The following is a 57,671-nucleotide window of genomic DNA, read 5'->3' as shown; positions in this document are numbered from 1 at the left end:
AGGTAACCACTTTGAGACAGAGAATGTGTATGAGATTATTGTGTATAACCGTCCTCCGGGAGCGAGAGCAGACATGATTATTGGCTATATAATGGTTGACCACAATAAGCGGTAATTTCCATCAGGTAAGCAAGGTAATTAGTAAAAACACCTTGCTTACTAACAGATAGACAATTAGTTTCTTTTATCAAACGAATTAACCGACATCGGGTGTCTTTCAAAATGGTATGGTTCTGTGCGGCGTACCAGATCTGCATTGATAATATCAATCATACCGAAACCTTTGTTTGAAAAATAACCCATTCCGCATTCAAATATAAATTGCTGAACTTCCGGTGCCGAATACAGAACAAAAGGAAAAGTATATCCCCTAATCTCATGTCTCACCCCATTTTCTTCAATAGGATAGATACGGGCAAATTTCTTGTCACCTTCTTTTATCTTCTGAAGATAGGTTTTATCCGGAATAATCTGAAACCGATAAAATGACGCAATCTGATCCGCTGTAAACCTTCCGGATCTCTCCATACGCATCATTGTTGATTCGTACAGGAAATCTGAGAATGTATCTGTATCTGGAGAGATAAATTTTTTGGCGTAAAAATCATTTGCAATCGGATCTACAGCTACAATCGGTGATATACATACACACTTCAGTTCTTCCTGAAAAACAGGCGGTTGCTCTTTTTCAACACTTTCCGGAACTAATTGCAGGTTACCTACTTCTATTTCTCCTCTTTCAAATAAATGTTGTAAAAAAGTATCTATCACTTCAACACTTTGACTTGAGAAAACAAGTGTAGCCCGACTTGAATAAAAATGCAGGCCATTTTTACTTACTTTTGTCTGCCCCTTCAGTCCGGAAAAGTTATATTCTGCATTTTGCTCTACTTCCTTGCTACCAGCCAACAGAGAGTCCGTTAGCTGCGTCAGCAAAGACTGGTGGTAAAAAGGTACATATCCACCCTTATTTTTTACCATGAAAATGATTCTGACCCTCACAATATTGGCGTTATATTATATGAATATGTGTCACCTTCCACAATTGGTAACTATATATTAAATTAAATTGTTTATTCCTTAAATTAATTTAATATATTTTTCCTAACTGGTGAAAGGGCTGAAAAATTATTTTATAAAAAATCGCCGTAAAAATAGTATACCTTATTCTTAGAAAGATAAATCCTTTAGATCATTCCTTGAGGAAAGACAGCGATTCTGTGTATAAAACCTGTCAAAACAGATTACTAATACACTAGCTGGTTGTCGGGTTTGTCAATACAACAATTAAAGGCAAATTTATTTTTTCTTGTTATTATTTTTATTCTTTTTCAACGATTTGATAAACTGTGCCCACCGGAATGGGTCCAGGAATGTCCATGTTGGACTAAAATAGCGGTTGGTTGTGTAGTTAAGTTGTTGCTGAGTTATATAACGATAATTCATTTCAGAACTAGCACCCAGAGTTTGAGTCATCTTTGCCAGTGCAACCGGATCAAAGTTCTTTGCCAGTTGCTTCTGCTGATCTTCATCTGGTAAATCCAGTGCTAAAATTGCTTTCTTAAATAACTCTTCTGTTGGATAAGGATATACTTCAACGATTGGAAGTGTGGTGGTATCTGTTTTTAATTCAATTACAACGGAATGTCCTTCATCTGTTGTATTCGGTATCTTATAGAATCTCTTTTTAAATCCAATAGCTGTAATAACAATGCTGTCTCCAACCAAGGTTGGCATTGAAAAGGCTCCATATTCATTTGTAACACCACCTCTTCCAGCCTTTGGAATATATAAGGTTGCCCCTACAACAGGTTGTCCATCATCTCCACTCAATACAAGACCTGAAAATTGTACAATATGTACTTTCCCTTGTCCCTGTACATTTACCTTACCGATTAAAAAGCTGGCCAATACTATAATACTCCATGTAAATAATTTAAAAAATGGCTTCATTGTCTACTTTTTTCAGGAAAGATACATATTTTAATTCAAAAAAGCAGGCTAAGGTGACTTTGTTTTCGTTGCAGCCCCTATTATTCTCGACGAACGCCCGCCAGCCATTGACCTGTCTATCATTTTGTTCCATAAAAATTCACAGACAAGTCATTCTTTCAATTGATGTTCTGTTTTACTAAAACGTAAAAATAGTATACCTATTTTACGTTACAAACAAGTTGTTCTTTTGCTGGATATTTTTCAGGCAAAAATGCGTAAAAAAGTCACAATAAATGGAGCTGAAAGCAATAATCCATCAAATCTATCTAAAAACCCTCCATGCCCGGGAATACTTGCTCCGGAATCCTTAATATCCATACTCCGTTTAAATAATGACTCTACTAAATCTCCATAGGTTCCTGCTACTACTATAATAATAGCTATACAATACCAGTGCCAGTACTTAAGATCTGTAAAGAAATATGCCAACAGAGAGGCTACTATCAAAGCAGAGCAAAGCCCTCCTATACTTCCTTCCCATGACTTCTTAGGAGAAACCCGTTCAAAAAGCTTTGTACGGCCAAAATAGGTTCCCGCAAAATAAGCCCCCGTATCACTTGCCCATAACAAAAACAAACAACCCAGAATGACCTGATAACTATACACCGCATCTTCCAGAAACACACAAATATTTAACAAAGAAAACGGTATTGCCACATAGATAATACCCAAAAAGGTAAAGGCAATATTGGTAAAAGGCTTCTTTTCGTTCTTCTTGTATAGCTTAATGAAGAATATTACGGATGCAATAGGAGAGATCCAGAAATAATGTTCGATTCCTATCAGTTTTTTCTCAATCAGAAATGTAAGCAGAAAAATACAAAGGCCCGTAAAAGTACCATAATAGGTTAGGGGAGCATTACCATCTAATCCAACCAGTTGATAAAACTCCCGGAGAGTCAATCCACAGATCAGAAAAAATACGCCAAAATAGCCCCACTGATTCCAGTATATAGCACCAATTATGGCTATTCCGCCTATGAGTGCGGCGATAATACGTTGCTGAAGATTAGAAAGTTTAGTTAAATGTTGATTCACAGTATAAGAGGGTATCATTTGAGATCAGGTCTGCCTACTCTATATTAGATTGCTCCATCACAATGAGTGCCTGAATAACATGTTCATGATATACATACACTTCAAAATGGCCGAAAAGATAAGAACTATCCTTTTTGTTTAAAACAACTGTCGGAATATTATTACTTTCCAGTGCAATCCGAACCATTTCAGCCCGATACCCTATCGGTGATTCGTACAGTTTTTCCCATTGTGGCATGATCACATTCAGACACTTACTAAAATACAAAGACAGAGGGATATAAAATAATGGCTTCCAAACAAAAATAAGCCTATTATCCTGCAAATATACTATATTATGCTCCTAATGTAATTAAAAACAGATTAAACCCTGAGAACAGAATTTTCTGATTTTCAACAAGTAGTGGCTTTGTTGTGTAATGTAAGAGAGGAGAACATCTAAAAGAGACCACACATATACATATTTGAACATGGCATTCTTGATTTTAGAATCCAGTTTGCTATGATTATTTGTAACCTATTGCTTATTTTCACCAACATATTTGGTATAATAAATCACATAGTCTTCAATACATTGTTGAAGAAAACACTTCCAGCTGCCATTTGTGTATTTCTGTAGTTCGTCTTCCAACCCAGAGACCAAATCAGAATTTTTATTTATCCTTGCCAAGGCCAATAAAAAAGCTATACCCATAAAGTAAATTTCATCCTGGTTCCTTTCTTGTTTTTCTGCTACGGGAATTAACGAATGCAATTCACCTACAGATAAAAAAAGCTGCATCATTTGATTGGCTGCCACCATTTCTGGTAACTGATTGAGAACGACAGGATGCTGGGGGTCAATGATAAATGACACCCTACGTACTTGTAGTAAGTTTTCCCGTACTACAAATTGCCAAAGTGCCAATGCAGGATTCTCTTCTATTAAGGATTGTATATCCTTGTTAGCATTCATGCTGTGCCAAAATTATATAGTAACAGGTAGCATTGACTTTTCAACCTCTATATAGTTTATATAGACAAAATTCATAATCTAACTACTGCGGCGAAAGGTAATAAATACTAAAAGGCTGCAAAAGGGTGAAAACAACCTTTTTAAAAGGATAAAATAAAGACAAAAAAAGGTTTGCCTTTATGAGGTTTTTATGGATTTTTGTTTCAAACCAATTATCTAATTATGAAATCATCAGTACAAAACTCCTTTTTCTGTACCCTTCTTACTTTACTAATTACAGGATTGATTTCTTGTCAGGACAACACTGACACTACAACAGAAAAAGAAATCCTTAAAGAAGTTTTTATTAGTCGTGACACAGCGCAGAGATATGTCAACAACTTTGGGAGAAACCATGCCTTTGACAGTATACCCGCCACAAGTCTAACTCAGGAAAGTCCTAATACACGTGTTGTATGGTTTGAGTTAAAAAAACTTAAGGCATTTATCAATAAAATAGAAAAAGAGAATGGAGATGGTGTTCGCATCTATTTTGCAGCCTATGACAGTACCTATTCCCCTAAAAATCCGCATGCTCCAGATAAAATGTATTGGGGACATAACACCTTGATTCTGGTACCAACAAGAGATTCCAGTGGTATCCACATGGATTATTTTAAAGTAAAAAATATAGGAAAGGGTTTGGATAGTGATGCTCCAACCGCAATAAACAGAGCTGGCTTATGCCCTCCTCCTACACCATGTCAGGGAGCAGAACTACTGGAGTAATATCATAACCTATGGAAACCTATTTTACCATTAGTACTGTTGCAGAAATTATCTGTTTCCTGACAGGAGTTATATGTTTATATAAAGATAGTGAGACATCTTGGAAGCTGCTATGCGTTTATCTACTGTTGGTATGTTCCATTGAGATGACAGGCATGCATATGTGGAAAGTTCTGCATAAGCAAAACTCCCTTTTATATAACTTTCTGCTTGTCTTTGAGAATCTAATGGTAAGTTATTTTTTCTTTTACTTGTTTAAAGCTTATAAGAATAGGTTAAACTGGCTGATTATCTGGCTTTTTACCTTTTCTATAAGCTTTACTACTGAGATGATCTACAATCACATGAATAGTTTTGCATTCAAAACTGTAATTGCCATGTCTGTAGTGTTTGTCATAGCAAGTCTGTATTTCTACTATCTGATACTTAAGGATGAACAATTCAGACGCTTAAGCCACTATGCACCTTTCTGGTGGGTTAATGGTGTATTGTTTTTCTACTTTGGCAGTACTGCCTGTAATGTATTATTTGATTACGTTTTGACAGATACTACTAATATTACAGGTACTATCCGATACTACATCATCAATATTCTAAACATTATTTTATATTCCTGCTGGTCTTATGCTTTTCTATGCAGATATCGCCTCAGAATGTCGCTACACTCATCGTAATCATTTCTGTCATTTTCCTGATTGCGCCTATCTTTCTTGTTAGCTATGTAAATCTATACAATCAACGAAAGAAAAAACACCAGGAAGAAAAAGAACAGCTCAAACGTGATTTTGATCTGGAAATGTTGAGAGTGCAGATGGAAGTAAAAGAAGAAACACTGAAAACACTTGGAGCCGAACTACATGATAACATTGGCCAGATTCTGAGTCTAACAACCATTACACTTACGTCTATCAACTTAGAAGATGCAGTCAGCGCTACTCGAAAACTGACCTCAGCTACAGAACTTACCCGACGAGCCATTCGGGAGATCAGAGATCTGTCACAACTGCTCAATGGAGAGAATCTGCTAAAACGAGGACTGGTTGCAGCAATTGAACTGGAACTAGACTGGCTGTCCCGTCTGGAGCGATATACACTTACATTTAACAAAAAAGCGTTTAATCCAATCTCCACACAGAATGACAAGGATGTCATTGTATTTCGTCTATTTCAGGAATTGATCAGCAATATTATTCGCCATGCTCACGCTACGGAGATATCAATTTTACTTGAAAGTACCAATACTACATTACAATTGATTGTGAAAGATAATGGAGTAGGCTTTACCAAAGACAAACCTCACAAAACAGGGATGGGACTATATACTATTGAAAAGAGGGCAGGAATGATCCAGGGAACTGTACAGTTTGACTCAGCTCCCGGTCAAGGCACCTCTGTTAAGATACAAGTACCCTATCCATAAAAATTTGATTTACCATGACAAATGAAGTTATACATATTGCCATTATTGATGACCATACATTGTTTCGTCAAGGTCTTGTACACTTACTCTTAGAATCAGAAGAAATACAGGTAGTCTTTGACGCATCTGACGGAGCGGATATGATAAAGAAAATAGCCAATCACAATCCTCTGCCCCAGGTAATTCTAATGGACATTACCATGCCTGTAATGGATGGACATGCTTCTACATTATGGTTACGCAAACATCATCCTGATATTAAAATTTTAGCTCTAAGCATGTCTGACAAGGATACATCCATTATGGAAATGCTTAGAAGTGGAGCTATGGGATATTTATTAAAAGAGTCAAAAGTTTCGGAAGTCATTACGGCAATCAAAACAATCAACAATCAGGGATTTTATATCAATGAATATGTTTCGGGAAAGATATTAAACACCTTGCAAAAGAATGATATCATAGAAGAAAAAGGGAAAAAATTAAGTGCAAATGAACTTAGATTTCTGGAGCTATGCTCTTCTGAACTAACCTATAAGGAAATTGCGGACAGAATGAATGTGAGCCCTCATACAATTGATAATTACAGGGAATCCTTGTTTGAAAAATTTCAGGTGCGTTCCCGAACAGGTCTTGTTGTATATGCGATCAAAAATTCACTTATTAAAATCTGAGTTTCATTACATATAGTCTCTCACAATAGGCTAGGCATATTCGTTTATGAATAGCATCTTTTCAGCATTTTCCTTAAAATAAGGAATAATAACTCATAATTCTTCGAAAAAATACTACAAACTTCTGGTAGAGAAAGACAGATGATTTAATTTTGAACATCTATTCAAAATTAAACATTATGTATTGACAGGAAATATTTGAGTAGAGCAATCGTTTTACTAAACAAGCTTTATGTGCATAATAATAGTATGAAAACTGCACATTCGCCTTTTTAAAACCTATTGCCTGTCAAAGGATAAAAGAATTTCTTAACTAGTTATGAATAACAGAGACTCTCTCTCTGCCAGCCGGAAGATTAAAGTAGTACAAAAACTCTTTGGTGATTCTTTTAAGTTGGTAATTGCACTTATTGTAGGTATATATATATGCCTCACAACATTCTATATTCTTTGGATGCATCCTCCCTTTAAAGAGATGTATGACAAGAAAACGGTCTTTCCACCTACTCATAAACGTGTTGTTTCACTTCTACATCAAAAAAGTTAAATCCTGGTCTTTTCTTTGTCACACCTGAAATTACTTACAGCGGTATAGTCATTGGAGAATAAATGTCAATCACAAAATGCGATTGACATTTATATATTTTTGTTATAAATACCGGGCTTTTACTCCTGCTCAAACCAGAGTTTTAGTTTTTTGTCATTCTCTCCACCCTGACGGCTCAATGCACTGGCAAAGTTACTGCTATTTAATGCTTCCTCCGAACTTGGATAGGGTAAACGTGTTGGAACAATGTTGTCATTGAAATTAGATACAGGCGCAGTTAAAACTGGTATTCCAGAACGACGTTGTTCAGCCCATGCTTCCAATCCTTGCCCGAATAAGGCAATCCATTTCTGTTCCATAATCTGAGTATATCCTTCATTACCTCCTTTATAGGCTACACCACTCAGATAAGTATCAGAAGCTACCAGCGAAAACTGCTCATGAGAGGCTTTGATCGCATCAATGTAGTTTGTTTCAACATCACCAGCTGCGGTAATTCCATTATAGGCAGCTTCCGCTTTGATAAACAATAGTTCTGCATAACTCATTAGTACACCAGGAGCCGTAGCGGCAGTAAAATAAGAGCCAATTTTAGAAGTCTTAGCAAGCCCATAAGAGTTGGCATCGGCAGCGTTCAAACCATTAGGTAAGCCTACATAATCACCACCAGCTTCTGGTTTGTTTGCATATACAGCCAGGCGAGCATCATTGAATAACTTTAACTTATCCACCATAGTTTTGCTTATTCTATGGTCATCACGTGTCTTACGATTCTCGTTTATCGGGTTGTTACTGGGTGATTGCGCCAAATAAGCCAGTGAAGCCATATCTGATTTGGAAGTAAAGACAGGGTATGTTTCGGGATTACTCAGAATACGGGTGATTTCAGCATTGACATCAATCGATGCGTCTGCCTTTCCGATCATACGAATCAGAATGCGTAAACTCAATGAGTTGGCAAATTTCTTCCATTTACTCATATTACCCGCAAACAAGATATCTCCAGTAGATGAAACTGCCTTTGTATTAATCATATCACTAGCAGACTTCAAATCTGCTACCAAACCTGCATATACATCTTTCTGACTGTCATAGACAGGTGAATAAGCACCATCACTGCCTTTTAATGCTTCAGAATAAGGAATGTCGCCATAAATATCAGTCAGTAACTGAAATACCCATGAACGCATGATGATTGCAATCGCCTGATAGTTTTCATTGCCAGCAGCTTGTCCCAGGATGTTGATCTTATTAAAATCTGCCAGTGACTCTGTATAAAAATCCCGCCAACTCTGATCAATAACCTCTGATGGAATATTATACTGATCTGACTCTACATACTGGATACGAGCCCAATGCTGAGGCCACAGATTCCCTACATCCATTCCCAAGCTATAGGTTGCATTGCCCATATATAGGTCAACAGCACTTTCAATACCATGTGGTAACAAAGACTCTGCTGTTGCACTCGTAGGATCATTGGTATTCTTATTAAACTCATCAAAGTTCTTTTCACAGCTTACCAAGGTGAGAAGTATCAGAACGGTACTTATATATATCTTTTTCATAGAGAGTTAAAGTCAAAAAGGTTCAACTGAATACTAGACTATCATAACAAAGATTACAACCCAAAACTGAGGTTAAATCCTAAACTACGAGTGGTAGGTATCTGACCATTTTCCAGACCCTGCACATTACTATCACTGCTATACAAGCTGGTTTCCGGATCTATGTGTGGTACTTTAGAATACAACAAGGCCAGGTTACGACCTACAACTGCAAATTGCACATTACGCACAGGTATTTTGCCAAACCATTTTTGTGGCAGTGTATAACTTAGTTTTATCTCACGCAGTTTTATATAGCTGGCATCAAATACGAAAGGCTCATTGTTATTTCGGTTATAGTAGCCATGATGCCAGTCTTCAGAGGACACATTCTTAGTATTTACTGCATAAACAGGATTATCTGTAGTACCAGTATTGACGACACCATCTCCAACAATACCTGTCTCACGCCCAATATTGGTTTCTGCCAGTACTCCGGTATAGCGTCCAATAGCTACTGTCTGGCTATAGATATTTCCACCCATCTTCGCATCTATCAGAGTACTTATACTAATGCCTTTAAAGGAAAAAGTATTACTGATTCCTCCTGTCCAGTCAGGTGTAAAGTTTCCGAGTATTTTTCGTGTAGAAGAAACGACAGGCAATCCGTTTGTCCCATAGATAATACGCCCTTGTGGATCACGGGCATAGGCTGTTCCGAAGAATGTACCATAAGATTGTCCTACCCGTGCCTCTACGCTCATACCCCGAACCGTACCCAACTGGTAGTTTTGTAATCCCTCACCTAGTTCTACTACCTTGTTCCGGTTTCTGGAAAAGTTCAGACCCAGATCCCAGGTGAATCCAGCTTCTGTTTTGATGATAGCACCACTGGCTTCAATCTCGATTCCTTTGTTGGTTACCAGACCTGCATTTGTCACCCGCGACTGATAGCCGCTAGCCTGAGAAATATTAACATTCAGAATCTGGTTTTTGGTTTGTTTTTCATAGTAAGCAAACTCCAGTGAAATGCGGTGAAACAGATTTACTTCTGCACCAACTTCGTAGGCAGTGGTAAGTTCAGGCTTTAGCCGAGCATTGGCAATTACATTGTTTTCGGATACTGTAGGTGTAGATCCCCAGGCACTTTCATATTTGAATGTCTGCTGATCCTGATACAGGATTTCTGTATCATTACCTGTACGTGCCACACTAGCTCTCACTTTCGCAAAAGACAATACAGAAGACTGTATGTTCAACATATCTGTAAGTACTCCACTCACAGAAACAGAAGGATAGAAGTAAGACCGGTTCCCTTTTGGCAGCGCACTAGACCAGTCATTACGGGCGGATGCATCTATAAACAGGTAATCCTTGAATGAAAGTTGAGCGGAAGCATACAAACTATTCACCACCTTAGTCTGATGATTATTGGCTACATCTGGCCGGGAACGGGCATTGCCTACATTAAAGATATTAGGTAACGACAACTCAGCAATGTTAATGTAATTTCGCTGGTAATCCCGACGACGATGATTACCTCCTACACTGGCAGTTAGATGTAGGGCAGAGGATACATTTCTATTCATACTCAACAGGAAGTCAGAATTGCTTTCCTTTACAAAGAATACGTCTTCTGTATAACTGCCATAGGTGTTACCTACTGATTTAGGGGTTTGTACATATCTGCGATCTGTAAAAAAGTCTGTTCCGGAACGTGCTGTCAGATTAAGCCAGTCCGTGAATTTGTAATTAAGACTTACATTTCCGAACAAGCGATCTTTATTGTTAGGACGCAATACCCGATTCAATACAAAATAAGGATTGTTCCAATAGTTGGTATTCCAGTTACGCTGCACTGGCCAGTCACTGGGGTCTGTTCCATCTACGACATAATCTTTCAGATCATCTGTGTCAACCTGACGGCCAAACCAGATAAAGTATAAGCCCCAACTATTACGATTCTTACTTCCATCCTTTATAAAGTTGGCCGATACCTTTGCAGACAGTCGCGAAGTGATGTTCAGACCAGCATTAAGAGAGACCGTATTTCGTTTGTAATCCGTATTAGGTAAAATACCCTTCTGTGAAAGATTGGTATAAGATAAGCGAAAGTCACCTTTGTCATTGGAACCTGCCACAGCTACACTATTGGTATAGGTTGCTCCTGTTTCAAAGAAATTTTTGACATTATCTGGTTGAGGCAGAAAAGGAGTAGGAGTGCGCACCCCATTTGCATCTACAGACGAATTATATTGAGGTAACAACCTTCCATCCATTTGTGGCCCCCAGCTTTCGTCCACACCATCATTCACACCTCCACCTTTGCCATCTTTATATTCAAACAATCCTTTCGCACCTTGTCCGTATGCATTCTGAAATGAAGGAAGTCTGAAGGGTTTCTCGAACGTAGTATTGGTATTTACTGTGACACCTATGCCTTTGACACCTTTACCTGATTTGGTAGTAATCAGAATAACGCCATTAGTACCACGTGAGCCATACAAGGCAGCTGCATTAGGACCTTTTAAGACACTCACAGAAGCAATATCATCTGGGTTAATGGCCCCTGCCCCATTGCCATAATCGACACTTGTAGATGATGTGCCAAACTGGCTGTCGGAGCTTTTACTTCCATAACTATAGTTCCCATTGTCAATAGGTACACCATCTACCACAAACAAAGGCTGATTATTACCTCCGATAGACGAAGATCCTCTGATCACAATCCGAGATGAACCACCAGGTGTTCCATTGGTACCTGTTACCTGAATACCTGCAATCTTACCACTCAGTGCATTTACCAGGTTTGTTTCCCGCGCCTGATTCAACTGGTCACCTTTGATTTCCTGCACAGAGTAGCCCAATGCCTTCTTCTCCCGTTCTATCCCGAGAGCTGTTACCACTACTTCTCCAAGAGCAGCAACATCTGGTACTAATACTATATCTATTGTAGTCCGATTTCCAATGGGTATTTCCTGTACTACATATCCAATAAAAGAGATAATCAATGTTGCATTCTCTTGAGGTACTTTAAGCTGAAATTTTCCTTCCGAGTTAGTTGTCGTTCCTATAGTAGTACCTTTTACTATCACATTTACACCAGGCAAAGCAGATTTACTTTCCTGATCAGAGATTGATCCTGAAATGGTTCGATCCTGAGCAGTGGCATATGTATACGCCCATAGTAATCCCATTAAAAAAACGAGTAGTTTTCTTTTCATAATTTTGGCTAATAAGTTGGGGGTTGAATAAACACTATTCAGGTACTAACTACACCTGGAACAGGTCAATAAAAGAAATCGCTTACTGATCAATCAGAGTAAATAGTAGTAGAGAAACTCTAAAACCATTTTCCAGACCTGATACACAGCGGACAGCCATTAATGAAGACAAAGTACCTCACAGACATTTGCCTCACAAACGCCAAATACTCCTGCTATTCAGTAGTTATAACAATGCTGACTTTTACTTTCTCGGAATAGTATTGGGCATATACAATAAAATAACTTCTAATCAGAAGCTTTGTATTGAGTTACTATTCCTTCTGTTTCTTATTGCGGCTTTCGAAACAGACAGGGAACTTACATAAAGAAATTTTGCTTTTAGTAAGAGCAATATATTAATGCAAAACTAAAATACAAAATTTTATTCCAAAAAATACAATCATACAGGTAAAAAATTCCACACTTTACCACATTATCAAAATCTAATACTGAAAACAAATAAAAATAATATAATTCCAAACTCAGAAAATACAATTGCTCTATCTTTATGAGATAACAGAAACTATTTCAGTCAAATAAAAGATGGCAAATTTCTCACATATATAAAAGGAGAAGGATTGATGCAGAAATATGATGGAAGAAATCTATTTTTGTGTACTACTTTCTAATAATCCCGTGAAAACACCAGCAACCATTTCAGATACTCTTAACCTGTTATCAAAGCTTACCTTATCTCGCACATGGAATGGACTACAGGTATTGGGCAGTTATTATCTTTCCAGAATTACACGAAAAGCTATACATAAAGGCCTACCTGTAAGCATTGCTTTTGAACCTACTACTTCTTGCAATCTTCGTTGCCCAGAATGCCCCAGTGGTTTACGATCTTTTACCCGTCCTACAGGTATGCTGAGTGGAGATTTGTTCAAGAAAACTATAGATGAGCTTCATAAAAAGTTGCTGTATCTCACCTTTTATTTTCAGGGCGAGCCCTATCTACACCCTCAGTTTCTGGAACTGGTGCAATATGCAGCAAGCAAAAAGATTTATACGTCAACCTCTACCAACGCTCATTATCTGACAGATGCCAATGCCCGCAAGACAGTTGAGTCAGGTCTTGATAGACTGATTATCTCCATAGATGGCACAACACAGGAAACCTATCAGCAATACAGAGTAGGAGGGAAGCTGGATAAAGTGATTGAGGGTGCAAAAAACGTTATTCGCTGGAAGCAACAGCTAGGTTCTAAAACCCCCTTTATTGTCTTTCAGTTTTTGGTTGTAAAGCCTAATGAACACCAGATTGCAGATGTACAAAAACTTGCCAGTGAACTGGGAGTAGATGCAGTTGGCTTAAAAACGGCTCAGATTTATGATCATGAGCAAGGCTCTCCGCTGATCCCGTCTATTGACAAGTATAGTCGCTATCGTCAAACTACTTCAGGTACCTATCAGGTAAAAAATGGTCTTGGAAATCATTGCTGGAAAATGTGGCACTCGTGTGTCATTACCTGGGATGGCTTGGTAGTTCCTTGTTGTTTTGACAAGGATGCACACCACCGAATGGGAGATGTTAGTAAGCAGTCTTTCAGCAACCTATGGGCTGGAAAATCATATTCTCAATTCCGCCAATTATTACTTCAATCGCGCAGCAAGATAGAAATGTGCAAAAACTGCACAGAAGGAACCCAGGTATGGAGCTAGCTATCAACCAATTACCTTACTAAAAAAATTTATTAACCTTGGCAAAAGAATGTAAGTTGATCTTGGCCAAGATTATTTCCCGATAAAAAAACCGACTTTTTTTTACATCCCCGACATTTTCCTTACATAAGTCTTACATGTAAAAAAAGCCTCCTTGAATACCAATTTAGGGGAAAACGTATCCATCCATGAATTTCAGTCAATCATGACTATTTCTTCTAATACGCTTTCATCCGAATAATTTATGAACCAGCTAAAAAAATACGGTATTCTATCTTTATCACTTCTTGCTGCTACTATAGCAACAAATGCTCAGGAAATTACTCCGTTTTCAGAAGGTGGTATTTTTGGGTACAAAGACAGCAAAGCAAATGCAGTCAAAGTTGCCCCTAAATATGATATGGCCTACGATTTTCGGGAAGGATTTGCCAAAGTCACAAAAGACGGGAAAGCAGGCTTTATTGATAGCACCGGCACAGAAATCATCCCACTAACATTTCACTATGTTTCCTCTTTCTCTGATGGCTTAGCACGTTTTGAAAATGAGAATGGCAAATGGGGGTTTATTGACAAAAAGGGAAAGGTAGTTATCGCCGCATCCTATGATATGGCAACTCCATTTTCAGAAGGTATGGCATTGGTTGAAAAAGCAGGACGTAAAGGATTTATCGACAAAAAAGGTATTAATGTAATTCCTCTGATTAATGATGAAATAACTTTCTTCTCAGAAGGTATGGCAGCTGTACGCAGAGGTAACAAATGGGGTTATCTGAATAAAAACGGAACTGTGGCTATTCAGTTTAACTATGAAGAAGCAACACCTTTTACAGAAGGATCTGCTCTAGTAAAGAAGAGTGCACACTGGGAACGAATTGATAAGAAAGGAATGAAAATGTATGGATTGTATTATGATGAAGTACTTTCGTTCTCAGAAGGATTTGCACTAGCCTTACAGGATGGCATGTTTGGATATATTAACAAAGAAGGTGAACAGGTTATTCCTTTTCAATATGAATCAGCTAGCCCTTTTGCAGAAGGAATTGCTCAAGTAAAAAAGGATGGAAAATACCTGATGATTGATACACTCGGCAAAGTGGTTACTGAGCTACCATATGAAGAGGTTTCCGCATTTAGTGAGAACTTAGCCAAGGCTCGTCGTGGTACCAAGTGGGGCTTTATCAATAAAAGTGGCAAAACTATCATTCCGTTAGTTTATGATGAAGTATCTCACTTCTCAGATGGAATTGCTATTGTAACACAAAATGGCAAAAAAGGATGTATTAACAAACAAGGCCAGATGGTTATCTCAATGGTTTATGATCATATCTATCCATTCAACAATGGCTTAGCTATTGTAAGAAAGAATAATAAAGCAGGCTTTATAGATATTCAGAACCATGAAATCATCCCTATCAAATATGACGATGCTTACGATTTTGCAGAAGATGTAGCAACAATCAAAATTGGCAGTAAATATGGCTTCGTAGATATCAAAGGCAAACTGGTAGTACCTGTAGAGTTTGATTCTGTACAACCTTACCAGGATGGACTATCAAAAGTAGAACGCAATGGAAAAACTTTCTATATAAATAAATCAGGAAAATGTCTGGTATTCAAAGATTGCAAGTGTGATGGAGTAGAAGATATTTTGGTAAGCCAGAAATAAACTATTGAAAAAAATAAAAACAATACCTATAGCTGGATTTCAATTAAACCTAATGTTAAAAAAGCCTTCTTTTTGAGAAGGCTTTTTTTGTTATTTCCATTTTTTGAGTTTATCACTCAGGCTGTTTTATTAGCATATTTTGCTTCTGTTACAGGCTGCTCTGATAATGTATGGAGTGTACGTAATACATCCCGATTCGAAGGCAGATTATACATAGCAGCCGTCTGGTTGTGTCCAACCTTCAATGTATAGGCATTAGGATAGTTTGTCAAGGCTTTAAAGGTATCCTCATCCGTATGATCATCTCCTGCTGCTAAAGCAAAACAGCCGGGATATTTCTCCATCCAACGATGTACAGCATGTCCTTTGTTTATGCTGGCATTTTTAATCTCTATTACCTTATTTCCTTCCAGTATCTGTAAGCGACGAGGAGTGATGTATTGTGCCAGCTGCTCAATCAATTCATGCACACGCATCTCTGCCAATCCCTGATCTGATTTTCTGTAATGCCATACCAGAGAGAAATGTTTTTCTTCAATGAAAGATCCGGGTGTTCGATCTACAAAGTATTCAATAATCGGACGAATTTCTTCTTTCCAATCTGTTTCCAGGAAATCGGCATGTGTCCATTCGCCATCCATATCTTTGTTCCATACACCATGCTCTGCTACAATTCCTAACGGCAGGTGCCCCAGCCATCTTTCCAGTGTTTCTTTGTCACGACCACTTATAACAACCACACAATTATCCGGATTTTTGCTAAGCTTTTTCAGCAGGCTATACAAGTACTCATCCGGAGAAGCTTTTTGAGGATCATCATGGAAATCTACTAGTGTACCGTCATAATCCAACAGGAAGAGTCTCTTTTCTGTTGTAGTATAGGCTTCAGTTATTTCGGTCAATACACGTTCGTTAAATTGTTTCCGCTTGATTTTTTCGGTAGATAGTCTTGCCTCTTTCAATCGATCCAGGAAAACTTCTGACCAGCGCTTTACATTGTAACGGCGCAACGTCTGTTGCATAGCTGTATTTCGGGCCATTTGCTCCTCTGCAGGCATAGTTAGTGCCTTATGAATAGCACGCACAATATCATGTGGATCATCCGGATTTACAAGAATTGCCTCAGTAAGTTCTTTTGCAGCCCCTGCCATCTCACTTAAAATCAACACACCGGTCTGATCTGTTTTGGTTGCAATATATTCTTTCGCGATCAGGTTCATTCCATCCCGGAAAGGAGTAATGAGGGCAATGTCTGCCATATAATACACAGCCGCCAATGTATTGAAAGGTAACGCTCTGTAGAAATAATGAATAGGTGTCCAGCGTAATGTATTAAACTTACCGTTAATACGCCCTACAGCCTGGTCAATATCCTCTTTTAGTTGCTGGTACTGATCTACAGTAGCACGGGAAGGAACTAATATTAGTAATAGTGTTACCTGCCCCTGCCATTCCGGATACCGTTCCAGGAAACGTTCAAATGCCTGAATACGCTGTAAAATGCCTTTGGAATAATCTAACCTGTCAACAGAAAGGATAATTTTATCTTTTCCTAACTGTTGCCTCAGTTCTATAATTTCACGAATCGTCTCTTTCTCAAATACAGCCTTGGCAAATTTATCATAGTCAATACCCATAGGGAAAGAATCTACCTCAGCTATACGGCCTGCCATATTTACTTTACCCAACGAATGATTTAAGCCCAGAATCCGGGTCGTGGCACTTAGAAAATGTCTTACATAATCATAGGTATGGAAACCAACCAGATCCGCACCTAATATTCCTTCCAATACTTCTTTACGCCATGGCAGTGAACGGAATAACTCATAAGAAGGAAAAGGTATATGTAAGAAATAACCAATTGTAGCATCCGGAAATTTTTCACGTAACATTTTGGGTAACAACATCAACTGATAGTCATGTACCCAGAAAACATCATCCGGACGGGCTATTTTCTGTACTTCCTCACAAAATCGTTCATTCACCTGACGATATGCTTCCCAGTATGTTTTCTTATAGCTCGCATATTGCTTGAAATAGTGGTACAACGGCCAGATTATCTTATTACTGAATCCTTCATAGAAATTTTCATATTCCCGATCCGTTAAGAACACTGGTTGCAGGTTATCTTTGTTCATACGTGCAGCCAATGCAGCCTGATCATCCGCTTTGATGGTCATTCCTGGCCAACCTACCCAATAATTTTCTTTGGCATCGGTTGAACTCAAACCGGTAGCTAATCCACCTACACTCTGTTCGTAAACAAATTCTCCTTCTTTAACTTTAACAGAGATTGGAAGCCGGTTCGATATGGTAATAAGTCTTGGCATGTCTGATGAGTGGGGTAAATGGGTATTTTAATCGCTGAAAATGTACTGATTTATTTCAGAAAAAAATAAATTGGAAACAATTCTTTCCTCTTTCCTTCCGAAGTTACAAGTTTATATAAGAAAATAAGTAAAGAAATGATTAATTTTTCATAATTCTTTCTGCTCTTTCGCCCAACATCTCTATTTAACATCCAACTATTCCAAGCTTTTAAGAGAGTCTACTAAGCTATAGTATGGATTTTCCATGCAAAATTTTATATATCCTACTTTAATTTTGTATTGCAAAGATAAAGGCTTTGTTTTTACAACATCTTTAAATTAGATTATTTTTATAAAATTTTATACCAAATCCACAAAAATTCGTTCACAACTTCAAAATCAGGCACTATATACGTCTGTAGATTAGTATAAATTTTTCCAAATAAAAAAGAGTGTTTGCTAATCTGAGTTATAATTCGAAAATGTGGATTATTTTTGGCGAACAAATACCTCATTTTCTGTTTATCATTGCAACCTTTCACTCGCCTTGGCACTTTCGCTTTCTGAAAAACTAAATCAGTTACTCATAAGTTTATCAGGATTTTATCCAGAAACTGGACTGGTTTTGCTTTTTATACTTCTAATTACAACGGATCTGATCTTTCATAAGCAATCCTACAAACCTACAGGTTGGCTTGCTATAGCAGGTTTTTGTTGCATATTCTTTCTGTCTGTTACTCAATATCCTCTCTCTTTCCAAAAATCTTCCGGATCTTTTTTGGGGATGGTTCATAGCACCCAATATACAATTCTCTTCAAATGTATATTCCAGCTTATGGGTATTTTCACCATCCTGTTAGCATGGATTGAGAAAAAAACATATACCAAAAGTGGGGAATTCTTTGCAATCCTGACAGCTTTATTGTTGGGTTTACATTTGATGATTATGGGTTCTCATCTGATGATAGTATATCTGGGAATTGAGTTAGTTTCTATAAGTTCTTATGCACTAACCTACTTTGCGGACAATAAACGCAGTACACAGGGAAGTCTACGTTATATTCTATTTGGGGCCATGAGTTCAGGAGTTATGCTTTATGGCATATCCTGGTTATATGGACTGACCGGATCACTGGTATTTCTGGATACTGTATTCTGGGAAACACTAGCCATACAACCTCCATTACTTGTCACTATAGCCTTGATCTTAACACTATCAGGTATATTGTTCAAAATTGCGGTAGTACCTTTTCATGTATGGGCGCCTGATATATATGATGCAGCTCCTTTATCGGTTGTTACATTCTTCTCTATTGCACCAAAACTTGCTGCTCTATTCATATTATTGATAATTAGTCAACTAGATACAATTGATAAATTTGGGTTTCAATCTTTTATCGCTATTTTGTCTATTGCCAGCATTACTATCGGTAATTTCTCAGCTCTGGCACAATCCAATTCACGCAAAATGATGGCTTACTCATCTATTGCACATTCAGGTTTCTTATTGATAGGACTTTTAGGGAGAAATACATTTTCTGTTGAGACTTTCTTATTTTATTCAATAACTTATTTATTTATCAATGTGAGTGCCTTTCTGTTATTGCTCTGGCTGGAACGCATCACTGATTCTCATACCATACATGATTACAAAGGACTCGGTATGAACTTCCCAGGTTTAGGTATTGCAATAGTTATTATTATGATTGCTCTGGCAGGCTTGCCTCCTACAGTTGGTTTTACAGCCAAACTCCTGATCTTTTCTTCCTTATGGACTATTTATACTCAGTCAGGGAATGTATTATTATTGATTCTTTTTGGCTGGGGATTACTTAATATTGCGGTTTCTATATTCTATTATTTACGTATTCCATACTACCTCTTTTTTAAATCCGGAACAACCTCTTATTCTCCATCAATTAAGTCTTTTCACTGGACAGAAATTATCCTTTTAATTGCTGTAATGGCTCCTGTACTGGTATTATTTTTTAAATCCTCATGGCTTACTGAATCTTTAGGATTATTCCTGCGTTAAGAAACAAAAGGATTCTATATACGTACATGTTTTTAGAAAATATTAATTTTTTGTTCCATCACAAAACTATTATTTTTGAGCATCCTTTCTTCTCAATATGAGTGATCCTATAAAACACGAATGCGGTATCGCGATGATCCGCCTCCGCAAGCCATATCAATATTATATTGACAAATATGGCACCTCCCTATATGGAGTCAACAAACTATACCAGATGCTTGAGAAACAAAGTAATCGGGGTCAGGATGGAGCAGGTGTATCGGTTATTAAAATAGGTGTTCCTCCCGGAATTCGCTATATCAGCCGCTACCGATCTATCGACAACCAACCTATTGCCAAGATTTTCAAGAAGATCAACAAGAAATTCCAGAAATCTACCAAAGGCCACAAAGACCGGATCTATGATGCTCAATGGTTGAAAGAAAATGTCGCATTTACAGGAGAGGTCCTACTGGGACATGTGCGTTATGGAACTCATGGAGTGAATAGCATAGAAAGCTGCCATCCGTTTCTTCGACAAAACAACTGGCGAAGTCGAAATCTGGTAGTAGCTGGAAATTTCAATATGACCAATGTAGACGATCTGTTTGATAAGCTGCTTTCCTTGGGACAACATCCAAAAGAAAAAGTAGATACTATCACAGTAATGGAGAAGATTGGTCACTTCCTGGACGAAGAAAACCAACGTATTTTTGATCTGTATAAGGATCAATATACAAATGTGGAGATGAGTCATGTGATTGAGGAGAAGATGGATATCCCACGGGTAATACGTCGTTCCTGTCGTGACTTTGATGGAGGTTACGCAATGGCCGGAATGATTGGACATGGAGCGGCATTTGTAGCCCGTGATCCTGCTGGCATTCGCCCTGCCTACTATTATGCAGATGATGAAGTAGTAGTAGTAGCATCTGAACGGGTTGCGATCAAATCTGCCTTTAACATTTCCTATGACTCTATTCGGGAGATTCAGCCTGGTCATGCCTTAGTTATACAGAAAAACGGAGATTTTGCTGAACATCCGTTTATTAATACACTCGAAAAACGTTCCTGCAGTTTCGAACGTATTTATTTCTCCCGTGGCTCAGATCCTGCTATTTATAATGAACGTAAAGAACTAGGTCGTTTATTGATTCCTCAGGTACTGAAGGCAATTGACTACGATCTGGAAAATACAGTCTTCTCTTACGTACCTAACACAGCAGAGACAGCATTTTTAGGTATGATGGAGGGAATGGAAACCTGGTTAAGTGAACAACGCAAAAAAGCTGTAGCAGAAAAAGCATCTCCTGAAGAACTGGACAAACTACTTTCTATACGTCCTCGGGTAGAGAAGATGGTTATTAAGGATGCTAAGCTCCGTACATTCATCACTGACGATGATCATCGGGATGATATGGTGTCGGCTGGATACGATACAACCTATGACGTTATCCGCCGTGGATATGATACATTGGTACTGGTAGATGATTCTATTGTACGTGGAACTACTCTTGAGAAGAGTATCTTACGCATTTTGGATCGTTTAGGACCTAAGAAGATTGTTGTAGTTTCTTCTGCTCCTCAGATACGATATCCTGACTGCTATGGTATTGATATGTCACGTATGAAAGAATTTGTAGCTTTCCGGGCAGCACTAGCATTACTGGAAGAAAGAGGTCAGTCAGAAAAATTGTACAATATATTAGAAGAATGTAAGAGTGCATTCTGGAACGACAGAGCTCATGAAGAGAACTTTGTAAAATCAGTATATGATAACTTTACTGATGAAGAAGTCTCAAACAAAATTGCAGAGATTATTCGTCCACATAATCTGTATGCCAAAGTAGAAGTTGTTTTCCAAACTGTTGAAAACCTTCACAAGGCTTGTCCTAATCATACAGGTGATTGGTACTTTACAGGTAATTACCCAACTCTGGGAGGTAACAAAGTTGTAAATAAATCTTTTATGAATTATATGTCTGGCGTTTCTGTCAGAGCTTATTAATGTATCAAGATCACATAAAAAGAAAGCCCTCAATACGATATTGAGGGCTTTCTTTTTATGTGATCTTGAGGTTTACTAGAGATGTAAGAAAAGCTTTTACTTTGCAGCCGTCTGGTTACGTAATTTAGAAATTTCCTGTTTCATTTCATCTACCCGGTTTCGTTCTGTCTGAAGTTCCCGTCCCAAAGCCGTTTGTATTTCCAACAACTTTTTCTTATAATCATCTACCTGGTCACGAGCCTCTTCAAAGTCTTTTCGTGTGCTTACAGTTACTTGGTTGCTATTTTTATACTGGAAGAAAAAGAATGCTAATACAGCCAGAAGAGCAACATATACTATATAGCTAAACATTACATAGCCGTTCTTATCTACATTTATTCCCAGGACTGGTACTTGTTGACTAGCCTCATCATTTTTTTGCATCTGATCTTCTTTAGCCTTTACCTGTTGTTCCAGTTTCGCTACCTGCGTCTTCAGTGCCTGGATTTCGTCTGTTGAAGCCTTCAACTTTTTCTTGGTTACATTTACAGAATCCTGCACCTTGCTCCAGAATGCATCCAACGATGTTTGTTTAATAACCTTGAAATCCTGATAATTATTAGACCCTTCTTTAAGTTGCTGATACTGACTATTAAGACTATTCTGAGCTTGTGCTGAGAATAGAATACCTTGAAGAATGCACAAAGATAGAATGATTGATTTTTTCAGATTTTTCATGATGCGTACTTTTCAGATTTGGCCATGCTTAGTTTATTACTACTTATACGAAAGAACAAAGATGAAAAGTTATAGTTTATAAAGAAAAAATTACTGCCAAATGTAATAAATAAAAGAAAATAGCCAGAGTTTTGGCTCTGGCTATAACAATTTCCTCGAATTTCCTTCTATGTCTTACAAAGGACGAATCCAGATGTTTCTGAAGCTGATTGGCTCACTAGGATCTCCATGGTCTTGTAATTTAATTGGAGATTTGCCATGTGCTGTTTTATATTCTGCCAGGCCAATGTATTGGGTAGGACCTCTCAACTCAGTATTGTTTTGGATTAAAACCCCATTGTGCAATACAGTTACCCGAGCTGGTGAAAACAAGGAACCATCTTCTTTAAAGCGTGGAGCTGTAAATACAATATCGTACACATTCCACTCACCTGGTTTGCGCATAGCATTTATTAAAGGACGAGTCTGCTTGTAAATACTTCCGGCTTGTCCGTTAGCATAAGTACGGTTGTTATAAGAATCCACAATCTGTAACTCATACCCAGCATCTCCTTTTCCAATAGATGCCAGAAACAATCCACTGTTTCCTCTTCCTTGTCCTGTACCAGTAATTTTCTCAGGAATACGCCATTCGATATGCAGTTGATAATCTAAAAACGATTCTTTAGTCTGTATATTACCAGTTCCTTTCTTAACCGTGAATACTCCATTGGCAACGGTCCACTGAGCAGCAGTTTGCGGATCATTGGTAGAAACCCACTGATCCAGATTTTTTCCATCAAACAAAACAATAGCATCAGAAGGAGCGCTGCTGTTGGCACCGGGGGTTGTTACTTTCACTTCGGGTTCCCAGGATTCGGTCATTTCCGGCTTCATTTGCGCCTTTTCCTGAGAAGGAGCTTGTGCAATAGCTGCTGACCCCAAAAGCAAACTTATGGCAATGAACGTAAGTGTGTTTTTTTGCATAACAATTACTATAAAAAAGAGGGTTTAAACAAAATGTAAATTGACAGATTGTTGCGAAAATTAGAACATTTTAAGGAAAACTTTTACTTCTTGTTACAAAAATTAATCCAAATTGTGATCTCATTTAATAAATCCTGCCTTTCTTTAGTAACCTCTAACTACAATAAGATGATGTACAGAGGATTGAACATTTGCAAAACGTTTCAAAACAACGATTTTAACTTATATAAAAACAAACGCCTGTAGAGGATATTTCTACAGGCGTTTATGATTCCTACATTCAATGAATTTATTTTTTAGGCATTTCAGCTAATAACTTCTCATTCATTTTCACATAATCGTTATTGCTGGCAGCTTTAGCTAACTCTATGGATTTCTTAGCACTCTCAGTTGCACCTTTGTAATCTTTCAACTTCGCCTGCAATTTCGCTTTCTGGTGTAATTGCCAGAATTGAGGGTTAGTCTCAGTGGCTTTGTTCATCCAGGTAAGAGCCTGTGGCAAATCACGATTATTATCCAGATAGTATACAGCGGCAGCAAATAGATCACCAGCAGCAGGAGTAGGATTATCAATTACCTTCTCTTTGATCTGAGCCATAACTTTTTTGTCTACGTCTGTCTCAATCTTTATTGAGGTTTTAACATTCTCCCAACAGATATTCAGATTACCACCATTAGTAGTCAGATCCGAAAAATCAATAGTAAATGTTTCAACTTTGGCAGGAAGTGCTGTGGGTTTTGCCACAAAACGTACTACATCATTTTCCTGTTTGTAGCTTTGCTCTGTTGTTTTCAAATCTTTACTCAGAATGATAGTCCATTCTTGGGCTGTTGGGATAGACAACAGGGCGTATTCACCTGCAGGTACTTTACTACCATTCAGTGTTACATCATCACTGAAGGTAATCTTGGTTGCCTGGTTAGCACCTGTACGCCATACTTTTCCATACTCACGGACTTCACCAAATAGTTTACGACCTCTCAGACTAGGACGGGAATAATCTACTTTCACATCTACAAGGCCTACTCTCTGTGAAATAGAAGCACCTGGACTTGGTTGAGGCGTAGCAATCTGAGCCTGGATAGAAGTAAAAGCGATCCAACAGCAAACAAGTGTGCTGAATACTAATTTTCTCATACGATTTTTAGGGATTTGTTTTGCGTTAAAATAAACAACGGGGTAAAAGTATATATTCTTTTCTAAACTCTCTCAGGAAAATAAGTAATTGTCGTATAAGTGTCCTATATGCGAAAGGAACAAAATAATTAGTAACTAAGACCAAAAATGCGTATTTTTACCCGGTTAAAATAATATCTTATTTAGCCATTAATCCTCCAAATTATATTTTAGTAATTTAACCTCAAACCAAATCATGTCAGCAGTACTGGACCCAGTATCCGTTCTTTCAGACCGCGTAAATGCCATGGCAGAATCTGCCACACTGGCGATGACGAAAAAAGCCCGTGAATTAGCTGCTCAAGGTGTTAAGGTAATTAGCCTAAGCATTGGCGAGCCCGACTTTCCTACCCCTCAACATATAAAGGACGCTGCCAAGAAAGCTATTGATGATAATTTCACACAATATACTCCTGTATCTGGTATTGCTGATCTGCGTTCTGCTATTGCAGAAAAACTACGTAGAGACAACAACCTGGATTGGAAACCTGAAAACATTGTAGTATCTACTGGAGCAAAACAGTCATTAACCAATGTATTGCTGGCGTTGCTCAACCCTGGTGATGAAGTAATTATTTTCTCTCCTTACTGGGTAAGTTATAGTGAGATGGTGGTGTTGGCAGAAGGTAAACCGGTATTGGTAACCGGTTCTCTGGAAAACGATTTTAAAGTTACTGCTGAAGAATTTGAAGCAGCTATCACTCCTCGTACCAAACTTGTAATGTTCTCTTCTCCTTGTAATCCAACAGGATCTGTATTTACAGAAGAAGAACTTCGCAAGATCGGACAGGTAGTAGAACGTCATGAAAATATCTTTGTCATGGCTGACGAGATTTATGAATATATTGTATTTGAAGGCAAAAACTTCAGCATTGGTTCTATCCCATCTATCAAAGACCGTGTTATTACTGTAAACGGTTGTTCGAAAGGATATGCTATGACAGGATGGCGTCTGGGTTATATTGCTGCAGCCAAGTGGATTGCAGATGCCTGTGACAAAATTCAGGGCCAAGTCACTTCTGGTACTTGCTCTATTACTCAGAAAGCAGCTGTTGCTGCACTGACAGGACCTCTGGATGATACTCGTAAAATGGCAGAGGCGTATCGCCGTCGCCGGGATCTGGTCATTGCCGGACTACGCGAAATTCCAGGTTTGAAGATCTCTGTTCCTCAGGGTGCTTTCTATGCATTCCCTGATATGAGTTATTATTTTGGTAAGTCAGATGGCACTAATAAAATCAATAATGCAGATGATCTGGCAATGTATCTACTGAATGTAGGCCATGTAGCTACTGTATCTGGTGCAGCATTTGGTGCACCTAACTGTATTCGACTGTCAACAGCAGCTTCAGATGAAAATCTGACTGAAGCGATTAACCGTATCAAGACAGCACTTGGCAATCTGAAATAATATTCTAAGTATATTCACACTTTATAAATACAAACCCTTGTTTCATACAAGGGTTTTTTACTTTCTTTCCTTATGAGTCAGGAACAACCTAATAACCCTCTACATGGTAAAACCCTTGAAATGATTCTTAACTATCTGGTTGACTACTATGGATGGGATGGACTTGGTGACCGCATTGAGATCCGGTGTTTCATGTATGACCCAAGTATTAAGTCTAGCCTCACTTTTTTGCGCAAAACGCCCTGGGCACGCAAAAAGGTGGAAGATTTGTATATTGCTACCCTTCTCAATAAATAAAGATTCCTGTCACAAACATATTTTTCAGGATCAAACGTTTTACACAATATTCCCTTTAACAAGCTTCCATTACTACCTCTGCATTCAAAGCAAATACATAAAAGCATTCGGAAGTCTGTTAGGGTTTTTGTTTTTTTGCCAATTCTTTTACCTGATCTTTTTTATTGCTGATTGAAACATGAATCTTTCTGAGATATTTGAGGCGTTTAATAATTTACGTGTATTGATTATTGGTGATGTAATGGTTGATTCGTATCTGTGGGGTAAGGTAGACCGCATTTCGCCAGAAGCACCTGTACCTATTGTAAGTGTCAAGAAACGTGAAAAACGTCTGGGAGGCGCTGCCAATGTAGCCTTAAACGTAAAGTCACTGGGAGCAGAACCCATCCTTTGTGCAGTAATTGGAGCTGATACGGATGGGCAGGACTTCTTACAACTGCTTGACGAAAGCAATTTGACACGTGAGGGCATCGTAGCTAGTGCCAGCCGCATTACGACTATTAAACACCGTATTATCTCTGGTTCTCAACAGATGCTGCGCATTGATTCTGAGATGGAGAATCTTCTTCTAGCCCAGGAAAAAGCAGAACTGACTAAAAAAATACTCGGCCTTCTTCCTGATTCTGATGTGGTTATTTTTGAAGACTATGATAAAGGTGTTCTGGATGAAGTCTTGATTCAGGAAATTACAGAAGCAGCTCGTAAACTAGAAATACCTATTATTGTAGACCCCAAGAAACGTAACTTCCTGCACTATAAACATGCAACTCTCTTTAAACCCAATCTGAAAGAATTACGGGAAGGATTGAAGATAGATTTCAATGTAGCTCATCGCAATGAACTGGAAGGAGCTTTGGATCAATTAAAACAACATCTTCAACTCGAAGGGGTATTACTTACTCTTTCAGAGAGAGGGGTATTTATTGATCTGGATGGAGAGAAACATCATATACCAGCCCATATACGTCAGATTTCGGATGTGTCAGGAGCAGGAGATACTGTAGTGAGTATTGCAGCTTTATGTCTGGCACTGAAATTACCTCCTTTGGTAATAGCCGAGTTATCTAACCTGGGAGGGGGACTGGTATGTGAATATGCAGGAGTAGTGCCTGTTGACAAGCAAAAATTACTGGAAGAGGCAATCGAAAATAGTATTCAGATCAAAAACTGATCTTATATGTATCAGAGACAGAAAAGTAGATTTCCTGTCTCTGATATCACAATTAACTAAAGAAGTTTTTTCCTTTTTCTTTCAGGTTTTCAAAAGCTTCTGTAGCATCATGCTTCAGCTCTTCAAATTTCTCCTGAGCTTGTTCTTTTATAATAGCACTTGCATCAAATTCTTTGCCTTCGAGCAAGCCTGTCACCTGAGAACCTACAGAATCAGGTAATTTTCCTTTGATATATTCTACAGATGCTAAAAAGGCAGATTGTGCCTGGGCATGAGAAATGCCAACTTTAGAAGCTATTTCGTTTACAATTTCGTCGATTTTCATAATGGTACGTGTGGATATGTTATGATTATACATTGACAGGCTTATACTACAGCGCTGTAAGCAAAGAAAACAGATAAATGCAAAAAGACAAGGATTTTGTGATTAAGATTTGATTAATGATTATAGTTAGTAACAAGGTTCAGGAATAGATTCCATACTTTGCCACATAAATCAGAACAATATTAAATACAACCAACTTTGTCCAATACCAACGATCCTTGGATACAGGTTGTACCTTCCAGAAATAATAAACTCCTGCTATTAGAGATACTATCACACTACAAATGATAGGATTAGGTTGAACGAAGAACACAAGGAAGATAAAAAAATAATGTCGCTGAAAGCCATGGAATGTTCGATATATTTCGTTGTACATACCATATTCAGGTAACCAATAATCTACAATCCAGTATATAGAATCCAAAATTAGTGTAAGTATAAGACCTATAAGAACTGTCTCAAACCAAATTTTAGCATAGGAATGTCGGTATAAAATCGCTATACTAATTACAATTGCAAACTCTGCATATAACCAATAAATTAGATGGATCTTTGGAAAGATAGCGTGAACAGGAACACCTATGATAAAAAAGAAGTATGCCCATGCATAAATCTCGATAACCATAAACCACAATGCTAGTACAATACATATAACAGGCAGTATCCGATAAATAAATAATGTATAGTTGAATTTCATATAAATAATGTTCTTTCTGCTTGTTGCATCATGCGTATTAAAAGAGTGACTAGCTCAACCTTATACGTGTAAATATCTTCTATCCCAAGCACGTTAATCTTATGTAGGTACAGTGTTCCGGTATATTGTTGAATACGTTCCTGATGATGAGCTTCCATAACAAATATCCTATCAGCCCACTCCAGCATTTGGTCTGTTACCAGTGTAGTTCCTTCTTTTTCACACAAACGCTGGCTGAGTCCGGCAGAACGAAACTGATGTTGTGGATAATGCTCCCGAAAATAATCCTCAGCTGTTCGTGAACGATTTTTATTGGCAGTACAAAGAAACAGGATATTCATGGGTTGGGATAGATCTGAAAAATTAGTTACTTGTGTATATGCGAAACATTTTACTTTGGTATTTTCTATCCTGCATTCTCTTATTGGCAAGCTGTGGCGACTTGTCTGATATATGTATAAGTCACAACCAATATACTATATGTTATTACGAAGAAGAAGGAACACAACCTATAGCCTCTCAAATGCTTGACTACCTTCCAAAAGCATATCCCGAATTAAAAACAAACTTCAAAATAAACAAGCATTCAGAAGAAGTATCTGAGTACTCAGTCCTGATTGAACTGAATCCCTCAATTAATTCTCAAAAGCAGCAATCCATTCTACAAAAGATTGCAGATGATCTATCTGCCAATTGTTTTCAGAATAAGAAGATTCGGGTAGTGGCAGTAGAGGATATAGATGCTCTTACAAAAGGAAATGTGAGTGTTATAAGTAGGTAAGAGTTTCCAGCTTACATATCTCTATTAAAAAATAAGACGTTGTGGATGAAAAAAGGATTTCATCCACAACGTCTTATAAAAATATAGTAGCTGATTATACTTTTTCTGATAGGTGATGCTGAGTACTGAAATCCGCTTCACCTTCCCAGCGACTTACCACACACGTTGCCACTGCATTACCTGCTACAGAAGTAGCTGAACGGCCCATATCCAGTATCTGATCGATACCTAATAATAAGGCTAAGCCTTCACCAGGCAGATTGAATAACGACATAGTTCCTGCTATAATTACCAGCGATGCTCTGGGTACACCAGCAATACCTTTGGAAGTAACCAACAGAGTTAGCATCATGGTAATCTGCTGTGTCAACGTTAATGGCATATGATAGGCCTGGGCAATAAATGCCGTAGCGAAGGTCATATACAACATAGAGCCGTCCAGGTTAAATGAATAACCTAATGGCAACACAAAGCTGATGATACGGGGAGGACAGCCAAATTTCTCTAATGCTTCAATGGTTTGAGGCATGGAAGCTTCTGAACTGGCAGTACTAAACGAGAGTAGTAGTGCTTCCCGGATCACTTTCATCAATGGGAGGAATGGTACTTTGGCAATGATACAGATAACCCAGAGTACTATAAAAATGAAAAAGAACAAACCAAGGAAAAAACTGAAAATCAAATACGCATATCCCACAAAAATACCTAATCCCTCACGGGCTACAACAGCTGTAATAGCTCCAAACACACCAAAGGGAGCAAACTGCATTACATACCCTACAATCTTAAACATCACATGAGACACAGCATCCAGCGCCTTGACCAGAATTTTGCCTTTCTCTCCGATAGCTCCTACTGCAATTCCAAAAAAGATAGAGAAAACAACGATCTGAAGGATTTCATTGGTAGCCAATGCTTCAGCAAAACTTTGGGGGAATACATGCTCCAGAAATCCCTGTAAGGTCAGCTTTTTGGCTTCAATACCTGTATCTGTTCCCTGTTCAGGCAATTTCAGATTCATCACTTCGCCTGGCTTCATTACGTTTACTACCAACAGCCCAACAATCAATGACAGGATTGTTGCCAGATAAAAATACCCTAATGTCTTTGCACCAATCCGTCCCACTTGCTTGAAATCACCTAGTTTGGCAATGCCTACTACAAGCATAGAGAAGACCAGTGGTCCAATAATCATTTTGATCAGCCGGAGAAATACTTTGCTTAATAAGGCAAAGTTGGGGCCTGCTTCAGGTGAGAAAATATAGCTTTCGTGAATAAAGTAACCCGTTATGATGCCCAGCACCATACCTATAACGATCCGCCACGTAATATTTAGTTTCATGAGTTAGTTAGGTTGTTTTAGTGTGTCAATGAAAGGGTCATACGTAGCCCATTCCTATAGTACAGTAGTGTAGTTGTTTTGCTGATTAATATATTCTTTCCAGTTCAGATCGCCAGGCAGTTGCTGGTTAGCAAACTCCAGATGGATAACCCGTCGGTTGCGGGATGCCGTACTTTTAGAGGATGAATGTAACAAAAGTGGTTTCATAATCATAATCCCACCTTTCTTTACACAACAGACATCTTCTTTTTGTTTCTTCGTCTGATGTAGTAACTGTTCTGAAGAAAGTACACCAGTTGTATGTGAACCTGCAATTACCTTTAGTGCTCCATTGGTTTCATCACAATCATCCAGATGCAGTCGAATAGTATAGATATTTTCCAGCATCTGTACAGGAGGCTGTACATTGTAGGCTTCGTGTTTGTTTATCCAGGGACCGAAACCAGCTATTTCTTTGCGTTTATCTACAGATATCATCAGGTCCTGATGCCAGGCAACCATCCAGTTGGATAGAGGAGGCTTGTCGAAGAAGATAGATTTGATACAGAAATAATCTGACCCAAACAATTGCTCAATCACCTGGCGCAGGGTATCCGTCCACAGTAGCGAATTAACATGAGGCACTTCATGCAGGAAGTTACGGATCGCAAACAAATCATCCGTTTTCCGAAAATTTGGCCCTTCACCTGTACTCGTTTCCAGATAGTTGATTAACTGTTCAACTTCCTGAGCCTGATAGATATCTTCTATCACCACAAAGCCATCGTTAGTTAATTTTTCTTTATACGTTGATACCTGAGCCAAAAATGCATGCATAGTGTAAAGGATATAGCCTGCAAGATAGGAAAACCTGCCCTTATCCAAAAATAGCATAGCCACATTGGCTATTTCCCACCTTCTGAAAATACCAGATTACGGAAGTAACGACGATATTTGGCTTTACGCGACCAGAATTGCAGATACATTGCTGGAAACATAAGATAATCTGTGATAACTAGCGGTGTTCGAAAGGTAACTTTATCCCGAATAAGACTTGACTGACCTTTCCGCTCCACTCTGTGTTCATGATGCCAGTAGGAGAGAAAGAAAGGCAATTCTGTTCCTTCATCCACAAACACCATGTCCTCCTCATTTTTCTGGAAAGAAATAATTTTACTTTTCCAGACTTGCCTGAAGAGCAGAAAGTTTAGTTCCACATGTACTTCATTACCTGGCATGTTGCCATCATAACGTAACAATCGGGCAGGAGGGAAACTGGGCGAAACCTTGGTCAACAGGCGCTGATCAAAATTTGCGACAACAGTCTCAAAATTGGCTTTGACTTCGGTAACAATCTCAAAATACATAAGCAACAGGATATATAACCTTTCAAAATAATTACTGACCTTTGTATGGTAAATATTCGGACCTTCGTTGTCTACATACAAACTCCCTCTTCTGATTTTTGTTATGATATTAACATTACTCTCAAATTAAAACTGTAGAGCCACTTTATTTTTCATCTAAAAAATCATGAAGAAACTAATTCTCAGCGTTTTATTTCTAAGTACGTTGTTTTGTATACAGGCACAGGTACTGGATAGTGCCAGTGGCCGACCTATTCTAAAAGAACGCACCAAACCAGAAGATTTCTGGAAAAAAACCTTTGTCGCCGTCAATTTAACTCCTTCGCTGGGCAGTGGTTCATTTGGTGCCTATATATCACCTACCTTTGGCTATCATCCAAGCGAAAATAGCAGTGTGGCAGCCGGGCCACTTTATATGTTTACTTCTTTTAATAATGGTACAGGTAGTGGCCGAACTACAGCCAGTGTCTGGGGAGCACGTGTTTGGGCACAACATCGTATTTATCGCACCTTTTTTGCTCATGCTGAATATGAGGTGATGAATGCAGTGAAAATGGTTATTATTCAGGGTATAAAATATTACCAACTCAATCCGGATGGCTCTTTCCCTCGCCAGACAATTGGTAATCCGCTAATTGGCGCTGCATTTGTGACTGAAGGTGATTCCGGTTCGCAAAGTTTTACCATTCTCTATAACTTGAACTATATTGAAACAGCCACTCCCTATGCCCAACTATTCAGTATACCTATTGTACTTAGAGCCAGTATAAGCTTTAATTTGGGAGGAGATCGCTAGAGATTTTCTTTATCAGGTAGAAAAATGCATGACAGCCTTCCTTATGGGAGGCTTTTTTATTGGTTTTTCTATAGATTTAGCAGGTTTTTGATACAAAAGGATACGATTCTCAGATTTAATGCCCATTTTTGTAATTGGATTCTTCCCTTCTGGATTAACGACTAATTAACGATAAATGAATTCTTACGGTAAAGCTTTCCGAATTACGACATTTGGTGAATCACATGGAGCAGGAATTGGAGTGATTATTGATGGCTGCCCGGCTGGATTAACCATTGATACCGATTTCATTCAGCAAGAACTAAACCGACGCAAACCTGGTCAGAGTCGTATTACTACACAACGTCGCGAAAAAGACGAATTTCAGATATTGTCAGGTGTATTTGAAGGAAAAACGCAAGGAACACCTATTGCCATGGTAATCATGAACGAAGATCAGCGAAGCCATGATTACTCACATATTGCCGAGCAGTTTCGTCCCAGCCATGCTGACTATACCTACCAGGCTAAATATGGCACACGTGATTACAGAGGAGGAGGACGCAGTTCAGCCCGTGAAACAGCTGCTCGTGTAGCGGCTGGTGCTGTCGCCAAACTGCTTTTGGCACAAGTGGGGGTAAGGATTGAAGCCTATGTAAGCAAAGTAGGAAAGCTGGCTCTGGAAAAACATTACTCTGAATTGAATATTGCACTGGCAGAAGAGAATGCAGTTCGTTGCCCTGATCCGGAAACGGCTCAGAAGATGTTTGATCTGATTGATGCAACGCGTAAGAATGGAGATTCTATTGGAGGTATTGTAACGTGTGTGGTCAAAGGAACGCCTGTAGGTTGGGGAGAGCCGGTTTTTGATAAGCTACATGCCGAACTAGGTAAGGCGATGCTGGGAATTAATGCCGTGAAAGGATTTGAATATGGCAGTGGATTTGAAGGCGCATCCTGGTATGGTTCACAGCATAATGATGCCTTTTATACAGATGAACAGGGAAACGTGCATACACGCACTAATTACTCAGGAGGTATACAAGGTGGAATCAGTAATGGAGAGGATATTTACTTTAATGTAGCCTTTAAGCCTGTAGCTACTATTATGCAGGATCAGGAAAGTATTGACTTGCATGGCAATGTAGTAACTGTCACAGGCAAAGGCCGCCATGATCCATGTGTAGTACCAAGGGCTGTACCCATTGTCGAATCTATGGCAGCACTGGTACTTGCCGACTTTTATCTTCGAAACAGATCAGCCAGAGTGTAAACTCTGGCTATTACTATACTTATAGATATTGTTTTCTGTCACCAATATGCTATCTGTGAACTAACGGTTGTTCATGCAGACCCCCAAACGCTTCGCCTTTCCTTCATTACGCAAAATCGCTGACTTGATTTACAAGGGTCAGCCACTGCTATCTCACTTTGTGAGTGAAGGAGGAGAGCATTATCTGTTTTATTGGATAGAAGGGGATTTGCTGCAAAATCGTTGGTTAGTTTGTCGGGTACGTCTCGAACAACTGGTTAAATACACCGATCGCAAACTCTCCTTGCAAAACATCTTTCTGGCTCCACCAGATGGGTTTCTGTATTCACTGGAAACAGACAACGGGTCTGAATTACAATACCGCAATGTACAGATTTTGTTTCCAGCAGATATACCAGCCCGGCAATTGCCTCCTAAGGATTCTTTGTACAAAGGTAATCCCCATGCTCAGCCTGTTGATTTGCTGAACTTATCTGCACAGTACGATTCTGGCTTGCTGCAAATTCATTTTAGTGAATCTCCTAAGGTAGGCTATGGCACTATTGATTTATCACTGCTGGCACCGGCATTAAATCATCTGTATGAGATAGCGGATGGGCTGGGATTGAGTTATTATAAAAAGCAAACAGATACCCGACATCTGACCGAACGTTTTGTACGGGAAGATCATAAGAAACTGATTACGACAGCTTCTCATTACGAGTTGTTACACACACTCCCAGGTTCCTTTACTATTTTGCTACGCCCCCGCAATCAGCAGTTGCCTATGTTTGGGCAGGAAAGCGAACCGGATAAGTTTAGCCGATACTGGTATGAGTTTATTCAAGCTAGTTTTGATTTTGAAAAACTGAAAGTCTTTGCAGACCAGATAGATGGACGCGTAGTAACCAGCTACCAGAATTTGCTGAAGCTGATCAAGACAAACCGTCTGCAACTTCAGTTAAAGTGGGCCAACCATTATACGCAGTTACAATGGCAGCAGGGGATAGGCTACCAGGATGCTGGTCAGATTCTGGAAAATCTGAACCGGCTGGAATACCTGTCAGATCGTACGATTCAGCTTACAGGCAAGTTTGTGGCACTCAATATCCGTTCTAACCTCTACGTATTTGAAGCAGATGACAAATCGGTCTCAAAAGGAATGGTTACTCCTACACTGCATGCCAGCATGTCTTTGCTTTATTTTAACCGTAGGTATGAAGTGGTCATCCAACGTGTAGAGACCAAACAGGCAGGCAAGCCAAAACCCAAAACGAAAGATCTGTTAATTTCCTTCGCAGAGATACAAACCTCTAACCGCACATTGTTTCAGCTCAATAATGGCTTGATCCCCGATCAGGAGCCATTTTGACAACTATTGAATCAAGATCATCCTGTTATCAATTTATTTTGTGCATGGTTCTATACTTTTTTGTGTTTGAACTGAATTATGCTCACGAAATTTTTTGCGGTGAATTCCGATTAAAAACAAAACTTGCGGTTAATTCTATGCAAAAACTTTTTTGCGGTCAATTCAACGCATCAGCATTTTTGCAACAAACTCTATGCAAAATATTCTTTCACTCAAAGAAGATGGACTTCCTTGTAAAAATAATTCATGCATATAGTTATGCCCAGAAAAATGTTTGACCTAAACTAGACTCAACAAAAATTTTGGTAAGTGTCATTTACCTTATCCTACCTCATAACTTTTCTGTAAATAAAGAAAGTCGTGAACACAAGCATCTGTTAAAGTTGTTAACTTAAGAAATATTCTCTGTTTTTTACTTTTTATTTTTTGTCCTTCTGAAAGAACCTCATATCTTGTAAAGGTTAGCGACCTTTCCGGCTGGAGTATATTTTTTTCTCTCAGAAGCCAAACGTCACTCTATTTTTCACACGTGTCCCACTCACGCCAAGGCGTGGCGGGAAGTTTCTTTCAGAAGGACAGGAGGGAGATAGATCCTTAGAAAGACAGAGAGGTTCTTTCTGTAAGAAAAGATTCTAAAACACCATCAGAAAAGCGACAAAACAGAATACGAAATCAAAGCCTATCCTCATTCCGGCTACTCCCATTTCAATCACTTGGCAGGACTATTTTTTTTACCTATTTTTAGCTACTACTTTTTACATACTCTTTCTGTCCTATTCTTTTCACCCAACAAAACCACATTCCAGTAGCTCAAGCATTCATGGAAAAACTACGCCAACACATTGAAGAAGTAATAGCTGTTACCGATGAAGAATTCGAACATATTAAAACCTTTTTCACTCCAAGAAGGGTAAAAAAACACCAGTATCTCATTCAGGATGGAGATCAGGCAAACTTCGAATACCTGATCATGGCGGGCATTTTCAGAATGTTTTACCTGGATGATGATGGGAAAGAACACATCGTACAATTTGCAGGCGAAAACTGGTGGATGTCAGATTACCAGGCCTACTTTTATCAGAAACAGGCCCGGTTAAATATCGTTTGTATGGAAGATGGAGAAGTTCTGTGTATGAAACTTCAGGGCAGGGAAACACTATCTGCAGACCTTCATAAGATGGAACATTTTTTCAGAGTAAAACTGACCAGAGGGTATGTTGCCCAGCAACAACGCATTATATCCCTACTCTCCAGCACCCCTCAGCAACGATATGAAGAGTTCAATCATCTATACCCGCATATGACACAAAAAATCCCTAAAAAATATATAGCCGAATATCTCGGTGTGAGTCGCGAAACACTAAGCCGACTTTACTCTACCCATAAATGAAGTGTGATTCCCGTCACACTTTTTTTGTGATTTGCCTCCTGTGTCTGCGTATCGCTATGTACTAATTTTGGTATATAAATTAAAACACAGCGATCATGGATCTCTTACTAAAAAACAAAACTGCTTTCGTATCTGGCTCTACTGCCGGTATCGGGTATGCAATCGCCAAAGGATTTGCCAAAGAGGGTGCCATTGTGTATATAATGGCCGGGATGCCAGTAAAGTTGACATGGCCAAACGCCGTATAGAAAACGAAATACCTGATGCCAGAGTGTATGGTGTCGTTGCAGATCTGGCCACAGAAGAAGGATATATGCAAATGACTCAACAGTTGCCTGAAGTAGATATTCTTGTAAATAATCTTGGCATCTTTGAGCCAGTTCCTTTCTTCGAATCAAAAGATGAAGACTGGCTTAAGCTATTTTCTATCAATGTCCTGACCGGGGTGCGGACAACCCGTTTTTATATGCCTAAAATGCTCGAAAAAAACTGGGGGAGGGTTATCTTTATTTCCAGCGAGTCTGCTATACAGATTCCTACAGAGATGATTCACTATGGTATGTCCAAAACAGCCCAGCTTTCGATAGCCAATGGTCTGGCTCAGTTAACCAAAGGTACAGGCGTGACTGTCAACTCCGTTTTACCAGGCCCTACCTATTCAGATGGGGTAGAACGATTTATCGGAGAACTTGCCCAGCAACGAAACAGTACTACCAAAGAAGTAGAACAACAATATTTCACAGAAACACGACCACTTAGTCTGTTGCAACGATTTATCTCTCCAGAGGAAGTAGCTGCTACTGTTCTATATGTGTCAAGCGAACTGGCTGCTGCTACCAATGGTGCCGCTATCAGAGTAGACGGAGGTATCCTGAAAGGTATTCACTAAGTGTATGCAGGATTACACTACATAATTCAAACAAACAAATTCAACACTTCTCAAACAAGGCATATCTGCCACAAAATGTAAAATTATGGAATCTATCTATGTATTTGCCAAATGGAAAGTTAAAGAAGGCCAACTGGAGACTGTACTAGGCTTACTTCCGGATGTTGTAAAGAAAAGTACCGAAGAAGAAGGAAATCTTTTCTATAAGATCCATCAAAGCAACTCCGATCCAAACACCCTTGTATTGTTTGAAGGTTACAAAGACGAGGCCGCCTTAAATGAACACCGCAATTCAACCCATTTTCAGACGCTGGTAGTCGGACAAATCGTGCCGCTGCTGGAAGAGCGTGAGGTTACTTTAACAACCTACCTGCCGTTAGACCAGCAGTGAAATAAACTTCAGGATGCATTGGTTTAAGCATTCAATGTTGTCAACTGAAGAGAGCTTCTCTCATTTTTGTCCTCCTGAAAGGATCTTCCCGCCCCTGTCGGGACAGGCGGGATAAATAGAGCCATGCCTGGTTTGTGAAAGAAACAAATACATTCAGAATCCAACGGCCGCCGGTCTTGCCACGAGGTCCTTTCAGGAGGACAGCGAGGTATGAGGATAAAAGAGACTTTTTCCTAAAGCCTTCAAAATTAAAAAAGATAAGGGGCTTTCCTCGTATCATGTGCTGTCTGAGCCATGTGTTATTTTAGTGTAGAGGTAAGGTTAAAATAAAAGTATTTTTTTGGTACAAATAGGGTTATGGTTCCTTTCAGCGCGAACCGTTGTAGCTGTGCGTTGGCAATCTTTTTGCCGCGAGGAAAGCCCATGGCTTTGCGCGGGGGAGGTTCGGCAGAAAGTGCCCTTTTTTTGGTTACTATTTTTGGGCAAGCAAAAAAAGTAACAGGTGGTAGGGAGAGATATGTTCTGGACTATAAACCGACTTTGCAAACAAGAAAAAAATGAAGAGGCTAGTGGAAGGATAATGACATGGATAATAAACAAATAAAAAAAGAGTGAACTCTAAATGCTGTAAATAGAACAATATCCATGAATCTAAAATAACTCAGAAAGAGATTTTCTCAAAAAACACCAGGGACTATACTCTTCTCGAAAAGCATAAACTCTGGTGGGTACTAAAAATCCAACAAATAATTATTTCAGAAAATAAGTCAGACTCAGACGAGCAAAGAAAGGTGTACCAGGTGTAAAATGAATCTCATCTACAGAGGTAGCTTCTCCTTTGAGACGACTTTCAGTCGCAAACTGTGTTTCTTTCCAACGGGTATTAAACAGGTTCTGAACCGATAAGCCAACAGCATACGTAGGTTTGGTATAGTTCGCTTGCAAATCCGTTACAAAATATCCTTTCGCTACAATAGAGTTATCCTCATTGGCAGGACGATTTCCCATATACCGATACCGCAATGATCCGCTAAAACCCTTCTGACCTGTTAGCGACAAACCACCTGTAGTCGTAAATGTAGGAGCCAAAGGCAAATAATTCTGACCTGCTAGCTCTCCAATAGCTCTCGGACGAGCCGTATTCAGATCTACATCGGCATATAGACTACGTGTAAGCTGATAACGTACCGACACATCAATACCCTGTCTGCGCGATTTGCCACTTGGCTCTATTACACCTTCATCACCCACATATACAAACTCCTGATCCAGCCACAGATACCATAAGGCCGCATTGATCAATAACTTAGGGAAAGGCTTCACAATCATCCCCAGATCTGATCCATAGGCAGCAGGCAAAATCTGTTTGCCGTTTTGTGGTACTACCACCCGTGTATCATTGGAGTGAAAGCCTTTGCCTGTATTGAGGTAAAACTGAAAACGGGAATTAGGTGTATAGTAAAAATTAAGCTTAGGAGAAACGATAGTTCCATTTGCCTGTTTGGTAGTCACCGGGTTTTGTAGTAAGTCGGTATACTGGTCACGGAAATAATCTATCCGAACCCCTGCATTCACTGTCCACTTAGGTGAAATATGAACCAATTCATCAATATATAGACCTGCGTTTAGTTCATTCACATCTCCATACTGAAGTCTTTCCAGCGTTTCCGTTCTGTTTTTAGTATGAGACAATTCTGAATTCTGAGTCAGATCCTGTCTGTAGCTGGCTCCAAGAGTAGAAATCCACTGAGTAGATCCCAGGTAGTAAGTTTTCTGAAAGCTGCCGTTATATCCAAACAGATTACGTCCCTCCTTCTGACGGATCTGGTCTCCGTTTACAGTATCTTTCAGGAAGAAAGTAAAGTTAGAATAGAGCTCAAAATTATAATTGCTGTAAAAGAACTGATTTTTAATCAGACTGCCACCAGGAGTAGCTGTCGTGAACTCAGCATTGACATTGGTTCGGCTGGTCTCACCACCTTCTGTAGGGTCAATAGAACCATAAAAGTCAATTAATCCGGAAGCCACTGCCCGGTCCGGGATCTGTCCGGAGTGGTTCCACTTGCTATAAAACGTAGAAGCTGTAACTAGTAATTGAGTTGCCTCACTCAGCTTACCCTGATACTTGCCTAACAGATTAAAACGTTTAAAATGTTGTGGATTATCAAAATACGAATCAGAGTAGGAATATTCCGAAGCCAGATAGGCGGAATGTCCTTGCTGACGCATTTTCTGTCCCAGCATATTAAAAGCTCCTACAGCCCGGTATGTGTTGTATTGCCCAACTTCCAGCTTCACCAGGCTTTTTTCCAGTACATTCTGTGTATGGAAGTCTACCCAACCTGCTGTAGTAAAATTTCCTTTGGCTGTATGGTAAGGACCTTTCTTAAAATCTACATTTTCTACCAGTTCCGGAATCACGAAATGCAGATCGGCATATCCTTGCCCGTGAGCATGAGAAACCATATTGACAGGCATACCGTCTACGGTTAAGCGAATGTCAGTGCCATGATCCAGATCAAAACCCCGTAAAAAAATCTGTTCAGCTTTACCCCCTCCGGCATGTTGACCGATAAACAATCCTGGCACCATACGTAATATCTCCTGTGAGTTGGTGATAGGACGTAGTTTTATATCCAGTGAGGAGATAATCTGCTGGTCATGTGCATGTATAGAAGAGACAGTAACCTCACTGAGTTGTACAGGAGCTGCCTGTAAGGCAATCGAAAGGGGTTGATTATGGATAGTAGAGGGAACAGATATATTCAGCGATTGACTGACGAAACCTACATAACTCACAGATAGTGTATAGCTTCCGTCTGGAATGTTCAGAAAGGTAAACTGCCCCAGTTCATTTGTTTTTGTCATCTTCGAGAAAGCCTTTGGGTCAGGTTCTCCACTGGAAGTATTGGCTTTGGTGGTAAGTGTAATTGTAGCATTACTCACATATTCTCTGGTCATCTGATCCATTACAATTCCTTTTAAAGGATGTATCTGTCGGCTCTGAGAATAGGATAAAGTGGTGAAGCAAAGAAGCAACAAAAGAATGGTACAAACTGAAAATTTCATAAAAAGGCTATAACTATTTGCGTCTTCGATAAAATACTCTCTTTTCCAACTAACAACCCAGTTCCAACAAACTACTGTCTGGAGAAGGCGTATCCGGATGAAAAGGTATTTTGTCTCGGTAGATGACTACCGTTTTATTTTCGTAGGATAAATGAGGGCTTAAAGGTAACGTTTTATTCAGGGATCTCTTCAAAAAATATTTTGAATGGCCCATAAGCTATCTTATTCAGAGGAGTGCTGATGGTATGCTTTTTTGAGCTCCATTAGACAGTTCATACACAGGCAGGTACCTGACTCTGTGTTCTCACGGATGTATTGCAACTCCAGTGGAGTGAGGTCTACATACATACAATCACATTTTGAAACAGAGTTTACCTTACAGGCAAATGCAGTGCCGCATCGCGGACACTCAACAGGATAATGCTTTTCCATAAAGAATAGTATAACTGCCCTATCTTTACGACAGAGCAGTTTATGGGATACTAAGAAATAGAAATAAAAGAAGTCGTAGTCTTATAACTTCATCTGCTGTATCATTCCCCAGGTTGGTGTTATCACCAACCTGAACGGTGGGAAACAACTCGTTGGTGATAACACCAACGATGGGGAGAAATAAGAAATCACAGCATTAAAGCTTCATCTGCTGTATTCGTACTGCATTCAGGATAGCGAGTAATGCAACTCCTACATCGGCAATTACAGCTTCCCACAGATTGGCAACACCTCCGGCTCCCAGAATTAATACGCCTACCTTTACAATCATAGCCAGACTGATATTCTGCCAGACTATACGTTTAGTCAGCTTACCTGCTTTAATGGCAGATACAATTCGTGAAGGCTGATCATTCTGAATCACAACATCTGCTGTTTCAATAGCTGCATCGCTACCCAATCCACCCATGGCAATGCCTACATCAGCCAGCGCAATAACCGGAGCATCATTTACTCCATCTCCTACAAAGGCAATCTGCTTGCCTGCATTTTTTAAGGCTTGTACCTTTTCTACCTTTCCTTCTGGTAGTAAATCCCCATATGCCTGATCGATACCTAGTTGTCTGGCAACAGCATCTGCTACAGTCTGTTTGTCGCCAGAGAGCATTATCGTTTCCAGCCCCAATGCATGCATAGCTTTTATTGCCTGCGCTGCATCCTCTTTGATCTGATCTGCAATGGTAATATAACCGGTATAATTACCATTAACGGCAACCACTACAATGGTATCCACGATGCTATGTAAATCTTCCGGATAAGTTATGTTATACTTTTTCAGAAGTTTTGTGTTTCCTGCCAGCACCTCTTTTCCTTCAATGATTCCCTTGAGGCCATGACCAGAGATTTCCTCTACCCTTTCTACCTTTAGGTTTTGATCAGATTGACTTTCTGCATATTCTGCAATAGCTTTGGCGATAGGATGCGTAGAGTGACTTTCGAGGGATGCCACAAGCTGAATAAATTCTGTCTTATCCGACTGGTCTGTGACTATCTGTTGTACTTTGAATACGCCATGAGTCAGCGTTCCGGTTTTATCCATCACAATACTGGTCACCTGAGTCATGACGTCCAGATAGTTAGAACCTTTAAACAGAATGCCACTCCGTGACCCTAAGCCAATACCCCCAAAATACCCCAATGGAATCGAAACAACCAATGCACAGGGGCAACTGATAACCAAAAATACCAGTGAACGATACAACCAGTCCGTAAATACATAGGTATCTACGAAGAAATAGGGAATCAAACAAACGGCTAACGCCAGGAAGAAAACAATCGGTGTATATACTTTGGCAAAGCGGGAAATAAATAACTGCGTCTGTGATTTGCGGGCTGTTGCGTCCTGTACCATCTCCAGAATACGACTCAGCTTGCTGTCCTTAAACAGGGATGTTACTTTGATCTCACTGACGGTATTGAGATTAATCATTCCGGCAAATACTTTTTCGCCTGTCCGTTTGGTGTCCGGCTTGCTTTCTCCTGTCAAAGCAGCCGTATTAAATGAGGCCTGTTCGGAAAGCAATTCACCATCAAGAGCTACCTTCTCCCCTGCCTTAACCTGGATAGTTTCGTTCAGCTGTACGTCTTTGGGATTAACTACCAACGTCTGACCATTTCTGAGTACAGTAACCTCATCAGGACGAATATCCAGCAAGGCTTTGATGCTTCGTTTAGCCCGACTCACCGCCACGTCCTGAAACCACTCGCCAATCGAATAGAACACCATTACAGACACACCCTCACTATAAGAACCAATCGAAAAAGCACCCAGTGTGGCTACACTCATCAGAAAAAACTCATTGAAAATATCCAACCGCTTCAACTTTCGAAAAGCCAATGCCAGTACATTATAACCCGCCAGCAAATAGGCCACACCAAAAATGACTAGGTCGACTGGAAAGGGTGGTTTAATAGTAAATCCATACTCCAACACCAGCATACCCACCAGAATCGCCAGCGACAAAAGCAATGGCCACTGGCTTAACCAACCAGCAGAATCATTTCCATGTGAGTGCCCATCATGTGAGTGATCATGGTCATGATCGTGTGAATGTCCATCTTCTGCACTGTGGGAATGCTCTTTCGTGTGGTTATGATCATGGGTATCATGACCACAGCAATGGTCATGATGTGATGCCGGAACTGGCCTGAAGAGAGACAGTCGGCCTTTAGAAGAAATATTTTTAGGTTTTGTTGGATCTTGCATAAGTTAATAATCGAATAGTAACTTCATGTACATATAAATACGGATACTGTTGTCAATGCGACTGCTCCCTGACAATTATTTCTAGTGTACGTAAAAAGAGATGATTCCTGTCAGAATCAAGGTTACTCCTGTAATAATGCCTGCATTATGTTCTATCTTATGCCAGTTTATCTTAAGTATACCCGAATACGCAACCCGTACCCAACTGATCATACCCAGAATAGTCACCACCATATACACAAACGTAAGAAGCACAAGAAAGCCTGTTCCATAAGATCCCGCCATCAGAAAATAGCCTTCTATCTCCAGACAAGGAGAGAAAAACATCGCGACTACCAGTGATAAAATTATCTTTCTTTTATTCTGTCGGCCTGGTGCATCAATATGAAAATGTTTGTGATGGTGATGCTGATAGATAAAGAAAATGCCAAGCAGAACAAGTATAACAGGAGCCACAATATGCGTAAACTGGTTAACAGTCTCTGACAGCTGGAATCCGATCAGACCTAAAACCCATCCTAACAAAACTGTACTGACAGCATGTGAAAGACCGGCTATAAAGGTAATGCGGGTAGTGTATGATAAAGTCCATCCTTCTTTTCTGCCAATTGCAATAACGGGTAACCAGTGATTCGGTATCAGTGCATGCAACAGACTCAATACCAGACTCCCTGTAAGAATTGTAATCATTGTATGGTTTGTTAAAATCTATGGAATAGGTATCCCTCTTATTTTGCCTGAGAAGATACCCTAAGCCTCTGACTGCTGTTAAGTGCAACCAGTTGGCAATAGTATATAGCCTGTGAGTGAATACTCTCCGGATGTTAAACAACAAGGTAAAGGAAAATATCTCTCTATGGATCAATTTGTTTGGTGACAGCCAGAATAAAGTATTATCCTAACCGATTTTGGGAGGCTGCCAGAATGAGAAATATGCATATACAGGTTTGGCTACCCAGCTCTTAAACGACTGGCTATCCTGATATATAAGCGTAGGCATGGAAAAATCAACCTGTAGTGGCGAAATCAGAGAAATTCCACAACAAGTGCATACACACAAAGGTGAACAAAGATCTGCTGAAGAAGAGGGGTCTCCCTGACAATATGAGGTAAGCACCGTAATCTCTGCAACTGACTCTTCAGAGAGCATAGGTAATTCATCTCTGCATGGTATACATGAGATGCACCAAAGCCATAATCCCCAGAAAACAATCAAACGTTGCATAGACCAAAGGTATAGAAAACACCATTCAATTGTGTTGCAAAAGGAAAATTTGCGAACTCTATATCTGTTTTCTCTATAAACAAAAATTCCCGGAAGGAAACCTTCGGGGAATTTCAGTAACAAACCACTTACAACCTAAATTTTATTTTTATATCTATGATCAGATTTTTTGTCTGAGGATATGTCTGCTTGACTAACACTACAAAGGTAGTACAACTTTACCTTTTGTAAAGTCGTAATCTGCTCATTATCATACATGTATGCCTTCTATTATATTTTTAGGGAATTAGCGTTTCAGAGCTGCTGAGATCTGTATATCAGTAAGTCTGTGTATTGCTTAAGAGCGTTTTCCTTCCCGTTTTTCAATCAGGAATGTTCGCCAGTCATAACAGAGTTTCAGAAACTCTTTTGTATCAAATTCTTCTTTTTCGATACTAGGCCCATTCATGACTAGCTCTACTATTTTGGATCTTACACTACCCCATAAAAACCCCTGGACGATAATAGCACCCGGCAATGAAAAATCAGGGATTTGTTCGGCAATCATTTCTTCCAGCCATTCAATGAATTCATCCAGATCCTCCAAATCACTGTATGCCTTGATTGCAACCAGATCCTGATAAGGTTCATTTACAAGAAACACATCAACAATTCTGTCTTTGGAAAGGGTATATTTTTCTATGCGATAAGTAATCATAATGGATATGTATTCAAGTCTTCACACTAAGATTTTTTCTTTGTTCTTAAATAGGATCTATCTGCTGATGTTAAAGTATCTTAAATAAAGTTAAAAAAGTGCTAAAAGCTACATTGTTAATTGTCTTCCTGTCCTTCTTTCTCTACTATTACCTAATAAATACGTAAACCGTTGCCTTGGTTTATCAACTATCTTCTCAACGACTATGAGGATAATCTCTACTTTTTCATACCTATTGCTTGTCTGTGCCTGCCTATCATTTTCAGGAGCCTATTCTATGGAAGGGCATCCATATCAGCAGCAAAAGCGTTACACCATTTCAGGGTATGTTCGGGACTCTACTTCTGGAGAAGTACTGGCAGGAGCCACTATCTCTACCGGAGATCCTTCTCACCAAGTAACATCAAATACCTATGGTTTCTATTCTTTTTCCCTGCCGGAAGGCTCCTATACACTCTACTATTCCTATGTAGGCTATCATACTACCCGTCACAAAATCTCACTAACAACTGATCAGAGAATAGATGTACAACTGTCCGTACAGTCAATAGGGCTGGAAGAAGTAGTAGTCACCGAAACACAACCATCTGCTACACCTGATGCAATGGGGTCGCATCAACTCTCCATGCAAATGGTACGCCAGATTCCCGCACTGGGTGGCGCAAGCGATATTATCAAATCATTGCAACTATTACCAGCTGTAACTACTATTGGAGAGGGTTCAACAGGCTTTTTTGTCAGAGGTGGTGGTTCAGATCAGAACCTGATTTTACTGGATGATGCACCCCTGTATAATGCATCCCACCTGCTGGGTTTTCTTTCGATATTCAATGAAGATGCTATCAAAAGTATAACACTCTACAAAGGCTATTTTCCGATACGGTATGGAGGGCGTTTGTCGTCTGTATTAGATCTGCGTATGAAAGAAGGAAATACCAAAATCTTTCGGGCTGCTGGTGGTGCAAGCCTGCTGGGTGGAGCACGGTTGGTAGCTGAAGGCCCTCTCCTGAAAGGAAAAGGCTCATTTATGGTGGCAGGACGGCGCACGTTTGCCGAGCCTCTGCTGTGGCTAGCTACCACAGACTCTACTAACCGTGTACAGTTTAATGGTACCCGCCTTTACTTTTATGACCTGAACGGAAAGATGAATTATACTTTCAACGAACGGAACAGCCTGTTTCTTTCGGCATACATAGGTAGAGATGTAAACAAACTTTCCATTCTGGACTATGCCATTAACTGGGGCAATGTCACCGGATCACTTCGATGGAATCATATTTTTAACCCTAGGCTTTTCTCCCATTTCTCGCTTATCTACAGCAACTATGATTACAATCTGAATACACCTTCTGCTGGAAACCTGTTTGACTGGCGGTCTAGAATCAAAGACTGGAATGCCAAAGCAGATTTTTCGTATATCAAAAATGAATCCCTCTCATTTACTTTCGGTCTTAATACCATCAGCCATACCCTGCGTCCAGGGTATAACCAAGTCAGTAGTACATATGATATTCCCAGCCGGAATGCACTCGAAAGTGCTATCTATGGAGGAATGGAAGGAAAGATAAATGAGAAACTATCCATAGAACTGGGACTCAGGTATTCTCTCTTCCAGAACATAGGAAAGACGACCATTTATTCCTTCAATCAGGGCACTGTCATAGATTCTGTCCACTACCCAAAAGGCAAGATTTTCCATTCCTCACAGGGATTTGAACCCCGGTTTCAGTTCAGTTACCGGATCAATCAACAAAGTTCTCTAAAGGCCAGCTATATGCGTAGTACCCAGTACCTCCAGATGTTATCCAACTCCTCTCTTTCCTTTACAGCTTTTGACATCTGGTATCCCAGTGGCCCTCATCTCAATCCATTGCATTCCAATCAGTATTCTATAGGGTACTTCAGAGAGATACCTGACTATGCTATGCGATTTTCGGTAGAGGCTTATTACAAAACCATCGTTAATCAGACCGATTTCAGAGATAATGCCCAACTGGTATTTAACCCCTATATAGAAGGCGAATTACTGTCTGGAAAGGGGCAGTCCTATGGAATTGAATTTCTACTTCAGAAGAGTACAGGACGTTTTAAGGGGATGCTCTCCTATACCTTTTCCAGAGCCAAAAGACAGATTGCAGGAATCAACAATGGTAATTCCTATCCTGCTCTTTATGATCAGCCAAATAAAATCGCTTTTACAGGACAGTATGAAATTTCCAGCCGTTTTTCCGTATCTGCCAGCTGGATTTATAACACAGGCAATCCCGTCAATTTACCTACCGAAAGTTTTCAGTATGAGGGACAAACCATTCCTGTGTATGGTAGCCGCAATGCAAGTCGCTTACCTGATTACCACCGCCTGGATCTTTCGGCTACACTGAAAGGCAAAGATAAACCTGCCAGCAAGTTTAGTCACTACTTCGTTTTTTCAATCTATAATGCCTATGCCCGTAAAAATCCCATGACCATTTACATCGGAGAAGATCTTTCAGCTACAAGAGACCGAAACAATCCTAAAACGGTAGCTAACCGGATTTATCTGTTTTCCATTGTACCTACTATATCCTATAATGTTGTACTAAAATGAATGCATTTAGAAACTATCGTCTTCCTGTTACACTTCTGTGCATGCTGCTGACTACATCCTGTGTAGAACAAATGGATTTGAATGAACTAAGTGGCACTGTCACAGGCAGGATTGTAGTGGAAGGACTAATCACTAATGAGAAGAAAGCGCATCTGATCCGGATAAGCCGGACAGATGTACCAATCCCTCAATCACCTCAGGCAAGTGTATCACAGGCTAATGTTTCTATTTCAGAAGGGACACATACCTATCTGCTACATCCATTGGATACTCTTCCCGGCATATATGCCACTGAGGATACTGTACAGGGTGAGGTAGGTAAGACCTACACATTACATATAGAAATAGATGGACAGGTATACACTGCTTCCTCTACCATGGAACCTGTCACGCCATTTACACCTGAAAAGGAGATCTTCCGGACACCCAATCGGCTCGAAAATCCTTTACCAGATAACTTTGCTATTTATCAGTTGGAATTTCCCAAAGTACGGTATGGTGTAGCCAAACCCGCAAAGGTGGTCTATCTGGCACAAGACCCGATAACTCAGGATCTGCTCAGTGCTTTTCACTATGAATTCCCCGGTGTAGATCCACAAGGATTTCTGTTAAACTTTCAGGGGCATAATGCACAACTGATGCTGGAGGAGGAAACAGTGATACAACAATACAAATATTCACTAACTCAGGCAAACTACGAATTTATACGGGCAGTATACGCACAGACAGCCTTCAAAGGAGGGCTATTTGACCGGGTTGTAGCAAATGTCCCTACCAATATGAGCAATGGTGCACTAGGCTTTTTTGGTGCCTCAGAGGTCATATCCCGTTCGTTTTTCTTCCGCAAAGATTTGTTGCAGTAATGGGATTAGAAGTAGGATTGTGATTTAGGGTTATTTTACTCACCTAATGACTTTCAATAAGGAGAATTCATCCATTCTTTTATTATTTTCTTCTCAATACTAATGTCGCTTTTCCAAAGAAAGACTGTATAAGCATCATTACCTTCTAAGCCATCTTCGCTAATAGTATCTAGCCCCTGATATCCAATTAGTGCTTGATATATACCTGCAGAAATTTGAAACTCAAGTAGATTATTAGGGTATTCCATGGCATAAGGTATGGATAAAATACCAGAAGAGATAGTTATGCTAGCTTCTACTACCTGATCATACTCGTTGATATCAATGTCAGGCTTTATAGCCAAAACGGCTATTTTTAGAGGTACAACCATATTTCTAACTGTAAAAACATTGAGTACTCCTTTCCCAACACTAAGCAATGACGTCATTTCCTCTTTGTCAAATTTGGGCATGTGAGAGGTTATACTGTTAGAATCTGCTATTTCAATCTGAAAATAATCCGCAAAAATAGTCAGGTTATACTCCATTGTTACTAAGTAGGGCTATTGGCCACCTCCATTAAAGTTGAAAAAACTTGCTAAAAATATGAAAGTTGGTCTTAAATAGTAAACAGGCATTCTCTTTTTATAGGTTACAGCACAACATAGCAGGTATGCTTTTTGAATCTTGCTGAAATATGGCAACTTTATGGAAATATCTCCGTCCTCATCAAGTACTTATTTTTCTGTCTTTACTCTTTGCAACCGGAGCCCAACTGCTAACACTGGTAGATCCCATCATCTTTGGAAAAATTGTAGATGAGTATACAAACCCTGCTGTGGTATCTACTGCTTATCCACCAGACATCGTTAGCCAAGTGCTTGTCTGGCTGGGAATAGCCTTTGTGGTAGCGTTGGGTGCTCGCTTGTTTAAAGCCTTACAGGAATATACAACACGTCTTACTGTTGCCCGTTTTGGCCGTCAGATTTTTGATGAAGGCCTCCGGCAAACCTTGCGCCTTTCGTTTCCGGAATTTGAAGAAAGTAGCAGTGGAGAAACACTTTCCATTCTGCAAAAGGTAAAGACAGATACAGAGCGTTTTGTGCAATCATTTATCAATGTGTTGTTCTCTACGTTAGTTGGGGTTGCGTTTCTGATCTGGTATAGCATTACCAAAAATGGTGTACTGATCGCATTTTTCTTGTTAGGAATAGTGTTGTTGGGGTCATTGAGTGGACTACTTTCCAAACAAATTAAATCCATCCAGCGGTCTATTAATAAACAAACCAACCGCTTGTCAGGAGTGATTACAGAGAGCCTGCGTAATGTGGAGCTGATTCGTAGTCTTGGGCTCACATTTTCAGAAATCCGCCATCTGAAAGAGTTAACTCTGAAGATTTTTGAATTGGAATGTACCAAAGCAAAACGTGTACAATCGCTTTCGTTTTTTCAGGGTATCACGCTGGCACTATTGCGTCATTCGATTTTGTTTATCCTGCTCTGGCTTATTTTTCATAAACAACTCAGCAATGGTGAACTTATCACAATGCAGTTTATTTCTACAACTATCTTTGGGCCTTTGCAAGACTTGGGTAACCTGATTCTGCAATACAGAGAAGTTGAGGCTTCTATCCAGCACTTTGATGTTTTGATGAAAAAACCTGTAGAGCAACGTCCGCCACAATGGGTTGAGATAGATCAGTTGCATACACTACGATTTGAAGATGTCGTTTTTCGTCATAAGACTGCCTCTTACAATGCAATCGACGGTATTTCATTTGAAGTTAAAAAAGGCGAAACTATCGCTTTCGTAGGACCATCCGGTTCAGGGAAGTCCACGCTGGTAAAGTTGCTGGTAGGATTATATACTCCACAACAGGGAAAGGTTTATTTTAATGAGCATCTTTCGTCTACTATCCGCTACAATCCCCTTCGACGACAGATCGGCTTTGTATCTCAGGATACCCATTTGTTTGCAGGCAGCATAGCCGATAACCTGCGATTGGTAAAACCTGATGCTACAGAAGAACAACTGCGGGATGCGATGGAAAAAGCATCAGCTACCCGACTCCTGACCCGTTCGGCAGATGGCCTCAATACCATGCTGGGAGAAAACGGACTGAAACTATCTGGAGGAGAAAAACAACGGCTTTCGATTGCGCGGGCGTTGTTACGTCAACCCCAACTGCTGATTTTCGACGAGGCGACATCCGCTCTCGACTCTATCACAGAAGAAGATATTACAGATACAATTCGTGAGATCTCACAAAGAAGAGGCCAGATTACCATTCTGATAGCTCATCGTTTGTCTACTATCCTGCATGCAGATGTGATCTATGTACTCGAAAAAGGAAAGATTGTGGAAATGGGCAACCACGATGATCTTCTGAAACAGAAAGGGTTGTACTACGCTATGTGGAGGCAACAAATTGGAGAACGAAGGAATGATTAGTGTACCCTCTAGGTAGGTGATTAATTATAATTTAAAGGAAGAAGAATGGGTAATTTATCCATTCTTCTTTGCCAGGCCAGATAAACCAATTTATTAAAAGCCTCCCAACTACGTTATTATTGATTAGCTTTAGGATATTAGGCGTTGTATCCATTTATTTTTAGAATGTGCCATCAGCCATGAGAGGCATAGCGACAAAAGGGTAACTCCTATAAAAAACAGCGTACTGTACTGATCTACACTCATACCCAGTTTGTCAAACACATAAAATACAACAGTCATAAAGATTCCGTGTGAGCAGTACATCCCTAGACTTAGTGTTCGCAACCAGCCGACATAAGGTGTCAGAAAAGCAAAATAGAGTTTCCGAAACCATAAAAACAGGAATGTGACCAACGGTACCAGAAAAAGATACATGTTATATTCCAGTGCTAAATCATGATGTTGTATTAATAAGGCTTCTGCCAGGTACAAAAGTCCAAAAAGAATTATATATAATACCAGTTGTGTTCGATTGAAGGCTGGGCGGTACCAGGCAATCATAGCTCCCAAGGCCAGGAAGATAGAACCAAAAAAGATTAGATTTCGGGTAGTGTCAAAGTAATAATTATAAAAAGCGTACATTTTTCCCAAGAGTGTATCCGGATTCAGCAAGCCATGGTAGGTGTCTCCCAGCAATCCTGTCAGATACAAGAGAATACCCACTGCCAGTAAGGTGCGAAATCGTTTGATTTCTACAAAAAAGTACACAATGACAGTACAATACATCAGTGAAAGCAAGTACCATAAGTGAAAGTGAGAGCCCCATAACAACAAGCGTTGCAGATAAGTCAACAAAGTAGCTACCAGGTCGTGCTTCTTTTTATAGATAAAGTACAGATCATAAGGCAGATAAATTAGTGTCCATAACAAGTAAAGCACGAGTATACGTTTGAGAAATCCTACCAATAATTTTCTTTGCTCGGATACACTGGAAGTCTCAAGGACTTTCGTAAAAAAGAGAAATCCTGAGCTAATAAAAAAAAACGGAACTGCTACACGTGTGATAATATTTTCGAACAAAAATCCGAGAACAGGATGAATGTCGTAGAAAGGACGGGTGTGAATGGAAATAACCAGAAACGCCGCTAGGAATTTCATCAGATCAATACCATTATAGGTTCTTTTGGCTGATGTGGTAAGTGTGGATGTTTGCATGTAATTACTTCTTGAGGCTTATAAGGGTTTTGTTTCCAAATCTGTAGTAAAGGTAAATATGCTTTTGATAGGGAAATTATGTATTCGACAAAATACTATTATTTCGCAATCAGTAGTAAATTGCTATGCCTTTGATGTGAACAAAAACGAAGATATGGAAATTGTGTTTATATACCATATTTAAGATTATCTGGAAACAAAAATTCCCCGGCGGAAACCACCGAGGAATTTCAGTAACAAACCACTTACAACCTAAATTTTATTTTTATATCTAAACCAGACGTTTTGTCTGAGGATATGTCTGCTTGACTAACACTACAAAGGTAGTACAACTTTACCTTTTGTAAAGTCGTAATCTGCTCATTATCATACATGTATGCCTTCTATTATATTTTTAGGTAATTAGCATTTCAAAGCCGTAATGTGCTGATAAATAGAGATATAAAGCGTATTTGGAGAGAAATAGAAATATATGATATATATCTATGTGTTGCTATTTTTATGCAATTCTTGGAAGTTTCTGTCATTACGATCAAATAGCATGAAGAAAATTGTTGATAATCAACGATGTAGCTAATTATTTATAAAGCACTTTCAGATGGATTATTCGTAATGAATACAGACAGTTCTGTTATTGGAAATAGCATCTTCTAAAAAGTGAATAATCCGATATTGGATTTCAACTAAGATATCCATGTCATTTGTTTCTGGGATCTGTATTTCATGAATCTGTTTTAATGTACTGGTTAAATCTGGTATTTGCCAACTATCCTCCTCATACCATCCAATATGAAGATGATAATAATAGGCAAGATGTGTCCATCTTCCAGAAATAGGATCAACTTTAATGAGATTCATAATGGCATTAAAATATCCATCCCATAACCGGATTTGCTTTGTAGTTAACTCATCCTTTTGAGTTAGAATTATTTCAGGCTCTCCTTCAAAGCCATCGTAGTAGTTTATGATTTCTGTTGGCATACGAGAATATTGACACCCCTATAGATTTATATTCTCTTTGATCAAAAGATTAGTGGTGACAAGGTCAGTTTATAGACTATTATGACTGCAAATGGATATATACCTGAAAGGTTTTTTCTTGTATCGTATCTGTGTTATCCCAATAACGGTGATCCAGTTCATCCAGTGCCTTTGCTTCCTCTGCTGTCAGGTATTTGGGTATGTCCCATAAAGCTTCCAGACGCTCATCGTCTCCTAGTCTTTCAATGATGCTATACTGTTGTGTAATAATGGCCAGACAATCATTGGCTTGCAGTTTGGTCAGACAACGGACTGCATGGGTATAACAGTCATAGCCCCAGTTACAGAAAAACTGAATAAAGCCACCATTGTACATATCCATTTCTAGCTTCCAAAGGGCTGCCAGTTCTTGTTCTTCCTCAGATAAGCTATCCCAGTCATGTCCACCAGATTGGTTAAGTTTAGTGACATAGGCTGATGTGAAGTCAAACCATTTTTTATCAAGGTCAGTAAGTTCGGAATCCGCCATACAGTTAGTTTAGATCAGTATTTTGATTTTTTCTGCAAAATATCAGAATTATAGTTAGACACACATAAAAAATAACTGCAATCTGTTTCCTGATCAAAATAGAAACTGACCAGATCGTATTGACAATATCAGATCCAGATTAAGACAGATGCCAGATGTACCGTAGCCAAAAAAGGAAACCTTGGATAATCAGAAGATCGGTATTCAGTTCTATAATTTCATACTTATAAACATGGCCTTTTAAACAAAGCATCTTCGGACGTTTAAACAAAGTCGAGTGCTTCGAGGGTTTCTACCTTTGTCTCAACAAAAACAAATTAAAATCATGAGACAAAACAATTATCAGGGAGCGTTGCAACAGCCAGTAGGTTCTGGGTTTAACGCTAAATCAACAACAACTGAAGTAATCAAGGGTATCGACCTTTCCGGGAAAATCGCCATCGTAACCGGAGGTAATACTGGCATCGGGTTGGAAACAACAAGAACGCTTGCCACAGCAGGTGCAACTGTAATCGTGCCTGCCAGAGATATAGAAAAGGCAAAACGTAATCTTGAAGGTGTCGATAATGTAGAACTTGAACCGATGGATCTCATGAATCCGGATTCCATTGATGCTTTTGCTAAAAAGTTCATCGATTCGGGCAGACCACTTCATCTACTCATTAATAATGCCGGCATCATGTGGGTTCCGCTACGTAGAGATAACCGTGGTATTGAATCACAGTTAGCGACTAACTACTTAGCTCAGTTTCAACTTACAGCGAGGTTATGGCCAGCTCTTAAAAAAGCTAATGGTGCACGCGTAGTGAATGTCTCTTCACAGGGTCATCAGTTCGCACCATTCAATTTTGATGATCCGAATTTTATAAACAGAGAATACGAAACGTTACAAGGATATGGTCAATCCAAGACGGCTGTCAACTTGTTTTCAATGGAGTTGGATAATCGCGCACAATCATCCAACGTACGTGTGTACAGTGTACATCCAGGCTCTATCGCAGGAACCGAGTTAGGAAGAGAAGCATCATTGGAACTATTTCAGAAAATGGGATTCCTTGATGCAGATGGTAACCTTCTGCCGGAAGTAGCGGCTTCATTAAAGACCATCCCGCAAGGTGCCGCTACTACGGTATGGTGTGCTACTTCACCAAAGCTTAACACTATCGGAGGCGTTTATTGTGAAGATGGAGAAGTTGCTGAGTTGGCTTCTGATACCAGTATGTCTGCTGGCGTAAAATCATATTCATTAGATGAAGTCAGTGCCAGGCGCTTGTGGACATTGAGCGAAGAACTCACTGGCATTTCATTCAAAATTTAATCATCTTGATACTGCTATGACAAGTCTTAAAAATAAAGTTGCTGTGATAACAGGCGGCAACAGTGGAATAGGATATGCTACAGCGAAAGCATTGCGTGAAGCGGGGGCGAATGTAATTATAACAGGTCGAAGAAAGGAAGCAGTTGAAAAAGCCGCCCAAGACTTAAATGTAAGCAGCTTAGTGTCCGATCAGTCCGTACTGTCGGACATTGAGACCCTGGCTGCCAATGTTGCGCAGCAATTTGGTAAAGTGGATATATTACTGATCAATGCAGGGATCACAAAATTCGCACCTATTGAGCTGATAACAGAAAATGTATTTAATGAAGTCATGGATGTTAATTTCAAGGGCGCTTATTTTACCTTAAGTAAATTCATTCCTGTATTGAATGATGGTGCATCGGTAATACTCTTGTCTTCCACGTCTGCTACTATTTCCCCTCCAGGTGCATCGGTATATGCAGCAAGCAAGGCAGCATTAAATGCCGTAATGAAAATTGCCGCTCTTGAGTTGGCTTCACGAAAAATTCGTGTAAATTCCGTCAGTCCTGGCCCTGTATCTACGGAGATTATGAATAAGCTTGGCTTGGATAAAAATATTGAGGAACAAATGATTGGCAGCATTCCATTAGCAAGGGTTGGAAAAGCCAGTGAAGTAGCAGATCTGATCACATTTTTATCAGGAGAAAATGCTTCATTTATTACGGGTTCTAATTTTCTCATTGATGGTGGTCAGTCGGTGTAATATGCAGTTGATAATACCCGAATGAGGCACAAGAAAAACAACCAAGCTGGCAGAGATTGTTTGCTCAACAGTAACTGAAAGAGAAAATGGAATTTAAAGCAAAATACATAACCGATGATATTAAACTTTCCTGGTATGAGGATAAGTTTTTCAAATCAGACATCATGTTTGATCATCACATGCTTGTGTGGTTTATTTCAGGGGAAACTAAAATTGTCCAGGCCGATGCCTCGTACATTTTTAAAAAGGGTGACATCTTCCTGATTCCCAGAAATCAGCTTGCTACTATTATCAATTATCCGAAAGATGGTAGTCCTCATAAGACAGTAGTTATGCATCTATCTACTACCAGACTTCGGGAGTTTTACGCCAACCTGAATGTGAAACCAAAAGCATCAGAGCAGCGAATCCTTCATTATAACAATCATCCGCTATTGGAAAGTTGCCTCTCTTCTCTCATACCGTACTTTGATATGAAAGAGCTCCCAACGGAAATTGCTTCTTTGAAGATCACCGAAGCTATCAGCATTCTAAGAAGCATCGATAAGAGCATCGATAATGTATTGGCTAATTTTGAAGAGCCTGGAAAAATTGATCTGATCACGTACATGGAAAAAAACTTCATGTTCAATCTTCCTTTGGAAAAATTCGGTTATCTCACTGGAAGAAGTCTCACCACGTTCAAAAGGGATTTTAGTAAGGCATTCAATACAACTCCTCAGCGATGGCTTACGAAAAAACGATTGGAGCTGGCACATTACCAATTTGTAGAGAAGAAAAAGAAGCCAATCGAAGTATGTTATGAGGTGGGCTTTGAAAACCTATCGCATTTTTCGTATGCTTTCAAAAAGCAGTTCGGTTATGCACCTTCCGCGTTGGTCGATAAAGAGAGGTGAGGCTGTTCATTTCAACTTACTAAGATGATAAGTATATTCATTCTGTACCTAATCAGAAAATTTCTGTCCGGAAAAAGAAAATACCCGTGATCACGAATATGTAATCGAATCATTTTCGTGTTTGATCAGAATACCGATCACTCAATGCTGTCAACTTAAGGACTGTTTACAATCCAGATCGTTTATGAGTAGGAAATTTTCGTCGGGAACTTTTCTGTCTGGGTCTAGGGAAGGTACGTCCTGGTCGCCAAGGGATCTTGTATTTTT

54 protein-coding genes (1 of these 54 running past the window's edge) are annotated in these 57,671 nt (G+C 39.4%); 27 read left to right on the top strand and 27 right to left on the bottom strand.

All coding sequences use genetic code 11. The features are described 5' to 3' along the window. Positions 1 to 115, top strand: the 3' end of a protein-coding gene (locus tag QNI15_RS27445) for a type IX secretion system plug protein (protein ID WP_314034812.1). 1,163 nt of this gene lie to the left of the window's left edge; the window shows 115 of its 1,278 coding nt (coding positions 1,164–1,278); its start codon lies beyond the left edge, outside the window; the stop codon is at positions 113 to 115. Positions 116 to 174: 59 nt separating this feature from the next. Here the strand turns inward: QNI15_RS27445 and QNI15_RS27440 are convergent, their stop codons facing one another. From QNI15_RS27440 to QNI15_RS27420, 5 genes are all read right to left on the bottom strand, one after another. Then, the gene (locus QNI15_RS27440; RefSeq protein ID WP_313980991.1) at positions 175 to 981 is read right to left on the bottom strand and encodes a CRISPR-associated endoribonuclease Cas6; all 807 of its coding nucleotides are present in this window, start codon (positions 979 to 981) and stop codon (positions 175 to 177) included. A 318-nt stretch (positions 982 to 1,299) separates the two neighbouring features. Further along, positions 1,300 to 1,953, bottom strand: coding sequence for a carboxypeptidase-like regulatory domain-containing protein (locus QNI15_RS27435; RefSeq protein ID WP_313980994.1), 654 nt, complete (start codon positions 1,951 to 1,953; stop codon positions 1,300 to 1,302). Positions 1,954 to 2,196: 243 nt separating this feature from the next. Further along, positions 2,197 to 3,033 carry a phosphatidate cytidylyltransferase gene (locus tag QNI15_RS27430; protein ID WP_314034810.1) on the bottom strand — a complete coding sequence of 279 codons (837 nt, stop codon included), beginning with the start codon at positions 3,031 to 3,033 and terminating at the stop codon, positions 2,197 to 2,199. 34 nt (positions 3,034 to 3,067) lie between these two features. Continuing rightward, entirely contained in the window at positions 3,068 to 3,271 is a 204-nt protein-coding gene (locus QNI15_RS27425) for a putative signal transducing protein (protein ID WP_313991747.1), read from the bottom strand. Positions 3,272 to 3,550: 279 nt separating this feature from the next. Further along, on the bottom strand, positions 3,551 to 3,988 hold the full coding sequence (locus tag QNI15_RS27420; protein WP_314034808.1) for a hypothetical protein: 438 nt from the start codon (positions 3,986 to 3,988) through the stop codon (positions 3,551 to 3,553). Positions 3,989 to 4,210: 222 nt separating this feature from the next. Between QNI15_RS27420 and QNI15_RS27415 the strand changes: the two genes are divergently transcribed. From QNI15_RS27415 to QNI15_RS27395, 5 genes are all read left to right on the top strand, one after another. After that, positions 4,211 to 4,756, top strand: a complete 546-nt coding sequence (locus QNI15_RS27415) for a hypothetical protein (protein WP_313991753.1) — start codon at positions 4,211 to 4,213, stop codon at positions 4,754 to 4,756. Between the two features lie 11 nt (positions 4,757 to 4,767). After that, complete coding sequence (locus QNI15_RS27410; protein ID WP_313991755.1) at positions 4,768 to 5,430, top strand: hypothetical protein; 663 nt, start codon at positions 4,768 to 4,770, stop codon at positions 5,428 to 5,430. Beyond that, positions 5,391 to 6,176 (top strand): sensor histidine kinase, encoded by a 786-nt coding sequence (locus QNI15_RS27405; RefSeq protein WP_314034806.1) that lies wholly within the window; start codon positions 5,391 to 5,393, stop codon positions 6,174 to 6,176. Before QNI15_RS27410 ends, QNI15_RS27405 begins: the two co-directional genes overlap by 40 nt. Before the next feature lie 14 nt (positions 6,177 to 6,190). Next, complete coding sequence (locus QNI15_RS27400) at positions 6,191 to 6,847, top strand: response regulator transcription factor (protein ID WP_313991761.1); 657 nt, start codon at positions 6,191 to 6,193, stop codon at positions 6,845 to 6,847. A 319-nt stretch (positions 6,848 to 7,166) separates the two neighbouring features. After that, the gene (locus QNI15_RS27395; protein WP_314034804.1) at positions 7,167 to 7,394 is read left to right on the top strand and encodes a hypothetical protein; all 228 of its coding nucleotides are present in this window, start codon (positions 7,167 to 7,169) and stop codon (positions 7,392 to 7,394) included. A 119-nt stretch (positions 7,395 to 7,513) separates the two neighbouring features. Here the strand turns inward: QNI15_RS27395 and QNI15_RS27390 are convergent, their stop codons facing one another. Then, positions 7,514 to 8,962 (bottom strand): SusD/RagB family nutrient-binding outer membrane lipoprotein, encoded by a 1,449-nt coding sequence (locus QNI15_RS27390; protein ID WP_314034802.1) that lies wholly within the window; start codon positions 8,960 to 8,962, stop codon positions 7,514 to 7,516. A gap of 53 nt (positions 8,963 to 9,015) precedes the next feature. Further along, positions 9,016 to 12,165, bottom strand: a complete 3,150-nt coding sequence (locus QNI15_RS27385) for a SusC/RagA family TonB-linked outer membrane protein (RefSeq protein WP_314034800.1) — start codon at positions 12,163 to 12,165, stop codon at positions 9,016 to 9,018. A gap of 678 nt (positions 12,166 to 12,843) precedes the next feature. On the opposite strand from QNI15_RS27385, the gene QNI15_RS27380 reads away from it, so the two are divergent. Both QNI15_RS27380 and QNI15_RS27375 read left to right on the top strand, forming a co-directional pair. Then, positions 12,844 to 13,872, top strand: a complete 1,029-nt coding sequence (locus QNI15_RS27380; protein WP_313991771.1) for an SPASM domain-containing protein — start codon at positions 12,844 to 12,846, stop codon at positions 13,870 to 13,872. Positions 13,873 to 14,116: 244 nt separating this feature from the next. Further along, entirely contained in the window at positions 14,117 to 15,538 is a 1,422-nt protein-coding gene (locus tag QNI15_RS27375; RefSeq protein WP_314034798.1) for a WG repeat-containing protein, read from the top strand. 116 nt (positions 15,539 to 15,654) lie between these two features. Here the strand turns inward: QNI15_RS27375 and QNI15_RS27370 are convergent, their stop codons facing one another. After that, positions 15,655 to 17,868: a bifunctional alpha,alpha-trehalose-phosphate synthase (UDP-forming)/trehalose-phosphatase gene (locus QNI15_RS27370; protein WP_313991773.1), complete on the bottom strand. Its 2,214-nt coding sequence runs from the start codon at positions 17,866 to 17,868 to the stop codon at positions 15,655 to 15,657. Positions 17,869 to 18,682: 814 nt separating this feature from the next. Here QNI15_RS27370 and QNI15_RS27365 point away from each other — a divergent pair. Beyond that, on the top strand, positions 18,683 to 19,882 hold the full coding sequence (locus QNI15_RS27365) for an NADH-quinone oxidoreductase subunit N (RefSeq protein ID WP_314034796.1): 1,200 nt from the start codon (positions 18,683 to 18,685) through the stop codon (positions 19,880 to 19,882). Between the two features lie 97 nt (positions 19,883 to 19,979). Next, positions 19,980 to 21,869: an amidophosphoribosyltransferase gene (locus tag QNI15_RS27360; protein WP_313991778.1), complete on the top strand. Its 1,890-nt coding sequence runs from the start codon at positions 19,980 to 19,982 to the stop codon at positions 21,867 to 21,869. Positions 21,870 to 21,965: 96 nt separating this feature from the next. Here the strand turns inward: QNI15_RS27360 and QNI15_RS27355 are convergent, their stop codons facing one another. The 3 genes from QNI15_RS27355 to QNI15_RS27345 form a co-directional block, all read right to left on the bottom strand. Beyond that, the gene (locus tag QNI15_RS27355; protein ID WP_314034794.1) at positions 21,966 to 22,586 is read right to left on the bottom strand and encodes a hypothetical protein; all 621 of its coding nucleotides are present in this window, start codon (positions 22,584 to 22,586) and stop codon (positions 21,966 to 21,968) included. 174 nt (positions 22,587 to 22,760) lie between these two features. Continuing rightward, positions 22,761 to 23,552: a 3-keto-disaccharide hydrolase gene (locus tag QNI15_RS27350; protein WP_313981026.1), complete on the bottom strand. Its 792-nt coding sequence runs from the start codon at positions 23,550 to 23,552 to the stop codon at positions 22,761 to 22,763. 289 nt (positions 23,553 to 23,841) lie between these two features. Beyond that, positions 23,842 to 24,690, bottom strand: coding sequence for a DUF2911 domain-containing protein (locus QNI15_RS27345; protein WP_314034792.1), 849 nt, complete (start codon positions 24,688 to 24,690; stop codon positions 23,842 to 23,844). Positions 24,691 to 24,925: 235 nt separating this feature from the next. Here QNI15_RS27345 and QNI15_RS27340 point away from each other — a divergent pair, with 235 nt between their 5' ends. From QNI15_RS27340 to QNI15_RS27330, 3 genes are all read left to right on the top strand, one after another. Beyond that, complete coding sequence (locus QNI15_RS27340; protein ID WP_314034790.1) at positions 24,926 to 26,140, top strand: pyridoxal phosphate-dependent aminotransferase; 1,215 nt, start codon at positions 24,926 to 24,928, stop codon at positions 26,138 to 26,140. A gap of 72 nt (positions 26,141 to 26,212) precedes the next feature. Next, positions 26,213 to 26,437: a VF530 family protein gene (locus tag QNI15_RS27335; protein ID WP_313991789.1), complete on the top strand. Its 225-nt coding sequence runs from the start codon at positions 26,213 to 26,215 to the stop codon at positions 26,435 to 26,437. A gap of 178 nt (positions 26,438 to 26,615) precedes the next feature. Continuing rightward, positions 26,616 to 27,608, top strand: a complete 993-nt coding sequence (locus QNI15_RS27330; protein ID WP_314034789.1) for a bifunctional heptose 7-phosphate kinase/heptose 1-phosphate adenyltransferase — start codon at positions 26,616 to 26,618, stop codon at positions 27,606 to 27,608. A gap of 52 nt (positions 27,609 to 27,660) precedes the next feature. Here QNI15_RS27330 and QNI15_RS27325 read toward each other — a convergent pair whose 3' ends face one another. The 3 genes from QNI15_RS27325 to QNI15_RS27315 all read right to left on the bottom strand — a co-directional run bounded on the left by QNI15_RS27325 (position 27,661) and on the right by QNI15_RS27315 (position 28,971). After that, positions 27,661 to 27,933, bottom strand: coding sequence for a hypothetical protein (locus QNI15_RS27325; protein ID WP_314034788.1), 273 nt, complete (start codon positions 27,931 to 27,933; stop codon positions 27,661 to 27,663). Positions 27,934 to 28,072: 139 nt separating this feature from the next. Next, positions 28,073 to 28,630 carry a hypothetical protein gene (locus QNI15_RS27320; RefSeq protein WP_314034787.1) on the bottom strand — a complete coding sequence of 186 codons (558 nt, stop codon included), beginning with the start codon at positions 28,628 to 28,630 and terminating at the stop codon, positions 28,073 to 28,075. After that, a complete protein-coding gene (locus QNI15_RS27315; protein WP_314034786.1) occupies positions 28,627 to 28,971 on the bottom strand; it encodes a protein tyrosine phosphatase in 345 nt (114 codons plus the stop codon). Before QNI15_RS27315 ends, QNI15_RS27320 begins: the two co-directional genes overlap by 4 nt. Positions 28,972 to 29,009: 38 nt before the next feature. Here QNI15_RS27315 and QNI15_RS27310 point away from each other — a divergent pair, with 38 nt between their 5' ends. Next, entirely contained in the window at positions 29,010 to 29,411 is a 402-nt protein-coding gene (locus tag QNI15_RS27310) for a hypothetical protein (RefSeq protein ID WP_314034785.1), read from the top strand. Positions 29,412 to 29,505: 94 nt separating this feature from the next. Here the strand turns inward: QNI15_RS27310 and QNI15_RS27305 are convergent, their stop codons facing one another. From QNI15_RS27305 to QNI15_RS27295, 3 genes are all read right to left on the bottom strand, one after another. Next, a complete protein-coding gene (locus QNI15_RS27305) occupies positions 29,506 to 30,753 on the bottom strand; it encodes a dicarboxylate/amino acid:cation symporter (RefSeq protein ID WP_313991802.1) in 1,248 nt (415 codons plus the stop codon). A gap of 54 nt (positions 30,754 to 30,807) precedes the next feature. Beyond that, positions 30,808 to 31,569, bottom strand: coding sequence for a phytanoyl-CoA dioxygenase family protein (locus QNI15_RS27300; RefSeq protein ID WP_314034784.1), 762 nt, complete (start codon positions 31,567 to 31,569; stop codon positions 30,808 to 30,810). Positions 31,570 to 31,637: 68 nt separating this feature from the next. Further along, entirely contained in the window at positions 31,638 to 32,099 is a 462-nt protein-coding gene (locus tag QNI15_RS27295; protein ID WP_314034783.1) for an SRPBCC family protein, read from the bottom strand. A gap of 166 nt (positions 32,100 to 32,265) precedes the next feature. Here QNI15_RS27295 and QNI15_RS27290 point away from each other — a divergent pair, with 166 nt between their 5' ends. From QNI15_RS27290 to QNI15_RS27260, 7 genes are all read left to right on the top strand, one after another. Further along, positions 32,266 to 32,895: a hypothetical protein gene (locus QNI15_RS27290; protein ID WP_314034782.1), complete on the top strand. Its 630-nt coding sequence runs from the start codon at positions 32,266 to 32,268 to the stop codon at positions 32,893 to 32,895. Between the two features lie 175 nt (positions 32,896 to 33,070). Further along, the gene (aroC, locus tag QNI15_RS27285) at positions 33,071 to 34,147 is read left to right on the top strand and encodes a chorismate synthase (RefSeq protein WP_314034781.1); all 1,077 of its coding nucleotides are present in this window, start codon (positions 33,071 to 33,073) and stop codon (positions 34,145 to 34,147) included. A 73-nt stretch (positions 34,148 to 34,220) separates the two neighbouring features. Then, positions 34,221 to 35,498: a hypothetical protein gene (locus QNI15_RS27280; protein WP_314034779.1), complete on the top strand. Its 1,278-nt coding sequence runs from the start codon at positions 34,221 to 34,223 to the stop codon at positions 35,496 to 35,498. An 820-nt stretch (positions 35,499 to 36,318) separates the two neighbouring features. After that, entirely contained in the window at positions 36,319 to 36,888 is a 570-nt protein-coding gene (locus tag QNI15_RS27275; protein WP_313991818.1) for a Crp/Fnr family transcriptional regulator, read from the top strand. A gap of 95 nt (positions 36,889 to 36,983) precedes the next feature. Continuing rightward, a complete protein-coding gene (locus QNI15_RS27270) occupies positions 36,984 to 37,136 on the top strand; it encodes a hypothetical protein (RefSeq protein ID WP_314034777.1) in 153 nt (50 codons plus the stop codon). Beyond that, positions 37,118 to 37,777, top strand: coding sequence for an SDR family NAD(P)-dependent oxidoreductase (locus QNI15_RS27265; protein WP_314034775.1), 660 nt, complete (start codon positions 37,118 to 37,120; stop codon positions 37,775 to 37,777). Before QNI15_RS27270 ends, QNI15_RS27265 begins: the two co-directional genes overlap by 19 nt. 85 nt (positions 37,778 to 37,862) lie before the next feature. Beyond that, complete coding sequence (locus QNI15_RS27260; RefSeq protein ID WP_314034773.1) at positions 37,863 to 38,168, top strand: putative quinol monooxygenase; 306 nt, start codon at positions 37,863 to 37,865, stop codon at positions 38,166 to 38,168. Between the two features lie 750 nt (positions 38,169 to 38,918). Here the strand turns inward: QNI15_RS27260 and QNI15_RS27255 are convergent. The 6 genes from QNI15_RS27255 to QNI15_RS27235 all read right to left on the bottom strand — a co-directional run bounded on the left by QNI15_RS27255 (position 38,919) and on the right by QNI15_RS27235 (position 45,857). Continuing rightward, positions 38,919 to 41,237 (bottom strand): TonB-dependent receptor, encoded by a 2,319-nt coding sequence (locus QNI15_RS27255; RefSeq protein ID WP_314034771.1) that lies wholly within the window; start codon positions 41,235 to 41,237, stop codon positions 38,919 to 38,921. A gap of 222 nt (positions 41,238 to 41,459) precedes the next feature. Beyond that, a complete protein-coding gene (locus tag QNI15_RS39020) occupies positions 41,460 to 41,669 on the bottom strand; it encodes a cysteine-rich CWC family protein (RefSeq protein WP_390902217.1) in 210 nt (69 codons plus the stop codon). A 196-nt stretch (positions 41,670 to 41,865) separates the two neighbouring features. After that, on the bottom strand, positions 41,866 to 43,935 hold the full coding sequence (locus QNI15_RS27250; protein ID WP_314034769.1) for a heavy metal translocating P-type ATPase: 2,070 nt from the start codon (positions 43,933 to 43,935) through the stop codon (positions 41,866 to 41,868). 81 nt (positions 43,936 to 44,016) lie between these two features. After that, a complete protein-coding gene (locus tag QNI15_RS27245; RefSeq protein ID WP_313981074.1) occupies positions 44,017 to 44,625 on the bottom strand; it encodes a hypothetical protein in 609 nt (202 codons plus the stop codon). A 208-nt stretch (positions 44,626 to 44,833) separates the two neighbouring features. Beyond that, the gene (locus QNI15_RS27240; protein WP_313991833.1) at positions 44,834 to 45,160 is read right to left on the bottom strand and encodes a hypothetical protein; all 327 of its coding nucleotides are present in this window, start codon (positions 45,158 to 45,160) and stop codon (positions 44,834 to 44,836) included. A 337-nt stretch (positions 45,161 to 45,497) separates the two neighbouring features. After that, positions 45,498 to 45,857, bottom strand: coding sequence for a hypothetical protein (locus QNI15_RS27235; RefSeq protein ID WP_313991836.1), 360 nt, complete (start codon positions 45,855 to 45,857; stop codon positions 45,498 to 45,500). A gap of 205 nt (positions 45,858 to 46,062) precedes the next feature. On the opposite strand from QNI15_RS27235, the gene QNI15_RS27230 reads away from it, so the two are divergent. Both QNI15_RS27230 and QNI15_RS27225 read left to right on the top strand, forming a co-directional pair. Then, the gene (locus tag QNI15_RS27230) at positions 46,063 to 48,444 is read left to right on the top strand and encodes a TonB-dependent receptor (RefSeq protein WP_313991838.1); all 2,382 of its coding nucleotides are present in this window, start codon (positions 46,063 to 46,065) and stop codon (positions 48,442 to 48,444) included. Beyond that, a complete protein-coding gene (locus tag QNI15_RS27225; RefSeq protein ID WP_313991841.1) occupies positions 48,441 to 49,307 on the top strand; it encodes a DUF4249 family protein in 867 nt (288 codons plus the stop codon). Before QNI15_RS27230 ends, QNI15_RS27225 begins: the two co-directional genes overlap by 4 nt. Before the next feature lie 53 nt (positions 49,308 to 49,360). Here QNI15_RS27225 and QNI15_RS27220 read toward each other — a convergent pair whose 3' ends face one another. Beyond that, positions 49,361 to 49,759, bottom strand: a complete 399-nt coding sequence (locus QNI15_RS27220) for a hypothetical protein (RefSeq protein WP_314034767.1) — start codon at positions 49,757 to 49,759, stop codon at positions 49,361 to 49,363. Between the two features lie 224 nt (positions 49,760 to 49,983). Between QNI15_RS27220 and QNI15_RS27215 the strand changes: the two genes are divergently transcribed. Then, positions 49,984 to 51,738: an ABC transporter ATP-binding protein gene (locus QNI15_RS27215; protein WP_314034765.1), complete on the top strand. Its 1,755-nt coding sequence runs from the start codon at positions 49,984 to 49,986 to the stop codon at positions 51,736 to 51,738. A gap of 129 nt (positions 51,739 to 51,867) precedes the next feature. Here QNI15_RS27215 and QNI15_RS27210 read toward each other — a convergent pair whose 3' ends face one another. The 3 genes from QNI15_RS27210 to QNI15_RS27200 form a co-directional block, all read right to left on the bottom strand. Next, complete coding sequence (locus QNI15_RS27210) at positions 51,868 to 52,935, bottom strand: acyltransferase (RefSeq protein ID WP_314034763.1); 1,068 nt, start codon at positions 52,933 to 52,935, stop codon at positions 51,868 to 51,870. Positions 52,936 to 53,538: 603 nt separating this feature from the next. Further along, positions 53,539 to 53,916, bottom strand: a complete 378-nt coding sequence (locus QNI15_RS27205) for a hypothetical protein (protein ID WP_314034761.1) — start codon at positions 53,914 to 53,916, stop codon at positions 53,539 to 53,541. Positions 53,917 to 53,995: 79 nt separating this feature from the next. Further along, positions 53,996 to 54,445: a DMP19 family protein gene (locus QNI15_RS27200; protein WP_314034759.1), complete on the bottom strand. Its 450-nt coding sequence runs from the start codon at positions 54,443 to 54,445 to the stop codon at positions 53,996 to 53,998. 298 nt (positions 54,446 to 54,743) lie between these two features. Here QNI15_RS27200 and QNI15_RS27195 point away from each other — a divergent pair, with 298 nt between their 5' ends. The 3 genes from QNI15_RS27195 (at position 54,744) to QNI15_RS27185 (ending at position 57,404) form a co-directional block, all read left to right on the top strand. After that, on the top strand, positions 54,744 to 55,763 hold the full coding sequence (locus QNI15_RS27195; protein ID WP_314034757.1) for an SDR family NAD(P)-dependent oxidoreductase: 1,020 nt from the start codon (positions 54,744 to 54,746) through the stop codon (positions 55,761 to 55,763). A gap of 16 nt (positions 55,764 to 55,779) precedes the next feature. Beyond that, entirely contained in the window at positions 55,780 to 56,508 is a 729-nt protein-coding gene (locus tag QNI15_RS27190; RefSeq protein ID WP_314034755.1) for an SDR family NAD(P)-dependent oxidoreductase, read from the top strand. Positions 56,509 to 56,594: 86 nt separating this feature from the next. Further along, a complete protein-coding gene (locus tag QNI15_RS27185) occupies positions 56,595 to 57,404 on the top strand; it encodes a helix-turn-helix domain-containing protein (protein ID WP_313991861.1) in 810 nt (269 codons plus the stop codon). Positions 57,405 to 57,671 lie beyond the last annotated feature (267 nt).

It is taken from the genome of Xanthocytophaga flava, assembly GCF_030068545.1.
GTDB classification, from domain to species: Bacteria; Bacteroidota; Bacteroidia; order Cytophagales; family 172606-1; genus Xanthocytophaga; species Xanthocytophaga flava.
This window is presented reverse-complemented; position numbering and strand designations above follow the sequence as displayed.

What these genes read in the sequence shown, in the direction of transcription:
- QNI15_RS27440 (WP_313980991.1), bottom strand. Translation starts at nt 981, where the DNA reads ATGGTAAAAAATAAGGGTGGATATGTACCTTTTTACCACCAGTCTTTG.
- QNI15_RS27435 (WP_313980994.1), bottom strand. Translation starts at nt 1,953, where the DNA reads ATGAAGCCATTTTTTAAATTATTTACATGGAGTATTATAGTATTGGCC.
- QNI15_RS27425 (WP_313991747.1), bottom strand. Translation starts at nt 3,271, where the DNA reads ATGCCACAATGGGAAAAACTGTACGAATCACCGATAGGGTATCGGGCT.
- QNI15_RS27420 (WP_314034808.1), bottom strand. Translation starts at nt 3,988, where the DNA reads ATGAATGCTAACAAGGATATACAATCCTTAATAGAAGAGAATCCTGCA.
- QNI15_RS27415 (WP_313991753.1), top strand. Translation starts at nt 4,211, where the DNA reads ATGAAATCATCAGTACAAAACTCCTTTTTCTGTACCCTTCTTACTTTA.
- QNI15_RS27410 (WP_313991755.1), top strand. Translation starts at nt 4,768, where the DNA reads ATGGAAACCTATTTTACCATTAGTACTGTTGCAGAAATTATCTGTTTC.
- QNI15_RS27405 (WP_314034806.1), top strand. Translation starts at nt 5,391, where the DNA reads ATGCAGATATCGCCTCAGAATGTCGCTACACTCATCGTAATCATTTCT.
- QNI15_RS27400 (WP_313991761.1), top strand. Translation starts at nt 6,191, where the DNA reads ATGACAAATGAAGTTATACATATTGCCATTATTGATGACCATACATTG.
- QNI15_RS27395 (WP_314034804.1), top strand. Translation starts at nt 7,167, where the DNA reads ATGAATAACAGAGACTCTCTCTCTGCCAGCCGGAAGATTAAAGTAGTA.
- QNI15_RS27390 (WP_314034802.1), bottom strand. Translation starts at nt 8,962, where the DNA reads ATGAAAAAGATATATATAAGTACCGTTCTGATACTTCTCACCTTGGTA.
- QNI15_RS27385 (WP_314034800.1), bottom strand. Translation starts at nt 12,165, where the DNA reads ATGAAAAGAAAACTACTCGTTTTTTTAATGGGATTACTATGGGCGTAT.
- QNI15_RS27375 (WP_314034798.1), top strand. Translation starts at nt 14,117, where the DNA reads ATGAACCAGCTAAAAAAATACGGTATTCTATCTTTATCACTTCTTGCT.
- QNI15_RS27370 (WP_313991773.1), bottom strand. Translation starts at nt 17,868, where the DNA reads ATGCCAAGACTTATTACCATATCGAACCGGCTTCCAATCTCTGTTAAA.
- QNI15_RS27365 (WP_314034796.1), top strand. Translation starts at nt 18,683, where the DNA reads ATGGGTATTTTCACCATCCTGTTAGCATGGATTGAGAAAAAAACATAT.
- QNI15_RS27360 (WP_313991778.1), top strand. Translation starts at nt 19,980, where the DNA reads ATGAGTGATCCTATAAAACACGAATGCGGTATCGCGATGATCCGCCTC.
- QNI15_RS27355 (WP_314034794.1), bottom strand. Translation starts at nt 22,586, where the DNA reads ATGAAAAATCTGAAAAAATCAATCATTCTATCTTTGTGCATTCTTCAA.
- QNI15_RS27350 (WP_313981026.1), bottom strand. Translation starts at nt 23,552, where the DNA reads ATGCAAAAAAACACACTTACGTTCATTGCCATAAGTTTGCTTTTGGGG.
- QNI15_RS27345 (WP_314034792.1), bottom strand. Translation starts at nt 24,690, where the DNA reads ATGAGAAAATTAGTATTCAGCACACTTGTTTGCTGTTGGATCGCTTTT.
- QNI15_RS27340 (WP_314034790.1), top strand. Translation starts at nt 24,926, where the DNA reads ATGTCAGCAGTACTGGACCCAGTATCCGTTCTTTCAGACCGCGTAAAT.
- QNI15_RS27335 (WP_313991789.1), top strand. Translation starts at nt 26,213, where the DNA reads ATGAGTCAGGAACAACCTAATAACCCTCTACATGGTAAAACCCTTGAA.
- QNI15_RS27330 (WP_314034789.1), top strand. Translation starts at nt 26,616, where the DNA reads ATGAATCTTTCTGAGATATTTGAGGCGTTTAATAATTTACGTGTATTG.
- QNI15_RS27325 (WP_314034788.1), bottom strand. Translation starts at nt 27,933, where the DNA reads ATGAAAATCGACGAAATTGTAAACGAAATAGCTTCTAAAGTTGGCATT.
- QNI15_RS27320 (WP_314034787.1), bottom strand. Translation starts at nt 28,630, where the DNA reads ATGAAATTCAACTATACATTATTTATTTATCGGATACTGCCTGTTATA.
- QNI15_RS27315 (WP_314034786.1), bottom strand. Translation starts at nt 28,971, where the DNA reads ATGAATATCCTGTTTCTTTGTACTGCCAATAAAAATCGTTCACGAACA.
- QNI15_RS27310 (WP_314034785.1), top strand. Translation starts at nt 29,010, where the DNA reads ATGCGAAACATTTTACTTTGGTATTTTCTATCCTGCATTCTCTTATTG.
- QNI15_RS27305 (WP_313991802.1), bottom strand. Translation starts at nt 30,753, where the DNA reads ATGAAACTAAATATTACGTGGCGGATCGTTATAGGTATGGTGCTGGGC.
- QNI15_RS27300 (WP_314034784.1), bottom strand. Translation starts at nt 31,569, where the DNA reads ATGCATGCATTTTTGGCTCAGGTATCAACGTATAAAGAAAAATTAACT.
- QNI15_RS27295 (WP_314034783.1), bottom strand. Translation starts at nt 32,099, where the DNA reads ATGTATTTTGAGATTGTTACCGAAGTCAAAGCCAATTTTGAGACTGTT.
- QNI15_RS27290 (WP_314034782.1), top strand. Translation starts at nt 32,266, where the DNA reads ATGAAGAAACTAATTCTCAGCGTTTTATTTCTAAGTACGTTGTTTTGT.
- aroC (WP_314034781.1), top strand. Translation starts at nt 33,071, where the DNA reads ATGAATTCTTACGGTAAAGCTTTCCGAATTACGACATTTGGTGAATCA.
- QNI15_RS27280 (WP_314034779.1), top strand. Translation starts at nt 34,221, where the DNA reads ATGCAGACCCCCAAACGCTTCGCCTTTCCTTCATTACGCAAAATCGCT.
- QNI15_RS27275 (WP_313991818.1), top strand. Translation starts at nt 36,319, where the DNA reads ATGGAAAAACTACGCCAACACATTGAAGAAGTAATAGCTGTTACCGAT.
- QNI15_RS27270 (WP_314034777.1), top strand. Translation starts at nt 36,984, where the DNA reads ATGGATCTCTTACTAAAAAACAAAACTGCTTTCGTATCTGGCTCTACT.
- QNI15_RS27265 (WP_314034775.1), top strand. Translation starts at nt 37,118, where the DNA reads ATGGCCAAACGCCGTATAGAAAACGAAATACCTGATGCCAGAGTGTAT.
- QNI15_RS27260 (WP_314034773.1), top strand. Translation starts at nt 37,863, where the DNA reads ATGGAATCTATCTATGTATTTGCCAAATGGAAAGTTAAAGAAGGCCAA.
- QNI15_RS27255 (WP_314034771.1), bottom strand. Translation starts at nt 41,237, where the DNA reads ATGAAATTTTCAGTTTGTACCATTCTTTTGTTGCTTCTTTGCTTCACC.
- QNI15_RS39020 (WP_390902217.1), bottom strand. Translation starts at nt 41,669, where the DNA reads ATGGAAAAGCATTATCCTGTTGAGTGTCCGCGATGCGGCACTGCATTT.
- QNI15_RS27250 (WP_314034769.1), bottom strand. Translation starts at nt 43,935, where the DNA reads ATGCAAGATCCAACAAAACCTAAAAATATTTCTTCTAAAGGCCGACTG.
- QNI15_RS27245 (WP_313981074.1), bottom strand. Translation starts at nt 44,625, where the DNA reads ATGATTACAATTCTTACAGGGAGTCTGGTATTGAGTCTGTTGCATGCA.
- QNI15_RS27240 (WP_313991833.1), bottom strand. Translation starts at nt 45,160, where the DNA reads ATGCAACGTTTGATTGTTTTCTGGGGATTATGGCTTTGGTGCATCTCA.
- QNI15_RS27235 (WP_313991836.1), bottom strand. Translation starts at nt 45,857, where the DNA reads ATGATTACTTATCGCATAGAAAAATATACCCTTTCCAAAGACAGAATT.
- QNI15_RS27230 (WP_313991838.1), top strand. Translation starts at nt 46,063, where the DNA reads ATGAGGATAATCTCTACTTTTTCATACCTATTGCTTGTCTGTGCCTGC.
- QNI15_RS27225 (WP_313991841.1), top strand. Translation starts at nt 48,441, where the DNA reads ATGAATGCATTTAGAAACTATCGTCTTCCTGTTACACTTCTGTGCATG.
- QNI15_RS27220 (WP_314034767.1), bottom strand. Translation starts at nt 49,759, where the DNA reads ATGCCCAAATTTGACAAAGAGGAAATGACGTCATTGCTTAGTGTTGGG.
- QNI15_RS27215 (WP_314034765.1), top strand. Translation starts at nt 49,984, where the DNA reads ATGGCAACTTTATGGAAATATCTCCGTCCTCATCAAGTACTTATTTTT.
- QNI15_RS27210 (WP_314034763.1), bottom strand. Translation starts at nt 52,935, where the DNA reads ATGCAAACATCCACACTTACCACATCAGCCAAAAGAACCTATAATGGT.
- QNI15_RS27205 (WP_314034761.1), bottom strand. Translation starts at nt 53,916, where the DNA reads ATGCCAACAGAAATCATAAACTACTACGATGGCTTTGAAGGAGAGCCT.
- QNI15_RS27200 (WP_314034759.1), bottom strand. Translation starts at nt 54,445, where the DNA reads ATGGCGGATTCCGAACTTACTGACCTTGATAAAAAATGGTTTGACTTC.
- QNI15_RS27190 (WP_314034755.1), top strand. Translation starts at nt 55,780, where the DNA reads ATGACAAGTCTTAAAAATAAAGTTGCTGTGATAACAGGCGGCAACAGT.
- QNI15_RS27185 (WP_313991861.1), top strand. Translation starts at nt 56,595, where the DNA reads ATGGAATTTAAAGCAAAATACATAACCGATGATATTAAACTTTCCTGG.